Annotated in this window: 50 protein-coding genes and 3 pseudogenes (1 of these 53 cut by a window edge); 26 read left to right on the top strand and 27 right to left on the bottom strand. The window is 70.7% G+C overall.

Going from position 1 to position 56,968, the window contains the following annotated elements:
- Positions 1–1,238: the 3' portion of a M20/M25/M40 family metallo-hydrolase gene (locus tag B0E53_RS02990; protein ID WP_107074533.1), read on the top strand. Its footprint begins 91 nt before the window's first position; only the last 1,238 of its 1,329 coding nucleotides appear in the window; the start codon falls outside the window, past its left edge; the stop codon is at positions 1,236–1,238.
- 60 nt (positions 1,239–1,298) lie between these two features.
- Positions 1,299–1,952 carry a hypothetical protein gene (locus B0E53_RS02985; RefSeq protein WP_107074532.1) on the top strand — a complete coding sequence of 218 codons (654 nt, stop codon included), beginning with the start codon at positions 1,299–1,301 and terminating at the stop codon, positions 1,950–1,952.
- 67 nt (positions 1,953–2,019) lie between these two features.
- Here the strand turns inward: B0E53_RS02985 and B0E53_RS02980 are convergent, their stop codons facing one another.
- A complete protein-coding gene (locus tag B0E53_RS02980) occupies positions 2,020–2,211 on the bottom strand; it encodes a DUF5703 family protein (RefSeq protein WP_091265978.1) in 192 nt (63 codons plus the stop codon).
- A 94-nt stretch (positions 2,212–2,305) separates the two neighbouring features.
- A complete protein-coding gene (locus B0E53_RS02975; RefSeq protein ID WP_091308884.1) occupies positions 2,306–3,277 on the bottom strand; it encodes an aldo/keto reductase in 972 nt (323 codons plus the stop codon).
- 167 nt (positions 3,278–3,444) lie between these two features.
- On the opposite strand from B0E53_RS02975, the gene B0E53_RS02970 reads away from it, so the two are divergent.
- The gene (locus B0E53_RS02970; protein ID WP_091265972.1) at positions 3,445–4,497 is read left to right on the top strand and encodes an LLM class F420-dependent oxidoreductase; all 1,053 of its coding nucleotides are present in this window, start codon (positions 3,445–3,447) and stop codon (positions 4,495–4,497) included.
- Positions 4,494–5,330, top strand: coding sequence for an undecaprenyl-diphosphate phosphatase (locus tag B0E53_RS02965; RefSeq protein WP_107074531.1), 837 nt, complete (start codon positions 4,494–4,496; stop codon positions 5,328–5,330). Before B0E53_RS02970 ends, B0E53_RS02965 begins: the two co-directional genes overlap by 4 nt.
- 69 nt (positions 5,331–5,399) lie before the next feature.
- On the opposite strand, the gene B0E53_RS02960 is transcribed toward B0E53_RS02965, so the two are convergent.
- The gene (locus B0E53_RS02960; RefSeq protein ID WP_107074530.1) at positions 5,400–5,990 is read right to left on the bottom strand and encodes a hypothetical protein; all 591 of its coding nucleotides are present in this window, start codon (positions 5,988–5,990) and stop codon (positions 5,400–5,402) included.
- 1,235 nt (positions 5,991–7,225) lie between these two features.
- Here B0E53_RS02960 and B0E53_RS02955 point away from each other — a divergent pair.
- The 4 genes from B0E53_RS02955 (at position 7,226) to mshC (ending at position 10,882) form a co-directional block, all read left to right on the top strand.
- Positions 7,226–7,939 carry a histidine phosphatase family protein gene (locus tag B0E53_RS02955; protein WP_107074529.1) on the top strand — a complete coding sequence of 238 codons (714 nt, stop codon included), beginning with the start codon at positions 7,226–7,228 and terminating at the stop codon, positions 7,937–7,939.
- Between the two features lie 243 nt (positions 7,940–8,182).
- A complete protein-coding gene (locus tag B0E53_RS02950) occupies positions 8,183–8,761 on the top strand; it encodes a DUF3090 domain-containing protein (RefSeq protein WP_107074528.1) in 579 nt (192 codons plus the stop codon).
- Entirely contained in the window at positions 8,758–9,576 is an 819-nt protein-coding gene (locus tag B0E53_RS02945; protein ID WP_107074527.1) for an SCO1664 family protein, read from the top strand. Before B0E53_RS02950 ends, B0E53_RS02945 begins: the two co-directional genes overlap by 4 nt.
- Before the next feature lie 67 nt (positions 9,577–9,643).
- Complete coding sequence (mshC, locus tag B0E53_RS02940; RefSeq protein WP_107074526.1) at positions 9,644–10,882, top strand: cysteine--1-D-myo-inosityl 2-amino-2-deoxy-alpha-D-glucopyranoside ligase; 1,239 nt, start codon at positions 9,644–9,646, stop codon at positions 10,880–10,882.
- Positions 10,883–11,030: 148 nt separating this feature from the next.
- On the opposite strand, the gene B0E53_RS02935 is transcribed toward mshC, so the two are convergent.
- Both B0E53_RS02935 and B0E53_RS02930 read right to left on the bottom strand, forming a co-directional pair.
- Complete coding sequence (locus B0E53_RS02935; protein ID WP_107074525.1) at positions 11,031–11,822, bottom strand: GntR family transcriptional regulator; 792 nt, start codon at positions 11,820–11,822, stop codon at positions 11,031–11,033.
- A 115-nt stretch (positions 11,823–11,937) separates the two neighbouring features.
- On the bottom strand, positions 11,938–12,807 hold the full coding sequence (locus B0E53_RS02930) for a PAC2 family protein (protein WP_030504102.1): 870 nt from the start codon (positions 12,805–12,807) through the stop codon (positions 11,938–11,940).
- Positions 12,808–13,119: 312 nt separating this feature from the next.
- Between B0E53_RS02930 and metH the strand changes: the two genes are divergently transcribed.
- The gene (gene metH, locus B0E53_RS02925) at positions 13,120–16,635 is read left to right on the top strand and encodes a methionine synthase (RefSeq protein ID WP_210405892.1); all 3,516 of its coding nucleotides are present in this window, start codon (positions 13,120–13,122) and stop codon (positions 16,633–16,635) included.
- 57 nt (positions 16,636–16,692) lie between these two features.
- Here the strand turns inward: metH and B0E53_RS02920 are convergent, their stop codons facing one another.
- From B0E53_RS02920 to B0E53_RS02910, 3 genes are all read right to left on the bottom strand, one after another.
- Positions 16,693–17,916, bottom strand: coding sequence for a site-specific integrase (locus B0E53_RS02920; protein ID WP_107074523.1), 1,224 nt, complete (start codon positions 17,914–17,916; stop codon positions 16,693–16,695).
- Position 17,917: 1 nt separating this feature from the next.
- Positions 17,918–18,112, bottom strand: a complete 195-nt coding sequence (locus B0E53_RS02915) for a helix-turn-helix domain-containing protein (protein ID WP_107074522.1) — start codon at positions 18,110–18,112, stop codon at positions 17,918–17,920.
- 135 nt (positions 18,113–18,247) lie between these two features.
- Positions 18,248–19,357 (bottom strand): replication initiator, encoded by a 1,110-nt coding sequence (locus tag B0E53_RS02910; protein ID WP_246835199.1) that lies wholly within the window; start codon positions 19,355–19,357, stop codon positions 18,248–18,250.
- Here B0E53_RS02910 and B0E53_RS02905 point away from each other — a divergent pair.
- A complete protein-coding gene (locus tag B0E53_RS02905; protein WP_107074521.1) occupies positions 19,356–19,826 on the top strand; it encodes an NUDIX domain-containing protein in 471 nt (156 codons plus the stop codon). The genes B0E53_RS02910 and B0E53_RS02905 overlap by 2 nt on opposite strands.
- Here the strand turns inward: B0E53_RS02905 and B0E53_RS02900 are convergent.
- Positions 19,814–20,368 carry an HD domain-containing protein gene (locus B0E53_RS02900; RefSeq protein WP_107074520.1) on the bottom strand — a complete coding sequence of 185 codons (555 nt, stop codon included), beginning with the start codon at positions 20,366–20,368 and terminating at the stop codon, positions 19,814–19,816. The genes B0E53_RS02905 and B0E53_RS02900 overlap by 13 nt on opposite strands.
- Before the next feature lie 254 nt (positions 20,369–20,622).
- Here B0E53_RS02900 and B0E53_RS36865 point away from each other — a divergent pair, with 254 nt between their 5' ends.
- Both B0E53_RS36865 and B0E53_RS36860 read left to right on the top strand, forming a co-directional pair.
- Positions 20,623–23,148, top strand: a complete 2,526-nt coding sequence (locus tag B0E53_RS36865; RefSeq protein ID WP_146167571.1) for a hypothetical protein — start codon at positions 20,623–20,625, stop codon at positions 23,146–23,148.
- Positions 23,149–23,207: 59 nt separating this feature from the next.
- Entirely contained in the window at positions 23,208–24,080 is an 873-nt protein-coding gene (locus B0E53_RS36860; RefSeq protein ID WP_146167570.1) for a hypothetical protein, read from the top strand.
- Positions 24,081–24,772: 692 nt separating this feature from the next.
- On the opposite strand, the gene B0E53_RS38450 is transcribed toward B0E53_RS36860, so the two are convergent.
- Complete coding sequence (locus tag B0E53_RS38450) at positions 24,773–25,261, bottom strand: hypothetical protein (protein ID WP_210405893.1); 489 nt, start codon at positions 25,259–25,261, stop codon at positions 24,773–24,775.
- Entirely contained in the window at positions 25,258–25,944 is a 687-nt protein-coding gene (locus B0E53_RS02890; RefSeq protein WP_146167569.1) for a hypothetical protein, read from the bottom strand. Before B0E53_RS02890 ends, B0E53_RS38450 begins: the two co-directional genes overlap by 4 nt.
- 150 nt (positions 25,945–26,094) lie before the next feature.
- On the opposite strand from B0E53_RS02890, the gene B0E53_RS02885 reads away from it, so the two are divergent.
- From B0E53_RS02885 to B0E53_RS02875, 3 genes are all read left to right on the top strand, one after another.
- On the top strand, positions 26,095–27,672 hold the full coding sequence (locus B0E53_RS02885) for an RNA-directed DNA polymerase (RefSeq protein ID WP_107074518.1): 1,578 nt from the start codon (positions 26,095–26,097) through the stop codon (positions 27,670–27,672).
- 322 nt (positions 27,673–27,994) lie between these two features.
- Positions 27,995–28,903, top strand: coding sequence for a hypothetical protein (locus B0E53_RS36855; protein WP_146167568.1), 909 nt, complete (start codon positions 27,995–27,997; stop codon positions 28,901–28,903).
- A gap of 527 nt (positions 28,904–29,430) precedes the next feature.
- Positions 29,431–29,856 (top strand): nucleoside deaminase, encoded by a 426-nt coding sequence (locus B0E53_RS02875; protein ID WP_107074516.1) that lies wholly within the window; start codon positions 29,431–29,433, stop codon positions 29,854–29,856.
- 74 nt (positions 29,857–29,930) lie between these two features.
- Here B0E53_RS02875 and B0E53_RS02870 read toward each other — a convergent pair whose 3' ends face one another.
- On the bottom strand, positions 29,931–30,590 hold the full coding sequence (locus tag B0E53_RS02870; protein WP_107074515.1) for an HNH endonuclease family protein: 660 nt from the start codon (positions 30,588–30,590) through the stop codon (positions 29,931–29,933).
- A 137-nt stretch (positions 30,591–30,727) separates the two neighbouring features.
- Here B0E53_RS02870 and B0E53_RS02865 point away from each other — a divergent pair.
- A pseudogene (locus B0E53_RS02865) lies at positions 30,728–30,988 on the top strand (glycoside hydrolase family 15 protein); the annotation flags it as partial.
- 200 nt (positions 30,989–31,188) lie between these two features.
- Positions 31,189–31,368, top strand: coding sequence for a hypothetical protein (locus tag B0E53_RS02860; RefSeq protein WP_107074514.1), 180 nt, complete (start codon positions 31,189–31,191; stop codon positions 31,366–31,368).
- A gap of 51 nt (positions 31,369–31,419) precedes the next feature.
- Here the strand turns inward: B0E53_RS02860 and B0E53_RS02855 are convergent, their stop codons facing one another.
- Complete coding sequence (locus B0E53_RS02855) at positions 31,420–32,667, bottom strand: sigma-70 family RNA polymerase sigma factor (protein WP_107074513.1); 1,248 nt, start codon at positions 32,665–32,667, stop codon at positions 31,420–31,422.
- A 3-nt stretch (positions 32,668–32,670) separates the two neighbouring features.
- Positions 32,671–33,072 (bottom strand): YciI family protein, encoded by a 402-nt coding sequence (locus B0E53_RS02850; RefSeq protein WP_107074512.1) that lies wholly within the window; start codon positions 33,070–33,072, stop codon positions 32,671–32,673.
- Between the two features lie 240 nt (positions 33,073–33,312).
- On the opposite strand from B0E53_RS02850, the gene B0E53_RS02845 reads away from it, so the two are divergent.
- Positions 33,313–33,525, top strand: coding sequence for a hypothetical protein (locus B0E53_RS02845; RefSeq protein WP_246835198.1), 213 nt, complete (start codon positions 33,313–33,315; stop codon positions 33,523–33,525).
- A 15-nt stretch (positions 33,526–33,540) separates the two neighbouring features.
- Here B0E53_RS02845 and B0E53_RS02840 read toward each other — a convergent pair whose 3' ends face one another.
- Positions 33,541–33,957 (bottom strand): hypothetical protein, encoded by a 417-nt coding sequence (locus B0E53_RS02840; protein WP_107074511.1) that lies wholly within the window; start codon positions 33,955–33,957, stop codon positions 33,541–33,543.
- 57 nt (positions 33,958–34,014) lie between these two features.
- On the opposite strand from B0E53_RS02840, the gene B0E53_RS02835 reads away from it, so the two are divergent.
- From B0E53_RS02835 to B0E53_RS02825, 3 genes are all read left to right on the top strand, one after another.
- Entirely contained in the window at positions 34,015–34,518 is a 504-nt protein-coding gene (locus tag B0E53_RS02835; RefSeq protein WP_146167567.1) for a hypothetical protein, read from the top strand.
- A gap of 97 nt (positions 34,519–34,615) precedes the next feature.
- Positions 34,616–35,365, top strand: a complete 750-nt coding sequence (locus B0E53_RS02830; protein WP_107074509.1) for a neutral zinc metallopeptidase — start codon at positions 34,616–34,618, stop codon at positions 35,363–35,365.
- A 113-nt stretch (positions 35,366–35,478) separates the two neighbouring features.
- Entirely contained in the window at positions 35,479–36,126 is a 648-nt protein-coding gene (locus B0E53_RS02825) for an HAD family phosphatase (RefSeq protein WP_107074508.1), read from the top strand.
- A gap of 59 nt (positions 36,127–36,185) precedes the next feature.
- Here the strand turns inward: B0E53_RS02825 and B0E53_RS02820 are convergent, their stop codons facing one another.
- From B0E53_RS02820 to B0E53_RS02800, 5 genes are all read right to left on the bottom strand, one after another.
- Complete coding sequence (locus B0E53_RS02820) at positions 36,186–38,735, bottom strand: ABC transporter permease (protein ID WP_107074507.1); 2,550 nt, start codon at positions 38,733–38,735, stop codon at positions 36,186–36,188.
- A complete protein-coding gene (locus tag B0E53_RS02815) occupies positions 38,735–39,502 on the bottom strand; it encodes an ABC transporter ATP-binding protein (protein ID WP_091265895.1) in 768 nt (255 codons plus the stop codon). The genes B0E53_RS02820 and B0E53_RS02815 overlap by 1 nt, the downstream gene beginning before the upstream one ends.
- 257 nt (positions 39,503–39,759) lie before the next feature.
- Positions 39,760–40,440, bottom strand: coding sequence for a response regulator transcription factor (locus B0E53_RS02810; protein WP_107074506.1), 681 nt, complete (start codon positions 40,438–40,440; stop codon positions 39,760–39,762).
- Positions 40,441–40,468: 28 nt separating this feature from the next.
- Positions 40,469–41,662, bottom strand: a complete 1,194-nt coding sequence (locus tag B0E53_RS02805; RefSeq protein ID WP_107074505.1) for a sensor histidine kinase — start codon at positions 41,660–41,662, stop codon at positions 40,469–40,471.
- Positions 41,663–41,738: 76 nt separating this feature from the next.
- Entirely contained in the window at positions 41,739–42,653 is a 915-nt protein-coding gene (locus tag B0E53_RS02800) for a PD-(D/E)XK nuclease family protein (RefSeq protein WP_107074504.1), read from the bottom strand.
- 132 nt (positions 42,654–42,785) lie between these two features.
- Between B0E53_RS02800 and B0E53_RS02795 the strand changes: the two are divergent.
- Positions 42,786–43,646, top strand: a pseudogene (locus B0E53_RS02795) (M50 family metallopeptidase); the annotation flags it as partial.
- A gap of 16 nt (positions 43,647–43,662) precedes the next feature.
- On the opposite strand, the gene B0E53_RS02790 reads toward B0E53_RS02795, so the two are convergent.
- Positions 43,663–44,061 carry a VOC family protein gene (locus B0E53_RS02790; protein ID WP_107074540.1) on the bottom strand — a complete coding sequence of 133 codons (399 nt, stop codon included), beginning with the start codon at positions 44,059–44,061 and terminating at the stop codon, positions 43,663–43,665.
- A 182-nt stretch (positions 44,062–44,243) separates the two neighbouring features.
- Here B0E53_RS02790 and B0E53_RS37305 point away from each other — a divergent pair, with 182 nt between their 5' ends.
- The 4 genes and pseudogenes from B0E53_RS37305 (at position 44,244) to B0E53_RS02775 (ending at position 49,118) form a co-directional block, all read left to right on the top strand.
- On the top strand, positions 44,244–44,393 hold the full coding sequence (locus B0E53_RS37305) for a hypothetical protein (RefSeq protein WP_168215199.1): 150 nt from the start codon (positions 44,244–44,246) through the stop codon (positions 44,391–44,393).
- Between the two features lie 5 nt (positions 44,394–44,398).
- Entirely contained in the window at positions 44,399–45,814 is a 1,416-nt protein-coding gene (locus tag B0E53_RS02785) for a class I SAM-dependent methyltransferase (RefSeq protein ID WP_107074503.1), read from the top strand.
- Positions 45,807–47,640: pseudogene (locus tag B0E53_RS02780) on the top strand (sulfatase-like hydrolase/transferase). The gene B0E53_RS02785 and the pseudogene B0E53_RS02780 overlap by 8 nt, the downstream one beginning before the upstream one ends.
- A gap of 194 nt (positions 47,641–47,834) precedes the next feature.
- Complete coding sequence (locus B0E53_RS02775; RefSeq protein WP_107074502.1) at positions 47,835–49,118, top strand: citrate synthase; 1,284 nt, start codon at positions 47,835–47,837, stop codon at positions 49,116–49,118.
- Between the two features lie 72 nt (positions 49,119–49,190).
- On the opposite strand, the gene B0E53_RS02770 is transcribed toward B0E53_RS02775, so the two are convergent.
- From B0E53_RS02770 to B0E53_RS02745, 6 genes are all read right to left on the bottom strand, one after another.
- On the bottom strand, positions 49,191–52,007 hold the full coding sequence (locus B0E53_RS02770) for a M14 family zinc carboxypeptidase (protein WP_107074501.1): 2,817 nt from the start codon (positions 52,005–52,007) through the stop codon (positions 49,191–49,193).
- Positions 52,008–52,099: 92 nt separating this feature from the next.
- Complete coding sequence (locus B0E53_RS02765; RefSeq protein WP_107074500.1) at positions 52,100–52,804, bottom strand: fasciclin domain-containing protein; 705 nt, start codon at positions 52,802–52,804, stop codon at positions 52,100–52,102.
- 75 nt (positions 52,805–52,879) lie between these two features.
- Complete coding sequence (locus B0E53_RS02760; protein ID WP_107074499.1) at positions 52,880–54,982, bottom strand: M14 family metallocarboxypeptidase; 2,103 nt, start codon at positions 54,980–54,982, stop codon at positions 52,880–52,882.
- 107 nt (positions 54,983–55,089) lie between these two features.
- A complete protein-coding gene (locus B0E53_RS02755) occupies positions 55,090–55,746 on the bottom strand; it encodes a response regulator transcription factor (protein WP_107074498.1) in 657 nt (218 codons plus the stop codon).
- A 133-nt stretch (positions 55,747–55,879) separates the two neighbouring features.
- Complete coding sequence (locus tag B0E53_RS40010) at positions 55,880–56,002, bottom strand: hypothetical protein (protein ID WP_281492826.1); 123 nt, start codon at positions 56,000–56,002, stop codon at positions 55,880–55,882.
- Positions 56,003–56,148: 146 nt separating this feature from the next.
- Positions 56,149–56,835 carry a putative N-acetylmannosamine-6-phosphate 2-epimerase gene (locus B0E53_RS02745; RefSeq protein ID WP_107074497.1) on the bottom strand — a complete coding sequence of 229 codons (687 nt, stop codon included), beginning with the start codon at positions 56,833–56,835 and terminating at the stop codon, positions 56,149–56,151.
- Between the last annotated feature and the right edge of the window lie 133 nt (positions 56,836–56,968).

The raw sequence follows: 56,968 nt of genomic DNA, 5'->3' as shown, positions 1-56,968 counted from the left end.
CCGGGGACAACGACACCAGCGTCGGGGAACGCCGGGCCGCGGAGTACGTCGCCGAGAAGCTCGCCGAGGTCGGCGTCGACGCGGAACTCATCGAGTCCGCGCCGGGCCGGGCCAACCTGGTCGCCCGGATCCCCGGCACCGACCCGGGCCGGGACGCGCTGCTCGTGCACGGCCACCTCGACGTGGTGCCCGCCGACCCGGACGAGTGGTCGGTGCACCCGTTCTCCGGCGAGATCCGCGACGGCTACCTGTGGGGCCGCGGCGCGATCGACATGAAGGACTTCGACGCCATGGTGCTTGCCGTGATCCGCGGCTGGCAGCGCGCCGGGGTCCGACCGTCCCGGGACATCGTGCTCGCGTTCACCGCCGACGAAGAGGCCGGCAGCGACTACGGCGCGCACTTCCTCGCCAAGCGGCACCGGCACCTCTTCGACGGCTGCACCGAGGCGATCGGCGAGGTGGGCGGCTTCTCCTACTCCGTGGACGAGCAGCGGCGGCTCTACCTCATCGAGACCGCGGAGAAGGGCATCGACTGGCTGCGCCTGCACGCCAAGGGCCGCCCCGGCCACGGCTCGATGGTGCACGACGACAACGCGGTCACCGCGCTCGCCGAGGCGGTCGCCCGGATCGGCGGGCACCGCTTCCCGGTGGTGATGACCGACACCGTACGGGCGTTCCTGGCGGAGGTCTCCGACGTCCTCGGCATCGAGATCGATCCGGACGACCCGGAAACCGCGATCGCCAAGCTCGGCCCGATCGCCAACATCATCGGCGCGACCATCCGCAACACCGCCAACCCGACCCGGCTGGCCGCCGGCTACAAGGACAACGTCATCCCGGGCCGGGCCACCGCCACCATCGACTGCCGCAGCCTGCCCGGCCAGAGCGAGCTGCTGGAGCGGCAGCTGCGCGAGCTGGTCGGACCGGACATCGCCATCGAGTACATCCAGCGCCAGCCCGCCCTGGAGACCACCTTCGACGGCGACCTGGTCGAGGCCATGTCGGCCGCGCTGCGCGCCGAGGACCCGGGCGCCCGCCCGGTGCCGTACATGCTCTCCGGCGGCACCGACGCCAAGGCGTTCTCCCAGCTCGGCATCCGCTGCTTCGGCTTCGCGCCGCTGCGGCTGCCCGCCGACCTCAATTTCTCCGGCCTGTTCCATGGCATCGACGAGCGGGTTCCGCTGGACGGACTACAGTTCGGCGTGCGGGTTCTCGACCGCTTTCTCCGCAGCTGCTGATCGCGCCCGTCGCGTCAGCGCCGGCGCGGAAGCTCCCCCATCGCGAAGGGACTGCCTCACATGACCGACCAGCACGGTGAGCTGGACGCCGCCCTCGAGCGGGTGATCGACGCGGCCCGCGCCCACCTGGCCGCCGTCCGCGCCGCCCAGGGCCGGATCGACGACGACGCCGTCTGGCAGGCGTACGTCGCTTTGAACAACGCCTCGTTCGCGTACGACGAGCAACTGCTCGACGCGTTCGGGGAGGTGACACCCTGGGACGTCGAGTCGATCGACCCCGACGAGGCCGACGAGCGCTTCGGTGGCGGCGAGGGCGTCGAGGCGACCGACCCGCACCCGCGGGTGATCTCGGTGCGGCAGCGGCGGGACTACCGCGTCCCCAGCGTCGCCGCGCTGATCCGGGCGGCCGAGGCGGCCCGCCGCGAGGGCACCCCGGAGGAGGACGAGACGGCTCCGGTCGAAGGGGTCGGCGAGGCCGTGCTGGAGCTGCTGCAGAGCGGCGACGGCTCGCTGTCCGCGCTCGACGTGCCCGAGCTGGAGCCGCTCGACGGCGTGGTCATGGTCAGCGAGGTCGGCACCCCGGTCGACCTGGAGTCCTTCGACGACGACGACCCGGTCGGCCCGTTCCAGCCGGCGGCCGACGACCGGCTGGTCGGCCGGCTCGACGAGCACCCGTTCCTGGAGCTCGACGAGGAGCACGACCACGCCCACTAGGCCGTGACGTCCCCGGGGCCCACCGTTGCGGTGCCGACCCCGGGGACGCCTCTCGTCCGGCCTGCCGTCAGTAGGAGAGGCCCGGCTGCGGCTGGTTGACCCGGCGGCGCCGCAGCATGACCTGCCGCGTGCCGTCCCGGTACAGCCGCACCCGGGCCAACTCCCAACCGGAGAACTCCGCCTGGATCGCCAGCTGCGCCGCGGCGGTCAACCGATCGACGTTCGAAGGCAACCGCAGCGGCGCGTATTCGTAGTCCATGCCCTCTATGCTGCCCAGCTCCGCAGCCTGCCGCCACCCCCTGAGGGTGACCCGCGTCGCCCGTTTTGCGCACCCGGCGCCGGGACGGTGGGGCTCAGCCGTCCCGTTCCGGGTAGCCGACCGGCACCGCCGAGACGTCGTCCAGGGCCGTGACGATCTCCTCCGGCAGGGTCATCCGCTCCACCTGGAGCGCGCCGAGCAGCTGCCCCACGGTCCGGGCGCCGAGGATCGGCGCGGTCACCCCGGGCCGGTCCCGGATCCAGGCCAGCGCCACCTCCAGCGGCGACACGCCCAGACCGCCGGCCGCGATGGCCACCGCCTCCACGATGCTGGAGCAGCGCGGCTCCAGGTAGGTGGCGACGAAGCGCTCGAAGTGCGGCGACACGGCCCGCGAGTCCGCCGGGCGGCCGTTGCGGTACTTGCCGGTGAGCACCCCGCGGCCCAGCGGCGACCAGGGCAGCACGCCCAGCCCCATCGCCTCGCAGGCGGGCAGCACCTCGCGCTCCACGCCCCGCTCCAGCAGCGAGTACTCCACCTGGGCGGCGACCACCGGGGCCCGCCCCGGCCAGGCGGCCTGCCAGGCGGCGGCACGGGCGGTCTGCCAGCCGGAGAAGTTCGACACCCCGACGTACCGGGCCTTGCCGCTGGACACCGCGTGGTCGAGCGCGGAGAGCGTCTCCTCCAGCGGGGTGTCCGGGTCGTACCCGTGCACCTGCCAGAGGTCGACATGGTCGGTGCCGAGCCGGCGCAGCGAGGCCTCCAGGGTGCGCAGCAGGTGCCCCCGGGAGCCGTCCCGGCGGCGGCCGCTGCCCGGCCGCAGCCCCGCCTTGGTGGCGATGAGCAGATCGTCGCGGGGCACCAGGCTGCCCAGCAGGGAGCCGATCACCGACTCCGCGTCGCCGTCGGCGTACACGTCGGCGGTGTCCACGAGGTTGCCGCCCGCGTCGAGGTAACTCTTCAGCTGGGCGGCCGCGTCGTCGGCATCGGTGTCCCGTCCCCAGGTCATGGTGCCGAGCGCGAGCCGCGAAACCGCCAGCCCGCTTCGGCCGAGCGGTCGCTGTTGCATGGGTGAACCTTATTTCGAACCCGGCGTCACGGATATCCTCGCCCGGAGTCAAGTTCCTGCCCGACCTGCCCGGCGGCTGTGACGTGTTCGAGGTGAGCCGGTGATCCGCTGCACCGCCCCCATTGCGTAACCTGATGCGACCTGTGGTGCGGATGGTGGGAGGACCAGTGCGACTCGGGCTCAGCCTCGGATACCAGACGGCGTGGAGCACGCCCGCCGACCACCTGGCACTGGCCCAGGAGGCGGATCGGCTCGGCTACTCGGTGGTGTGGGCCGCGGAGGCCTACGGCTCCGACTCGCCGAGCATGCTGGCCTGGATGGCCGGCCAGACCGAGCGGATCGACGTCGGCGCCGCGGTGATGCAGATCCCCGCCCGCACCCCGGCGATGACCGCGATGACGGCGGCGACCATCGACGCCCTCTCCGGCGGCCGGTTCCGGCTGGGCCTGGGCGTCTCCGGCCCGCAGGTCTCCGAGGGCTGGCACGGCGTCCGCTTCGCCAAGCCCCTGGCCCGCACCCGGGAGTACGTCGACATCGTGAAGCTGGCGGTGGCCCGCAAGGAGGTCGCGTACGACGGCGAGCACTACACGCTGCCGCTGCCGGACGGCCCGGGCAAAGCGCTGCGGCTGGGCTTCCATCCCCCGCGCGAGCACATCCCGATCTACCTGGCCGCGGTCGGCCCGAAGAACCTGGAGCTGGCCGGCGAGATCGCCGACGGCTGGCTCGCCGTCTTCTACGCCCCGGAGTTCGCCGAGGAGCAGCTCGCCTCGGTCCGCGCCGGCCGCGCCAAGGCCGGCAAGGAGCTGGCCGGCTTCGACGTCGTGCCGTCGGTGCCGGTGGTGGTCGGCGACGACATCGCCACCTGCGCCGAGCTGGTCCGCTGGTATGCCGCCCTCTACGTCGGCGGCATGGGCAGCCGGCAGCAGAACTTCTACAACCAGCTCGCCACCCGGATGGGCTACGGCGACGCCGCCCGCGAGGTGCAGGACCTCTACCTGGCCAAGCGGCAGCGCGACGCGGCCGCCGCGGTGCCGATGGAGTTCATCGACCGCACCTCGCTGCTCGGCCCGAAGGAGCGCATCGCCGAGCGGATGCGCGAGTACGCCGCCGCCGGCGTCACCACCCTGTCGGTCACCCTGTTCGTGGCCGACCGCGACAGCGGCGTGCAGACCCTGCGGACCGTCGCCGAGGCGCTGGACCTCTCCGGAGTCGGCGAGTGACCTGGGTCGAGGCCATCGTCCTGGGCATCGTCCAGGGGCTCACGGAATTCCTGCCCGTCTCGTCCTCCGGCCACCTGCGGATCACCTCGGCGATCTTCTTCGGCCGGGACGCCGGGGCGTCGTTCACCGCGGTGACCCAGCTCGGCACCGAGGCGGCGGTGCTCATCTACTTTTTCAAGGACATCTGGCGGATCGTCCGGACCTGGGTGCTCGGCCTGTTCGACCGCTCGGTGCGTTCCAGCCTCGACTACCGCATGGGCTGGTACGTCATCGTCGGCACCATCCCGATCGGCATCTTCGGGCTGCTCTTCAAGGACCAGATCCGCACCGCCGGCCGCGACCTGCGGGTGGTCTCCACCACGCTGATCCTCGGGGCGATCGTGCTGGCCTTCGCCGAGTACTGGGGGCGGCAGACCCGCACGCTGGAGAACTTCCGGATGCGCGACGGCGTCATCATGGGCTTCGCCCAGGCCGCGGCGCTTATCCCCGGTGTCTCCCGCTCCGGCGGCACGCTCACCGCCGGCCTGCTGCTCAACCTCACCCGGGAGACGGCGGCCCGCTACTCGTTCCTGCTGGCCATCCCGGCCGTGGTGATCTCCGGCGTGTTCAGCATCCCGGACGTCTTCGAGCCGTCCGCGCCGGGCACCGCCGCGCCGAGCGGGGCGCAGATGATCGTCGCCACGGTGATCGCCTTCGGCATCGGCTACGCGGCCATCGCCTGGCTGCTGCGCTACGTCGCGCACCACACCCTGTACCTGTTCGTCCTCTACCGGGTGGCGCTCGGCACCCTGGTCATCTGCCTGCTCCTCACCGGCACGATCAACGCCACCTGACCTGACCCGCAGACGCCGCTGGCCGGCACCCCGTGTTGGGGGGTGCCGGCCAGCGTTCGTTTGTTGGGGTCAGCTGTTCCAGTGCTGGGCGACGAGGTCGGCGGCCTGCTGCTCCCACTGCGCGTACGCATCCGGGTAGGCCGAGACCTGCACGGTCTGGGCGGCCTCGGTCAGCGGCATGTCCGGCCAACCGTCAACCTGCTTCAGACCCTTCTCGAACGCCAGGGTCGAGTACTCGGGGTCGGTGATCTGCTCCGGCGTACCCCAACCACTGGACGGGCGCTGCTGGAACAGACCCAGCGAGTCATGGTCATTCTTGTCGCCGAGGTGGCCCAGGTTCTCCAGCTTCGACTCCTGCAGGCTCGTGGCGATCGAGATGACCGCGGCCCGCTCCGGCAGACCCGCCTTCTTCGTCGCCGCGATGATCGCCTTCGCGTTCGCGGTCTGCTCGTCATTCAGATCAATCTTCGACTGGGCGCCCTGCACACCGTGCGGGATCAGCTTGGCGCTGTCCGGCTTGTCGGCCTGCACCGCCACCGCGGCCGGCTTGCCCTCGACGGGACGGGCGTCGGCGTGGGCGGCGATCGGACCGGCGAAGACACCACCGGTGAAAGCCAGACCAGCAATACCCAGCACGCTCTTGCGCAGCATCGTGTTCATGAGGGAAAGCTCCATTCGGGGGTTGGCGCACACACGAGCCGATGGGGGTCGGCCAAGTGGTGTGCGCAAGCACCGTCAGGCGCTCAAAAAGGGGGGAAAGTCTTGGGGGATCATCCGGCGCGCGGGGCAGAGCCTCTTCGTCGCGCCGGGACCATGTACAACGACCGGCGACCCACCATCATTCCGGGACCGGCCACCTCACCTGGGGGGCAGCCCAGGGGCTCGGCCAGCCCGCCTGGACGGGCCTTCCGGCCACTCGCGTGAGGCAGTCTTCCTCGGTCATTCACGGGTACACAACGACCCCCACCCTGCGGCCATTCCGCCGCCACGGTGCCGCCGGTCACCCGCGAAACGGACACACCGACCCAGGCGACCCGGCCGGTGGAACACCACGGGTGTATCCGGACCCTGGAGACACCCATGACGTTCCACCCAGCGCCCCCACCCTGCTGGACGGTGAAACACCAGGCGGGTTTCCAGGCCTCGGGAGACATCGCTGACGTTCCACCCAAGGCCTTGCGGCCCGGGCCGGCGGAAGCGCCATGAAGGTAATCGCGACCCGGAGACCTACCTGGCGTTCCAGTCGGTGTCTGACCGGACATTCCTCACGACAGCCCCGAACTGGCAATCTTGGAGAGTTTCCGTTCGCTGCAAACGGCAAGTCGCCAAGATCCGCGCGGGTCGTGCGGGAGGTGGCGCAGCCGCCCCGGGGAGGGGTTACGGTGGCCGCGCCGGGTGCCGAGGGGGCGGGACAACAGCGCCGCCGGGCCGGGGAAGGGCAGCCGAGGGAGCAGGCAGAAACAACAGCGCCGCCCGGCCCAGGGGGACAGGCGGCGCCGTTGCTGTCGGTGTGCAGGTCGCCTCTCGGCGAGTGGCGCGACGCGGCTCCAGCCGGACGGTATTCCGCGAAGGCAATTTAGGTGAGGCCCGGGGACACTGGACACACCGACGCTCTGCACAACGGCTCGACCCGGCCCGGTGTTCCGGGCGGCGACGTGTCCGCCGTCACGTCCCCGCCCGATGGGGTGAACGCATGACTGACTCCGTCATGAGGCGCGGCGCCGCGGGGATGTCCGGCGTCCGACCCGGACAGGTCATTCGTCGCGGCCCACCCGGCTCGGTCGCGGCCCGACCGGCCCGCTGGTCTCCAGGTCGGGGAGGTGGCGGTGTCGGACGGCCGGGTGATGCCGCCACATCGCGTGGTGGAGTCGATCAAGGGGGTGGGAGCGCCTAGGGTGGTCAGCGTGGCGACCCTTCTGCTTCTGCGACACGGCCGGACCACGGCGAACGCCGACGGGGGCCTGGCCGGTCGGCAACCGGTCGAGCTGGACGAGACCGGGCGCGGCCAGGCCGCGGCGGTCGGCGAGCGGCTCAAGGGGCTTCCCCTCGCGGCCGTGGTGACCAGCCCGCTGATCCGCTGCCGGCAGACCCTGGAGCTGGCCCTGCCCGGCGCGGAGCCGGTGGCCGAGGAGGGGCTGATCGAGTGCGGCTACGGCGCCTGGGAGGGGCAGCCGCTGAAGAAGCTGGCGAAGGAGCCGCTCTGGCCGGTGGTGCAGCAGCACCCGAGCGCCGCCGTCTTCCCCGATGGCGAGTCGATGGCGGCGATGTCGGCGCGGGCGGTCGCCGCGGTGCGCGCCTGGGACGCCCGGATCAGCGCCGAGCACGGACCCGAGGCGGTCTGGCTGGCGTGCAGCCACGGCGATGTGATCAAGGCGATCGTGGCCGACGCGCTCGGCGTACACCTGGATCTTTTCCAGCGGATCGTGGCCGACCCGGCGTCGGTGACCGCGATCCGCTACACGCCGCTGCGGCCCTTCCTGGTCCGGCTGAATGATACCGGCGGCGACCTGGCCGGGTTGGTCCCGCCGCCGCGCAAGCGGCGCCGGCGGGCGACCAAGGCGACCGACTCGGACGCGGCGGTGGGCGGCGGCGCCGGGGTGGCCCGGTGAGCGGCCCCCGCCGCGCTCAGGAACGGCGGCCCGGGGTGGCCCCTGCCACGCTCAGGAACGGCGGCGCGGGGGTGGCCGGGTGGTCGGCCCCGCCACGCCCAGGAACGGCGGCGTGGGGGGTGGCCCGGTGAGCGGCACCGCCACGCCCGGCGACGGCCGTGGTCGGCAATGGCGTTTCGCCCTGGGCGGATTCGGCGTCGGTGCGCTGCGCGACGGTTCCGCCCGCCGGATAGGGTCGTGGGTATGACCCACCAGGTGCACGCCTTCGAGCCGCCGGAGCGGTTCGTCGCCGGAACCGTCGGCCCGCCGGGGGAGCGCACATTCTTCCTCCAGGCGCGCGGCGGTGGCCGGCTGGTCAGCGTCGCGCTGGAGAAGGTCCAGGTGTCCCTGCTCGCCGAGAAGCTGGAGGAGCTGCTCTCCGAGGCGCAGCGCCGGTTCGGCGTCGACCTGCCGGAGACGGCCCCGGTGACCGGTGACAACGACCCGCTCGACACCCCGGTCGACGAGGAGTTCCGGGTGGGCACCCTGGGCCTGGCCTTCGACGTGGACTCCGCCACCGTGGTGATCGAGGCGATCGCCGCCGGTGAGGCGGAGGTCGAGGTCGAGCTGGGCGACGCGGACGACGACACCGACGAGGACCCGGACGAGCCGGACGACGACCTCGACCGGCTCCGGGTCCGGTTGACCCCCGAGGCGACCCGCGCGTTCATCGAGCGGGCCCGCCGGGTGGTCAACGCCGGTCGCCCGCCCTGCCCGCTCTGCGGCCAGCCGCTCGACCCGGCCGGTCACCTCTGCCCCCGGCACAACGGTTATCACCGGTGACGTCGTCGGAACTTCGGCCCCGACAGGACGCCGCCGCCTCGCTGCGACTGCTCAGCGAGGGTGAGCTGACCCTGGAGGGGCGGCTGGTCGACGCCTCCAACGCCACCCTGCGCGGCATCATCACCCTCGACGGGGCGTCCGCGCACTGCGTCTACAAGCCGGTCCGCGGCGAGCGGCCGCTCTGGGACTTCCCGGACGGGACGCTCGCCGGCCGGGAGGTCTCGGCCTACCTGGTCTCCCAGGCCACGGGCTGGGATCTGGTGCCGCCGACCGTGCTGCGCGACGGCCCGTTCGGTCCCGGCTCCTGCCAGCTCTGGATAGACGAGCCGGAGGATGCCGAGCCGCTGGTCGGCTTCGTGCCGGCCGAGACGGTCCCGCCGCGCTGGTTCCCGGTCGCCGCGGCGCGCGACGACGACGGGGCCGCGTACGCGCTGGCGCACGCCGACGACCCGCGGCTGGCCCGGCTGGCCGTCCTCGACGCCGTGATCAACAACGCCGACCGCAAGGGCGGTCACGTGCTCGTCGGTCCCGACGACCGGATCTACGGGGTGGACCACGGGGTCTGCTTCCACGTCGAGGAGAAGCTGCGCACCGTGCTCTGGGGCTGGGCCGGCCGGCGGCTCCCGCCGGACGCGGTGGAGATGCTCGACGGGCTGGCCGGCCAGCTCACCGGTGCGCTCGGCGACGAGCTGGCCGAGCACCTCACCATCAGCGAGGTCGCCGAGGTGGCGGCCCGGGTGGACCGGCTGCGGGAGACCGGGCGGTTCCCGCTGCCGCCAGAGGAGTGGCCGGCCATGCCGTGGCCGCCCATGTGAGCCGCTGTCGCGTTGATCACCCGAGGCGCGCCACCCGAGCGCCTGACGGCTCGTTAGGCTGGCGGTCATGGAGTCTTGGACGGGGCACGAGGTGCCACGGCTGCCGGGTAAGGGCACGCCACTGAGCTTGTACGACTCGGCGCGGCAAGGTCTCCACCCCAGTCAGCCCGACGGCGCGGCCACCATGTACGTCTGCGGCATCACCCCGTACGACGCCACCCACCTCGGGCACGCCGCCACGATGATCACCTTCGACCTGGTGCAGCGGATGTGGCGGGACGCCGGCCTGACCGTGCGGTACGTGCAGAACGTCACCGACATCGACGATCCGCTGCTGGAGCGGGCCGAGCGGGACGGCGAGGACTGGAAGGTCCTGGCCATGCGGGAGACCGCCCTGTTCCGCGAGGACATGGAGGCGCTGCGGATCATCCCGCCGGCGCACTACGTCGGCGCGGTCGAGTCGATCCCGGACATCGCCGAGAAGGTCCTCGTGCTGCTCAAGGACGGCGCGGCGTACCGGCTCGACGACGGCACCGGTGACGTCTACTTCGACGTGGCCGCCGCCCCCGCGTTCGGCTACGAGTCCAACCTCTCCCGAGAGCAGATGCTGGAGATCTTCCCGGAGCGCGGCGGCGACCCGGACCGGGCCGGCAAGCGGAACCCGCTCGACCCGCTGCTGTGGCGCGGCGCCCGCGAGGGCGAGCCGTCCTGGCCGGGCGGCGAGCTGGGCGCCGGCCGTCCCGGCTGGCACATCGAGTGCGCGGTCATCGCGCTGAACCTGCTCGGCGACCGGGTCGCCGTCCAGGGCGGCGGCAACGACCTGCTCTTCCCGCACCACGAGTGCTCGGCGGCGCACGCCGAGCGGCTGACCGGCCAGGCGCCGTTCGCCGACCACTACGTGCACGCCGGCATGATCGGCCTGGACGGCGAGAAGATGTCGAAGTCCAAGGGCAACCTGGTCTTCGTCTCCCGGCTGCGGGCCGACCAGGTCGACCCGATGGCCGTGCGGCTGGCGCTGCTCAGCGGGCACTACCGCAGCGACCGTTCGTGGACCGACGAGCTGCTCCTCGCGGCGCAGGAGCGGCTGGCCCGCTGGCGCCGGGCGGCCGCCGGCCCGGCCGGCCCGTCCGGCGAGGAGCTTCTCGCCGGGGTACGCGCCCGCCTGGCCGACGACCTCGACACCCCGGGCGCGCTGGCCGTGGCCGACGCCTGGGCCGACCAGGCTCTCGCCGGCGTGGCCGCCGACGCCGACGCCCCGAAGCTCTTCGCCGACACGGTGGACGCCCTCCTCGGCATCCGCCTCTGACCCGCGCCGACCTGCGATCTCGGCGCTCCGCCGGGCATCCGGCCGGCGGGGATGGCGCAGTCGCGTCCGTGCCGATCCCCGATCAGGTGCGTGAGTGGGGACGGCAGGTCGTCCGCCGGCCCGTCCCGGAGCCGGCCGGGCGGCGCGGTCAGCCCAGCACGAGGCCGGGGTCGGGGTCGGACTCCGTGGCCGGGGCGGGGATCCGGTACTCCTCGGTGAGGGTGGTCATCGGGCCGGGCCAGGTGGCGTGGGCGACCTCGATCGGCTTGCGCTGGGCGTCGTAGGCGACGTGCAGCAGGTGCAGCACCGGGGTGTCCGGCCGGATCTGGAGGATCTCGGCCTCCTCCCGGCTGGGCTGGCGGGCGCTGATCGTGTCGGTCGCCGTGACGTACCGGCGGCCGGTGGCCTCCTCGGCCTCCTGGTAGAGCGGGCGGCCGAACGCCTCGGCCCGCTCCAGCGAGGTGCCGGCGGTGTCGGCGGGCAGGAACCAGGAGGCGCCCACCTCGACGGGTGAGTCGTCGGTGCGGACGAGGTGCCGCCGGCAGAGCAGTTCGGTGCCGTCGGCCACCCCGAACGCGTCGGCCACCTCGGGCGGGGCGGCGGCGCGGCCCACCGAGACGAGCTGCTGCCGGTACCGGGCGGCCAGGTCGGTGTGGTAGCCGCGGAAGCCGCCGTACCGGTCCCGGGAGAGCCGGTTGAGGCGGCGCCGGGTGCCCCGCACGTAGGTACCGGAGCCGGGTTTGGTGATCAGGATGCCCTCGACCCGCAACTGGTCGACGGCCCGTTGCACGGTCTGCTTCGCCACGCCGAACATCTCGGCGATGGCCGGGATGGACGGCAGCCGCTCGCCCGGGCCCCAGTCGCCGCGGCGCACCTGGGACTTGAGCTGCGCGGCGATCTGCCGGTGCGGGAACTCGGCCGCGCCGGGATTGATCTGCATGCCCGCCTCCTCATGACAGCTAGGTTCCTAGGATGCCGTAGAGACGGTGACCTCGCCACCCCGGACACGAAGAAACCGGGCCCTCGGACAGGACCCGGCCTTCGTCGGAAAGGTGTTACCAGGAGCCGGCGGTGGGGCCGGCGGAGCCGCCCCGGCGGCGCAGGTACTTCTCGAACTCCTGGGCGATCTCGTCACCGGTCAGCGGGGTGATGCCGGCGTCGCCGACCCGCTCCTCCAGCTCGCGGACGTACTCGCCGAGCTCGGCGTCCTGCTCGGCGGCGCTGCGCACCCGCTGCTCCCACTCGGCGGCCTCCTCGGCCAGGTCGGCCATCGGCACCGGCAGGTCGAGCACCTCCTCGACCCGGTGCAGCAGCGCCAGGGTCGCCTTGGGGCAGGGCGGGTTGTTGGCGTAGTGCGGCACGTGCACCCAGAACGACACGGCGTCCACCTCGGCCCGGGTGCAGGCGTCGTGCAGCACGCCCACGATGCCGGTCGGCCCGTCGTAGCGGGTGGGGGTGAGCTGGTAGCGCTTGGCGGCGTCGGCGTCCGAGGCGCTGCCGCTGATCGGCAGGGGCCGGGTGTACGGCACGTCGGCCAGCAGCGCGCCGAGCAGCACCACCCGTTCCACCTCCAGGCTGTGGCAGATCTCCAGCACCTGCTCGCAGAAGGTGCGCCAGCGCATGCTCGGCTCGATGCCGCGGATCAGCACCACGTCCCGCTCGGTGCCCTCCGGGCTGGCCACCATGAAGCGGGTGGTCGGCCACTCGACCCGACGGGTCTCCCCGTCGGCCATGGTGATGGTCGGCCGGCTCACCTGGAAGTCGTAGAAGTCCTCCGGGTCCAGCTCGGTCACCTGCCGGGCCTGCCAGACCTGCTCCAGGTGTTCCACGGCCGCGGTGGACGCGTCCGCGGCGTCGTTCCACCCCTCGAAGGCCGCGATGGCGACCGGGGACCGCAGCACCGGCAGTCCGTCGAACTCGGTCACGCCGTCACCCCACCCTGCTCGTCGGGAGCGGCACCCGGGTGTCGCCCGGCAGTCCGCCCGCCTACGACGTTTCCAGCTCGGCGCGTCTGACGCCGCGCCGCGACCTGGAACCGTCGCACGGTCGCGTCGCTGTTGTCCTTCACGTCCGCCAGCCTACGTGCCGCCGCCGGACGCGGCCCGTCGGCCGCGCCGGTCGGCCGGCCGGACCACTCGGGCGAACCGGATGAAACGTACGCGGTGATCCCGCTGACAGTATGTGGGAAGCCCAGGTTGCGGTGACCCGTCGAGGCCGCGCCGCACTAACCTGGCCCTGTGCGGACTTCGTTGCTCGATGTGCTGGCGGACCGGATCCTGATCGCCGACGGGGCGATGGGGACGATGCTGCAGGCGGCCGACCTGACCCTGGACGACTTCGACGGCCTTGAGGGCTGCAACGAGATCCTCAACGTCACGCGGCCGGACGTGGTCCGCAGCGTGCACGAGGCCTACCTGGCCGCCGGCGCGGACTGTGTGGAGACCAACACCTTCGGCGCCAACCTGCCCAACCTCGCCGAGTACGGCATCGCGGAGCGGATCCGCGAGCTGTCCGAGGCCGGCGCGCGGCTCGCCCGGGAGGCCGCCGACGCGTACGCGACGGCGGAGCAGCCCCGGTTCGTGCTCGGCTCGATGGGGCCCGGTACCAAGCTGCCCACCCTCGGGCACGCGGCGTACGCCACCCTGCGGGACGCGTACCAGGAGAACGCCGCCGGCCTGATCGCCGGTGGGGCGGACGCGCTGATCATCGAGACCTGCCAGGACCTGCTCCAGGTCAAGGCCGCGGTGGTCGGGTCGAAGCGGGCCCGGGCCGAGCTGGGGCGGGACGTCCCGATCATCTGCCAGGTGGCCGTGGAGACCACCGGCACCATGCTGCTGGGCAGCGAGATCGGCGCGGCGCTGACCGCCATCGAGCCGCTCGGCGTCGACCTGATCGGCCTCAACTGCTCGACCGGCCCGGCGGAGATGGGCGAGCACCTGCGCTACCTGTCCCAGCACGCGCGCATCCCGGTCTCGGTGATGCCGAACGCCGGCCTGCCCGTGCTGACGGCCGACGGGGCGTACTTCCCGCTGAGCCCGGTCGAGCTTGCCGACGCCCTGGAGCAGTTCGTCACCGACTACGGCGTGGCCCTGGTCGGCGGCTGCTGCGGCACCACCCCGGAGCACATCCGGGTGCTCGTCGAGCGGTTGCGCGGGTGGCGGCCGGTGGCCCGGGAGCCGCGCCCCGAGGCGGGCGTCGCCTCGATCTACCACCACGTGCCGTTCGCCCAGGACGCCAGCATCCTGATGGTGGGGGAGCGGACCAACGCCAACGGCTCCAAGGCGTTCCGTGAGGCGATGCTCGCGGCCGACTGGCAGGCGTGCGTGGAGATCGCCCGCAGTCAGGCCCGGGACGGCTCGCACCTGCTGGACCTCTGCGTCGACTACGTCGGCCGGGACGGCACGCAGGACATGCGCGAGCTGGCGGGCCGGTTCGCCACCGCCTCCACCCTGCCGATCATGCTGGACTCGACCGAGCCGGCGGTGGTCGAGGCGGGGCTGGAGATGCTCGGCGGCCGCTGCGTCGTCAACTCGGTCAACTTCGAGGACGGCGACGGCCCGGAGTCCCGCTACGCCCGGGTCATGCCGGTGGTCCGCGAGCACGGCGCCGCCGTGGTGGCGCTGCTCATCGACGAGGAGGGCCAGGCCCGCACCCGGGACTGGAAGGTACGCGTCGCCTGCCGGCTGATCGACGACCTGACCGGCCGGTGGGGGCTGCGCCGGGAGGACATCCTCATCGACGCGCTGACCTTCCCGATCGCCACCGGCCAGGAGGAGACCCGCCGCGACGGGATCGAGACGATCGAGGCGATCCGGGAGATCGCCGCCCGCTACCCGGGGGTCAACTTCACCCTGGGCATCTCGAACGTCTCCTTCGGCCTGAACCCGGCGGCCCGGCAGGTACTCAACTCGGTGTTCCTGCACGAGTGCGCGCAGGCCGGCCTGACCTCGGCGATCGTGCACGCCAGCAAGATCCTGCCGATGTCGAAGATCCCCGACGAGCAGCGCGAGATCGCGCTCGACCTGATCTACGACCGGCGCCGCGAGGGGTACGACCCGGTGCAGCGGTTCATCCAGGTCTTCGAGGGGGTCGACGCCGCCTCGGCGCGGGCCACCCGGGCCGAGGAACTGGCGGCGCTGCCGCTGGAGGAGCGGCTCAAGCGGCGGATCATCGACGGCGAGCGCAACGGCCTGGAGGCCGACCTGGACACCGCGATGGCGCAGGGGCGCACACCGCTGTCCATCATCAACGACCTGCTGCTGGACGGCATGAAGGTGGTCGGTGAGCTGTTCGGCTCCGGCCAGATGCAGCTCCCGTTCGTGCTCCAGTCCGCTGAGGTGATGAAGACCGCGGTGGCCTACCTGGAGCCGCACATGGAGAAGACCGACGACGACGGCAAGGGGCGGATCGTGCTCGCCACCGTCAAGGGCGACGTGCACGACATCGGCAAGAACCTGGTGGACATCATCCTGTCCAACAACGGCTACGACGTCGTCAACATCGGCATCAAGCAGCCGATCAACGCGATCCTCGACGCCGCCGAGGAGCACCGGGCCGACGCGATTGGCATGTCCGGCCTGCTGGTCAAGAGCACGGTCATCATGAAGGAGAACCTGGCCGAGATGGCCTCGCGCGGGGTCGCCGAGCGCTGGCCGGTGCTGCTCGGCGGCGCGGCCCTCACCCGGGCGTACGTGGAGGACGACCTGCGCTCGGTGTTCCCCGGGCAGGTGCACTACGCGCGGGACGCGTTCGAGGGGCTGTCCCTGATGGACCGCGTGATGACGGCCAAGCGGGGCGGCGCGCCGGTGGTGGACCCGGAGCGGGAGGCCGCCCTGGCTGCCCGCCGGGAGCGGCGCGAGCGGCAGCGGGCCCTGGTCCGCGAGGCGCTGCCGGAGCTGGACGACGCCTCGGTCCGTTCCGACGTGGCCGCCGACGCGGAGGTGCCCACCCCGCCGTTCTTCGGCACCCGGGTGGTGAAGGGCGTGCCGCTGGCCGACTACGCGGCGCTGCTCGACGAGCGGGCCACCTTCCTGGGCCAGTGGGGGCTGCGCGGCGCCCGGGGCGGCAAGGGCCCGTCGTACGAGGAACTGGTGGAGACCGAGGGACGGCCGCGGCTGCGCTACTGGCTGGACCGGCTGATCGCCGACAAGGTCCTCGAGGCGGCCGTGGTGTACGGCTACTTCCCGGCCTACTCGGAGGGCAACGACCTGGTGGTGCTGGACGAGAACGGGCACGCCGAGCGGGCCCGGTTCTCGTTCCCGCGGCAGCGGCAGGAGCGCCGGCTCTGCCTGGCCGACTTCTTCCGGCCCAAGGGCGAGCAGCTGGACGTGGTGGCGTTGCAGCTGGTCACGGTCGGGCAGCCGATCAGCGAGTACACGGCGAAGATGTTCGCCGGCAACGAGTACCGCGACTACCTGGAGGTGCACGGCCTGTCGGTGCAGCTCACCGAGGCGCTGGCCGAGTACTGGCACCGGCGGATCCGCGCCGAGCTGGTCCTGCCGGGTGGGCGTACGGTCGCCGACGAGGACCCGGCGGACCTGGCCGGCCTGCTGCGCACCGACTACCGGGGCTGCCGGTACGCGTTCGGCTACCCGGCCTGCCCGGACCTCGAGGATCGGGCGAAGATCGTGGAGCTGCTCGGCGCCGAGCGGATCAACGTCCAGCTCTCCGAGGAGTTCCAGCTCGTCCCCGAGCAGGCCACCGACGCGATCGTCGTCCACCACCCCGAGGCCAACTACTTCAACGCCAAGTGATCACCGCAGGCGTTCTGACCTGCGGTGGAGCACCCGGAACACCCCTGATTCGCAAGATCATGCCGTTTCCAGGCCGTCGGGGGTCTGCGGGTCGTCGGCGAAGGCGTGGTCGATCGCGCGGCGGGTGCGGTCCTCGCTGGTCGGTAGCAGGTGGGTGTAGATCCGGAGGGTGAAGCCGGGGTCGGCGTGCCCGAGGTACGCCGAGAGGGCCTTGATGCTTTCGCCGGCGTCGAGCAGGACCGAGGCGTAGGTGTGCCGGAGTACGTGCATGCCGTTGTGCCGGTTGTCGGGGACGCCGGTGGCGCGGATGGCGGGCTTCCAGACGCCCGAGTTGAAGCCCGTCCGGCTCAGCGCCGTTCCGGCCGGGGTCGTCAGGTAGAGCGTCACGGTCCGCGGCTCGCCGGTCGAGGTGCCCCACGGAAGGGTGACGTCGACCGGCGGGTACCGCTTGGCGTGCTCGGTCAGGCGACGTGACACCGACTCCGGCAGGGGGACTTCGCGGACCTTGCCGCCCTTGGGCGGCGCGAAGATCAGGCGCCCTCGGACGAGCTTGACCTGACGAGTCACGTGCAGGACCGGCCGGGCTGGGTCGATGTCGTCCGGGCTGACGCCGAAGATCTCACCCTGCCGCAGGCCGCAGCCCGCGCCCAGGTCGACGGTGACCCGGTACCGGTCGGCCAGGGCGGCTCGGAAGCGGGAGCGTAGGTCGTTGGGCCAGGGGACCACCTTGGGCGCTTGGTACTTCGGAGGCCGGATCGTCTTGACGGCGAAGGGGTTGCTGACGACCTTCCGGTCGTCGACGGCCGCGTTGAAGATCATGGAGACGTCGTTGAACAGGACTCGGCGGTAGCTGGCCGCGAGGCCCTTCGTTTGCAGCAGGTGTGCCCAGGCGCGGATGGTGGCGGGTTGGATCGTGGTGAGCGCCTGGTCCCCGAAGACGGGGTAGACGTGGAGCCGGAACTCGTATTCGAGCCGGTCCCGGGTCAGTTCGTCGGTGGTCGCGGCGGCGAGCCGGTCGTCGGCGTAGCGCTTGAACGTGATGCGTCCGGCGTCCGGGTCGACGTAGGTGCCCTTGAGGATGTCGGCCTGGACGCGGGCGAGGAACGCTTGCGCTTCCCGCTTCTTCGTGTCCGGGAACGACTGTGACTTCTCTTTGCCGTCTGGCGAGGTGTACCGGACGCGGTAGCGCATTCCCTGGCCGCATTCGGGTTTCGGTTCCTGGCGGGACTTGCCATCGAGGCCGGTGACGGTGCGGTACCAGCGGTCGACAATGTGGGCCATGTCAGGCCGCCGTGGACTGGTCGGCGAACCAGGCGCGCACCGCGTCGGGATCGTAGCGGAGGTGGCGGCCGACGCGGGCGGCGGGTGGCCCGTACTTGCGCTTGCGCCACTGGTAGAGCGTCTGGACGGGGACTCGCAGGTAGGCGGATACGTCTTCGATTTCCCAAAGCGGTTCGGGGGTGGCAGGTGTGTTCATCGAGGCTCCTTTCGAGCGGTAGCGATGGGCGGATCAGGAAGGCATGTCCGGGAGCGTTCGAGCGGGGACCGACGGCGGTGGTGTCGCTGTGGAGTTGTCAAGGAACGGGCTCACGGGGTCGTTGACACGTAGGTGTCAAGCGGCCAGGGATCGGGTCACGGTGCGCTGCTGCGCCAGCTCGTCGGCCAGGGCGTCGAGGCCGGCGAGGTGTCGGGCGCGGGCCATGGCGGCGGCGGTGTTGGCCAGGAGGGCGTCGCCGGTGGTGATCCAGCCGGTGGCGTGGTAGCCGAGTTCGTAGATGACCTGCTCGGCTTGCTCGTCGTCCCAGGTGTGCGGGTGGCCTTCGGTGCGCCGCCAGATGGTGCGCTGCATGCGGATGAAGCCGAGGGTGGCGGAGAAGGCGCGGCTCTTGGTGGTGATGTGGCCGCCGTAGCCGAACTGGTGCGCCCACCGCCGCAGGCGGGTGTAGTCGGGGTGTTCGCCGAGGTCCCAGCAGGCGCGGATGAGACGCCCGAGGTGGGTGCGGAGGTCGCCGTGGACGTCGACGGAGAGGTCGTCGACGCGGCGCAGGGTCAGTCCGGTGACTTCGGTGCTCTTGGTGACGTACTTGGCGATGTAGCCGGTGATCTGGGCGAGGTTGACCTCACCGCCCGGGGCGTTGACGTGCTTGATGTCCAGGCCCTTGTCGCCCCACGCGATGTGCCAGCCCTGGCCGCCATTGGCCGGGTGCGAAGCGGAGGTGTAGGCGGTCTTCACGAAGGCGACCCGGGCGGCTTCCTCGAACATGTCCCGGGTGATCTCACGGGGCGGGGGGACGATCGCGCCGGGGCAGTCGGGGTTGTGGCCGTCGAGGCGGATCAGCGCGTGGTAGTGCACCACGCCGCGTACCTGGAACTCGTAGACCTTGATGTAGCGGCGGCGCAGCTCCACGCCGTGAGCGCGGCCGAGGCGGCGCAGTTCCCGGTCAACCTGCTGGATGGTGCGGCGCCACAATTCCGGTGCTTCGTGGTTCCACACGACTTGGGCGGTGTGGTCGTAGCAGTCCAGGCAGAGCGGTTGCCCGAGCTGCCCGTCTCCGGCCTTGTGGCGCTGCCCGCAGCGCAGGTCGACGCCATGGGGGCAGGTGCGGCCGAACGGGTGGCAGACGGAGGCCCGGCAGGTGCAGCCGTCCTTGCGGCGGCAGTCGGCGGCGTGAACCTTGACGACCCGGTGGTGCACGGGCCCGAAGGAGAGGCTTAGGGCCATGGCCCGGATCGAGCACTTCAACAACCCGAACGCCCCGAAGCCGAACAGCATCGTCGTAGCCGTGACCGTCTTCGTTCAAGACGAGCAGGGACGGGTGCTCCTCATCCGGCGCACCGACAACGGCCTCTGGGCACTGCCCGGCGGCGCTCAAGACTTCGGTGAGTACATCGCCGAGACAGCCGTGCGTGAGACACGCGAGGAAACCGGCATCGAAATCGAGGTGACCGGAGTAGTGGGTATCTACACCAACCCGAATCACCTGGTCGAGTACAGCGACGGCGAGGTCCGGCAGCAGTTCTCGATCTGCTTCCGAGCCGGATACGTCAGTGGCGAGACGATGACCAGTGACGAGTCGTCGGCGGTGAGCTGGGTCTCGCGTGACGAGCTGGCAGATTTTTCGATCCATCCCTCCATGCGCCTCCGCCTCGAACACGGGTTTGAGCGGCGAGGAGAGCCCTACATCGGGTAAGCCGTCAAGCGCGACTGTGTGCGCCGTACAGCTTCCAAAAGCGCTGGCTCAGCCTTCCGCCAAAATCGCGTAACGGTATGGTCCGGTCCATATCTCTCACGGATCTCGGCCAACCGTTCCTCCGCAGTGAAATCCTGTCCGTCCGGCCCGGTAGTCATGTCAGCGAACCACAAGGCATCCGAGGTTCGGGATTCCTCCTTCGGAAACTCCGCCATAAGGACATCCGCCAGTCCACGCTCCGCCGCCTCGAAGGATGCACATGAATGGTGGGCGACCAATGCAGCGAGCCGGAGATCGTAGCCGTTCTTTAGCAGCCAGCGGGCTCCGTCAAGGGAATGGAAACCCGTCTGGACAACATCCGGAGCGTAACCGACGTCGTGTAGCCAGGCCGCAATCTCGAGGACCGCCCAGTCGTCGCCCACGATCTTTGCAAGGCCGCGCGCCTTGGCTGCAACCATGGTCACATGCCGCCAGCGTCGGGGAAGCGGCCCGGCCAGCTGGCGCTCGGCAAGACAGGCCGCTCTTTCTACCGAGGAGGTCACCGCGCCAGCTTACGTCCCGCTGAGGTGGAGCTGAAGGCCCGGATGCCTCTACACTCGCGGTGGTTCGGGTCGCGTCAGATGGGTGGTCGTCGTTGGGTCTGCCAGCTCGGATCCTTTCTTGGCAAGCAAGGACCTTGGCCAATTCAAGGTACTGGCGTCTCCGGGCGCACACGATGCGGCTACGGGGGGCTTCCACCTCCGCAGTAGCCCGATCGGCCGCATATGCTCGTGAATCGCGATTGATGGCTTGGCTCTTGGCAAAGTCGTTCGGCCGTGTGGCTCTGCCCGTCGTCATGACAGTCGCGCTTGTCATCGGGACCCAAGCGCTTGGGGCATACCTAAAGGAATCGGCCGCTCATTGGATGTACCTCCCGTCGTGGCTTGCTACAAGCGCGGCATGGCTTGGAGGTGCTCCCGGCACGAACTACCAGGCGGTCCTCACGGCCGCACTGTCCGTTACGGGAACCTTGGCGGGTGTCTACTTCGCTACCGTCTCCTTCGTGTTCTCGACCACGTATAAGGATGCGACGGCGAGAGTTCGAGCTCTGGTTACCCGGCTTCCTGGGGGGCGTGTTTACGCATCCGTCTTCTTCTTGGCCGTGCTCTTCACGTTCGCAACACTCGCAATGTCAGTTACCGGTAGAGAGCCTAACCGGCTCGCGCTCTGCATCGTGTCCGCGCTCGGCGGATTTGTGGTTCTCTCCTTCGGCCGGCTTCGGACTCAGCTCTACGGCCTGCTTGAACCGGTCAAATTACTGTCGGTGGTGCAACGTGACGTTGCCCGATGGACCGCGCAAGCCGCGAGGCTGGTCGACCGCGATCCGACTGGCTCACGCACTCGTCTAAGCCGTGCACAGACTCTTGAGTCGCTCCTGGCGCTGCGAGACCTTTGCTTCTTGATCCGTGATCGTGAGAGAGCGGCCACGAACGTTCCATCACAATATGCCGGGATAGATCCCCGAACCCTGTCTGCGGCGCGATGTGTCTTGGTGGTTTGGCTACAGTACACACGACGGAAACAGGCGCTCCTCCAGCTTCCCGGTTGGTGCTACCGGCGTTCTCGCCATAAAGATTGGCTCCTGGCCAGCGACTACGAGGTAGGGGTAGCGCTGGCGACAGGGACGACGTTGCAAGCCGCTGTGGCCGATGACCCACTATGGGTTGAACGCTACTTATCTCAAATCCTTAGCGAGTTTCTGGGTGGACGCGAAGCGCCCCAGCTCGCAAACATTCTTGACAGCCGTTACGATCCGGTGCGCGACTTGCTGTCGCACGGTATGTTCGCCGAGTCCCGGCTATGGATCGAGACTGTCGTGGCACCGGCAAAAGCTGCCACGCTCGCTGGTGCTCGGCAAGAGGCGGCAGGCGCCCCCAATCCCGAGGCGACAGATGCGGTCGAGGACCAGCCCCTCACTAGAGGTGGCTCTGCGTCTGACGGGCATCTTTACAACCTGGCCGACTTCGTGGCGCTTGCATACACGCAAGCGGTCTTAGGTTCGTACGACTACGTACAGGCCCTATCAGCCGATTTCGCGCAGTGGACGGTTGCTCAAGCTCGCGGCAAAGACGAACGCAATCTGGGTCCAGTAGCAGCCGAGATGGTGCGGAACATACGGGATGCACTCAAGTTCGAAGAATCTGTTGAGGGCCACCGAGTCACATCTGAGGCGAACATAAAGCAGCTGATTGCCCGAGCGGTAGCGACCGAGACTATCGATGAGGCGACGCTGCTATTGGCGGCATTCGAGGATGATTTCTGGCCTTGGGCAAGAAGCTTGGTTGCCAAGGATACGCCGGCTGCCGGTGCAGCGTTAAGTCGCTTGTATGAGGCCGTGCATAAATGGAACAACTTAGTGTTGGTGCTGTCGGAGCTCTTTGAGCAGTGCGAGGCCGTCCATCGGGACGTCGATGACCGGTGGCCTAATCTCAGTCTCGAGGGCGTTAGGGAGCGGCTGGCCGCGTTGCAAGACAGGCTTCGGGCTCCTATCGCTAGGGTCGCGACAAGCGTAGATCCTGAAATGAGCTCCGACCGACCTGATGTCTTTGGGTGGGCCTTCTATCGGGCGCATCAGGACTTGCTCGACGACGTGCTCGTTGACCAGAGCCCTATACGAACCGATCTGGAGGAGCGCCTACGAGGGCTTGTCGTCGCGACTAGCCGGGCCGGCAGCCGACTACGTGCGACAGTGCGGCGCGAGCATGGCCAGGTACTGGGCTCCTTTTGGTCTGAACCAGTGCTACTTCTGCTACAGCTCTCGGGCGTGGCTCTAGTCGCGGGCCTTGCGCGACCAAGGCCCGACATGCTGGCAGTGTTCGAAAGCGTCTGGGGTGGTCTGTTGGACCGGAACCCCCAGGCTGTTCTCGACATGGGCCTAGGAGCGGTAGCCATGGACGATGCGCTTTTCGGCATCTCGCCCGGAAAAATGAAACGCGCAAATCGGCATCAGCAAGCTACGTCCGCATTCGAGGAAATGGGTCTCGCGGGCGCGAACGATGGCGCGGAGTACGACGGCCTTTGGCCAGCGGACGACCGTTTGGAGCCCAGAACGAGGGCAATGCTTCAGCACGTCAGCTACGGGGACTTCGAGGATCTGTTTGTAGCCGGTTGGTTAGTGTCGCAAGCACGGCGACGAGGTGCCGTTATATCTGAAGATCGGATCGGCCCCCGTTTGAGGGGCCTGATTAGGTCCTTGGCTGACAGAGGCGGAGATGAAACTAACGGTGGGGCAGAGTCTCCTGCTCCCGCTGACGGGGAAGATCCTCCGACGGGAGACCTATGAACGGCAGATTGCAGTCACGCGTATCGAGGCATCACTGGGCTCTGTCTGCCGCACCGGAGATGAATACCCTCAAGGATCCCGCACTGCCTGGCGGCTTCTATGCAACGATGCTCAGTCAAGACTTTAGTCATTTGCATTACGCGTACGACATGGATCTCGAATATGAGGGCGTAGATCCCAAGCGGGGCAGCGAAATTGTTCGGTGTTTGTTGCGCGAACTCGACCGGCACGAGCGCACGAGAGCGGGTGAGCTTTTTCCGGTTCTGGTCTCGACTGTCGCAACCGACCACATGATGTACGGCAGATGCGTATTCGAGTTGTTCAGGGACGAGGGAGCCGACTTCCCCGGGCCGCGTCTCGGCGTTCTCCCCGGCTGGTCACTTCGGCGCAAACGAGGACAATATTTCCAGGCGCTCCACAGGGAGGGAAGGGTCGAGTGGCGGCAGCTGCCGGCTACGAGTCTTGTCGAATTTCGACTCCCCGGCAGGCTGGGGAAAGATTTGTATAGTGTAAGAAGACGCTTGCAGGTACTCGACGCGCACCGGCCTGGCGACTTAGCCATGGTTGCTAGATCACGGGTCACGGGCTACGACTTCAGTGCTCACCGAAAATTACTTGATGAAATGGCTGCCCGAGCCACTAGGCGCATCGGTTGGCATGGCCGGGATGCCTATTTGGAGCGCGCTACCAACAGCTACCGGACCTACAGGCAGCTTCGCTTCCGCCGTACGTGGCTGATGATCGTAAATGCCACCAGCGAAACGTTAACCCGTGTCTGCAACCATCCAGATGTGATTGGCGACATGGCACTGCAGGTTCGGGTCACTGGGGTACCCACAATCGCAGAAATCGAACGCCATGCCGATGCTTTGATCAGCGGGTCTATTTCTCTAGACGAGATCTTCAGAAGTGTCTTGCATCCGCGGCGCTGACAGACCTTCAACCCGGCCACACGGTCTCTCCGTTAAGCAAGTCGTGAAGCGGATGTAAGGCATCCCGTGACCGGGGGGCACCGAGAGTTGGAAAGTCGTGTGAGAACTTTCTGTACGAGATCAAGGCGGCCCGCGTCGCGGGCCGCTCGCGCCGCCGAACCTGGGCCGGGCCGATGGCCCGCCGGCGCGCCTCTGGCCTTCGGCCGCCAGCGCGTCGGTGATAGCCCGCCGGCGGCGCGACATGCGACGAAGCCCCGGGCCGCCATGACTTATGGCAGTTCCGGGGCTTCATGTTAGTCGAGACACAGACAATGCCTCCGGCGGGGCGCTCGGGCATTCCGGGATGGTGGCGCCATCCCGACAACCTCCGTCCGGGCAAAGCCGAGTGGGTGGGGCCTGTCCGGTCAAGGTCGTTCAGCCGCTGGGTGCTCCACCTTGACCGGACAGGCCCCACCCACTCCACAGAGTGCGGACGAAGGCCGACGGGATGGCTGGCAGGCGCAGTAGGGGAGGCCGCGCGGGTCGACCAGGCCGGTGACCGATCACCGATTTTGCTCCAAGCCCCCTAGCCGAATCTTCGGGCGCTCGTACTATTCCCGCGATTATTCGCAGTACTCCGTCCCTGGATCCATGATCGACTGCCGGGTGACACTTCGGTGACAGCTTGGGCGTCGCTTCGGCACACGGCAGACCTAGAACGGTGGCTCTTCGTCGAAGTTTCCTCGCGCTTTGGGTGGGGCGGCGCTTGCCCAGGGGTCGTCGAATTGGGTAGGGGCCTTCTTCCCGAAACGCCCCGGGCCTTCTTTCTTCGATATGCCTTGCTCCACGTCTCGAAGCGTGTCATCGATGAGGGAATCGATTCCGAGGGCCTCCCGACGCGCTGCGTCAAAAAGCCGCTCAAGTGTGGTATTCCAAGATGCGCGCTCGCCCTCGCTGTCTCCTGAGGCGGTGGACAACTCTTGGACTGCCTTTCCATCCGCGTTCAATAGGGTGAGCTGATAGTAAAGACCTTCGAATCGGTCCTCGTGCCGCTCGATAGTGACGCCTGAGTTGGAGGCAGGGTAAAGGTACTGGTCGTCGCGGTCTGTCTCGATCCAGCGGATGCCGCTGTCCAGCGTGCGCTGAAGAAGCTTCTCCGCTAGGCTAACCATCCGGCCCCGGACGTCCTGCTCTCGGCTCATTTGTTGTTATCTCCCGTCCGGGTAACTATCTCGCCCACCCACATGCTGAACTCATCGCAGACTTGGCCTATCGACGCTCGGGCCTTGCTGCAGTGCTTCACGAGAGCGGTATCTGACGACCGCGCAATCGCTTGACCAGCGATCCGAGCGAGAAGAACGCTTTCCTGAAGTAGATTCAGCAAGTCGTACTCGTCTTTGTCGCTTGGGGTATCGCTGACGTTCAGCATGCCACGCACATTCCCGGCAACCTGACGCCAGTTCTTGAGTTGCCGCTGTGCGTGCCCGGCGTCATCAGCCTCAATCGCAGCATCAAGTTCGTTCGATATCCAGTGGAGCTGAGGGACCAGGAGGGCGAGAAGCACTCGGCCTCTCAGCTTGGACTCCGTCGCCATCACCGCACGTTCAGCGGCCTGGGCCGCCGTGGTGGCTTTTACAGCCTGTCGCCACGCCTGCACGATGCCAGCGATAGCCAGGGGGAGGCCTGCAACGCTTATCCAGTCGGCCCACCAGTTCACGGTGGCCCAGGCGGGAGCAGCCAGCAGCATCGTGTCATAGTACGGGAACATGCTGGCTCGATCGATCCGGTGGGCATCGCCCCTGCGCGCCGAGAAGTAGACCACTTTGCGACCTGATCGAACGGGACCACTGGGAGACCACAGGTCGTGCGCGGTGGCGAACAGCATGCCGTCGGCTGCACGGCCTGATCTTGAGGATAGCCTGCGCGACGTGCGTGGACGTGCGGCGAATCGTCCTGTCGCCGAGGCATGCAGCCGTCCCTCCACTGTGGCGTAGCCGGCGTCGACTCTGTTAGCAATCTTGGTTAGTCTCTCTGGATGGCAGGATCTGACCTCGGACTGGACCTCGTCAAGGGTTGTGGGCTTGCCCTGGCGGAGATGTATGGAGACTGGTATCGGGACCCGTGGGCGTGGCCCGAGTATCAATGGCTGCAAACGAGTCCTGCCGCTTTGCCAATTTCCGAGGTGCTTCGGAAGGATGATGGCGTCTTTGTCCCAAGATATCCAGCATTCTTTCATCCAGCAGAGGTGCCGAAGAATCGTCTAGCCGTACGGCCGGCGGTCTTGCAAGACTCACTTTCCAGGATTCTCTACACGACTGCAGTGGCGTCTAACTTCGGGAAGCTGCATCGCTCGCTTCCGGATTGGGTCTATGGATGGCGCTCTCGGGGCAGCGGAATGCCTTCAAAGAACCGGCTTGAGTGGGCAAGCTATTTGAAATCGATCCCCGCTGACCCTATCGAGAATCAGCATGGGTTGCAGATCGATATTTCGTCATTCTTCGCATCCATCCGTGTTGAAAACTTGTCAGAAATGATTTTTGAGAGGATTGGTAAGACTGCCTCGGCCGGTGTAATCGATAGCGTGATCAGGCAGCACGATGCTTTGGCAACCAGAAGCGGTATCCCGCAGAGAAGCTTCGCGTCGGCGGCCTTGGCGCACCTATATCTGGGCGCAGTTGACGATGCCCTAGAGGCTGCGTCGCAAAGTGGCTTGGACTTGGTTACGAGGTGGATGGATGACATCACAGCGCTCGGATCAGAATCCAAATTGTACTCCACCTACCTCGACGTCCAGGACCGCATCAGACACCTCGGGATGGAGCCCAACGCAGCGAAGACAAAGCTGATGACGGCCGAGGAAACTATCAAGGAGGTGCGTTTTGAAGGCACCCGCGAGCTGGCCGTGCCGAAGAGTGTCATCTGGGCGCAGTCGGGGGCGCCAACTGTTGTGGAGGATATCCCGGCCCTTCAGAGGGTCGAGGAGGCGCTGTTGGCTCACCCCGATGGCTTTTCGCGTACTTGGCACCGGGCCACTCTAACTGCCCTAATGACGCGAGACGTCTTCGATAATTGGGAAAAGTGGCTCGGCACTGCACATAAAATCCCGCATGCTGCTGACTCTCTGGGTCGGTACCTAAGGCGGTGTGGGGAGCATGATGACGAAAACCCTGCCGTAGAAGATTTCTGGACGCAGTTGGAGGATTGGCTTCCAGCTTATTGCAATTCAGATTGGGCTAGGGTTGATTGGGTCTGTTCCCAGCTAGCTCTAGCCTTCCCCGTTAAACGAGTCACCGAGCCCGTGCGGGAAGTTCTCCGCGGTTGGCTTGCCGAAAGCAATGATGCGCAAAAGGTTGCAATAGCAACGCAACGCCTGTCTTCGGTTGCGCCGGTTCAATGTCGAGACATTATCCGGGGAAGGCTCGATAGAACCTCGGATCCGCTGCTGCTGCGGATATTCGCACTGGGGTTGCTCACGGCCGGCGCAGGTCGTAGTGTCGTGCGACCCATCCTAGAACGTGACCCTCGGAATCTTCTTGTTTCGCTCATGCTAGAGGACAGAGCATGGCGGCCGCCGGCGGTTGCTGATGACTTCGACACCGGCCAGGACGAATAGATCCTACATCTGGCCTCAGCCGAACTGTGGCAAGCCGGCCGGGCCAACCTTCCAGGCGGCATCCTTGGCCCCAAGCTTTGCCGGACGCGGGCCTGTCTGCAGAATAAAGGTCATCATCGGCACACCTGCGATCCAGGCCGCATGGTGTTTGGCGAGCGGAGCATGTGTGGGTTGGCGGACAGTCCAATTTCGAACAACGGCTCCGCCGAGTCGAGCAGTATTGTCGTGGGTTCGCGAGTTCGCGGCATATACACGATGGTGCGGCACTGACACTTCGGTCGAACGCGAAACCGAGGATGGCGAAACCTTCTACGATATCACCGTGCACGGCAATAGCGGGTTTCTGAATGCATGGGTGGATGACTTCGCCGATATGGCTATTCAGATAGCAAAAGACATTGCGCCTCAAGATTCGCACCTTGTGGCGATTGCTGTTGATGCGGGCAATCAACTCCGCGAGCAGAAGCTCGTGCACGAGCCCGGCGAGATCGTCTTCCTGCCTACCCGAGCATCACGTGAGGGGTCTGAGCGGCTAAAGGGGGAGGCATCGATGGATGCTCTGTTGCGGGAGCTTGCAGTGCATGAGCGCCGTCTGTTGGCAGACTTGAAGAACTTCAATAATGCCACCGGTGCAAAGGCGTGGAACAAGCGCTTTCGAGTTCAGTTTGTGGCACGCGTTGACGGGCTCGCGATTATAAATTGCGCTCGTAGAATGGAGAGGATTGCGCGGGACTTGCAAAAGCGTCTGAATGGCAACCCGCATATCATGGCGGCCCTGCAAGTGTTTCGGCAGAGGACCTCGCATGTAACAGATTTGCGCAATATTGCAGAGCACCTAGACGAGTATGTGGTCGGTGGTGGGAAGATTGATGGGGCGGCGCAGACTGAGCCTGGTGAGGTATTCGACATCCTGATCGATCAAGAGGATGTTGTGTTGGCGGCGCGCGGGCGTAGCGCCAGAATATTAGATGTTGCATCGGCAGTAAGAGACTTGTGTCAGTGTGTGCAGCGGACTACGGAAGCTCGCTTTATGGAGCTAACTTGGGCTGACGGCGTCGACTTCGACTATGCGATTATCGAACAGGACGGTACGTCGCGCATCCTTCGCGAGGACGAATATCCACCCGGGCTCCTCGGAGCCAAGGCCGCCACGGCGCAGGCCAGCAAGAGCGGTATACCGTTCTCTCAGCAAGTTCGCGGGAACTGCACGGATTGTGGGTCCCCGCTCTAGATCCGCCGAGTGTGCGCAGATCGATCAATCGCGACTTCGCGAAGCCATCGAGCGTCTGTCTCGGGGGACAACCGTTCCGTTGATACGCCCGTCCTAACCGCGTCCTGCGGGGGCCAAGCGATCTCCGCGCTAGGGGACCAAATGGGGACCACACGGCATGCACGCTGGCGGTCGGCATACCGTCCGCTACACGGCCTGATCTTGCGGAATGCGTGCGTGACTTGCTTAGGCGTGTGCCGAAGCGCCCTGGGGGTCAGGTGCTGGCGTCGTCGCCGACCGGCGTAGACGCACCAAGATCATGCCGTCTCTAGGCCGTCCGACGTCCACATGCGGCGACCACCGATGACTACCGATGACGCGTCTTGGCCCAGGCCACGGGGCAGCTCGCCCGATTTGGATGACAACGCCTATGCCAGCGATCAATACAACGCCAAGTGACCGCCGCAGGGCCCACATTGGTCCCGAGCGGGGTGGTGTGAGGCGCGGACTGCGGCCGTGGCCGCGTACCACAGATCCCAGGAGGACCGATGACTGGTGACGACGAGAAGTTTCTCCGCCGTGCCGTGGAGCTCGCCAGCATGGCCGGGGCGTCCGGCGAACGGCCGTTCGGCTCGTTGCTGGTCGGTGCGGACGGGACCGTCCTGATCGAGGACCACAACACCGTGGTCTCCGACTCCGACATCACCGCCCACCCGGAACTGAAGCTGGCCCGCTGGGCCGCTCGGGAACTCACCCCGGACGTGGCGGCCGCCACCACGATGTTCACCAGTTGCCAGCCCTGCCCGATGTGCGAGACGGCGATCGCCCGGTCCGGTCTCGGTCGGGTGGTGTACGCCCTGTCCGCGGAACAGTTCGAGGAGGTCAAGCCGGCCAGCCCGCCGCTGCCTCCGGTGCGGTACGAGGGGCCGGCGCTGTTCGACGAGGCGCGCCAGCCGATCGACAACTACTACTAGGGGGTCCGCCGCCGTCTTGGAGAGTTGCCGTCCGGTCCGGACGTCAACTCTCCAAGTTCCGGGGAGGGCGAGCGTCAGTAGGCGTAGGTGACGGAGATGGTGGTGGCGGGGCAGTTGTTGGCCCAGCTGGTCAGGGCGCTCTTTTCCGCGCTGTCCACGGTGAGCCGCCACCGGACCTTCACGGCGACCCACTCGCCGATGTAGCGGCAGCGGGCGGAGGCGTACGACGGCATCCAGGTGGCCGGGTCCTGGTCGCCCTTGGCCTGGTTGACGTTGTCGGTGACCGCGGCCAGCGCGCGGGAGTCGCCCAGGTCGTTGGCGTACGCCTGGCGGCGGCTGGTGGTCCAGTTGCGGGCGCCGGAGTCCCAGGCCTCGGCGAGCGGCACCATGTGGTCGATGTCGAGGTCGCCGGTGAGCGTCCAGTAGGCGTTGTCGTAGTAGGAGTACCAGCGGCCGCCGGAGAGGGTGCAGGTCCCGCTGATCGTGGGTTTGGTGGTGGCTTCGGCGTAGAGGACCTCGTTGCGGGTGTTGCAGCCGTCGCCGTCGGCGTCGATCCAGTGTGGGAAGAGGTCGCGGCTGTAGCCGGTGCGGACCTCGCTGGCGACGGGGAGGCCGGCGACGGCGGTGGTCAGGGAGGCGGAGTAGCTGGCGGCCCAGGCGGGCTGGGTGAGGCCGAGGGTGGCGGCCAGGATCGCGGCGAGGCTGATGGCCGTGGCGCGCAGCGTGCGGGTCATGGGACTCCATCCGGATGGGATTGGCATGTGCTGGCACCCATATAGACAGAGTTGGAAGTAACGGTCTAGATCAAGTTCTGTGAACAGTGGATGACCGGAACCAAACGGACGCCGCTTCGGGCGTTGAACCGGGCAGACCCCCCGGTCTCTCCGGCCGGGAGAGCACCTTCACCATGTGCACCTTCTGGTACGTCCAGGCGCTGGCGGAGTCCGGCCGGCTCGACGACGCGCAGCTGACCTTCGAGAAGATGCTCACCTACAGCAGCCAGCTCGGCCTCTACGCCGAGGAGATCGCCCCGACCGGGGAGCAGGCCGGCAACTTCCCGCAGGCGTTCAGCCACCTCTCCCTGATCAGCTCCGCGGCGAACCTGGACCGGCTCCTCGACGCCCGCGGCTGACCGCCGGGCGGCAGAAACCCGCTGTGCCGCCCGGTCCGGCCCGCTACGGTGACCGGAGTACGGGTTACCGGCCCGGCCCGGGCGGGTAGGCGCCCCCGACCAGCAGCGCGGGCCCCGGCCCGCCGTCCACGCCGGCGCAGCCCGGGAGATGCGGCTGTGACGTCCGAGGACGAGCATGGGGTACGACGAGAGGGGCGGAGATGACCGACGACATCGCTTCGAAGGTTCCGCCGGACCCGGCCCCCGTGCGGAGCGCGCCGGCCGGTCCACCGCCTGTCGGGCCGCCGAGCAGCCTGGACCTGTGGGCTCGGGCGCAGACGCTGCACCGCTGCTTCGGCGACGACGACGGCGAACCGCACATCATGCGCGGCCTGGACTGAGGTCGCTCCACACGCCAGGCGCCCCGCGAGGGCGCCCGAACGCGCGCGTGCTCAACCAGCGGGGAGCGGGCCCAGCCGGGCCGCCCGGCCGTGCAGGTAACGCTGCTGGGTGAGGTTCATCGACCGGCGGGCCGCCGCCAGGTACGCCTCGCGCGCCGCGTCCGGCTCCCCGGCCAGCTCCAGCAGGTGCGCCCGGGCCGCGTACCGGCGGTGGTCCTCGGCGACCCGGCGGTCGGCCGCCAGCGCGTCGAGCAGCGCCAGGCCGGCCCGCGGCCCGCGCGCCATGGCCACGGCCACGGCGTGGTTGAGCCGGACCACCGGGTTGTCGTTCAGGGCCAGCAGCATCTCGTAGAGGGCGACGATCTGCGGCCAGTCCGTCGACTCGACGGCGGGCGCCTCGTCGTGCAGCGCGGCGATCGCCGCCTGGAGCTGGTACGTCCCGACCGCGCCGCGGGGCAGCGCCGCACCGACCAGTCTCGTCCCCTCGGCGATCCGGTCGGCCCGCCAGCGCCGCCGGTCCTGCTCGGCCATCGGCACCAGCATGCCGTCCGGGCCGGTCCGCGCCGGGGTGCGCGCGTCGGTGAGCAGCATCAGCGCCAGCAGCCCGGTCACCTCGGCGTCGTCGGTGAGCCGGTGCAGCAACCGGGCCAGCCGGATCGCCTCGGCGCACAGGTCGGGCCGGTGCAGCTGCTCCCCGGCGGTGCTCGCGTACCCCTCGTTGAAGATCAGGTAGAGCACGTGCAGCACGGCGTCGAGCCGGGCGGCCCGCTCCGGGCCGGCCGGCGGGGCGAACGGCAGGCCGCTGTCCCGGATGCGCTGCTTGGCCCGGGTGATCCGCCGGGTCATGGTCGCCTCCGGCACCAGGAACGCCCGCGCCACCTCGGCGGTGCTCAACCCGCCGACCGCGCGCAGGGTCAGCGCGATCTGCCCGGCCGGCGGCAGCGACGGGTGGCAGCAGAGGAACAGCAGGACGAGGCTGTCGTCGGCGTCGTCCGGCGCGGTGTCCGCGGGCGGCGCCAGCCACCGGTCCGCCGGCCCCTCCCGGGCCACCCCGTCCTCCCGGCGGCGCCGGGCCTGCTCGGCCCGGAGCAGGTCGGTCAGCCGGCGGGACGCCACGGTGATCAGCCACGCCTTCGGATCGTGCGGAAGCCCGTCGCCGGGCCAGCGGGTGGCGGCGGCGAGCAGCGCCTCCTGGGTGGCGTCCTCGGCGGCGTCGAAGTGCCCGTACCGGCGGACGAGCGCGCCGAGGACCTGCGGCGCCAGGGCGCGCAGCAGGTCCTCGACGCGTTCGGCGGGCACCGGTCAGCCCTGGAGTTCCTCGACGCCGTCCACGATCGGCCGTACGTCGACGTACTCGCCCTCGGCGTCCGGGTTGACGAACCGGGCGGCGATCTCGGTGGCCCGGTCGAAGCTGGCGCACTCGACCAGCGTGTAGCCGGCCAGCACCTCCTGCGTCTCGGCGTACGGGCCGTCGGTGACCACGGGCGCGCCGCCGCGCAGCCGGACCCGGCGGGCGTGCACCGGCGCGGACAGGCCCTGCGCGTCGACCAGTTCACCGGTCTCGGCCAGGTCCTTGTGGATCGCCTCCATGTGGGCGTGCATGGCGGCGAGCTGCTCCGGGCTCATCGGCGGCTGGTCGCCGGGCCGCCCGGCCATCGCGTCGTAGTCCCGCTGGCTGCCGTAGAGCATGATCAGGTACTTCACGGTGTCTCCTCTCGGCGGGCGCCCCGCGGCGCCGCTCACCCGGGACGTCGGAGCCACGGAGCCGACCCGGACACCAGCCTAGGGGCGGATCAGCCGACCCGGGCGGCCGGCCGCTCGGCACGCGTTCGCCTCGGCCCGGCCGGCGGACCCGGGACCGTTCATGCGCGTCGAAGTCCGCGTCGATCGTCGCCGCGGCGTAGCCGCGGCCCGGGGATGCGTGAGGGTTCTACCGTCATGGGCATGACGACGGTGCTGGTGACACTGGCGGTGGTGGCCGTGGTGGTGGCCGCGGTGGTGGGCTACGTCTCCTGGCGGGACCGGCGGCGGCGGGCCACCGAGGAGGATCCGGCGGTGGTCCGGGCGGCCCGGGGGGAGCAGCACCGGCGGGCGGCCGAGCGGACGCACGTACAGCATGACGGCTGGAACAACGGCGGGCACGGCTTCACGGGGTGAGGCCGCCCGGCGCGGTCAGCGCACCCCGGCCCCGCCGGCCGCCAGGGCGTTACGCCAGGACCGGGTGTTGAAGGCCGCGGCGCCGTTGAGGAGCTGGTCGAGGAGGCCCGGCCCGTCGCCGGTCGGCGGGGTCCGGTGGGCCCAGAAGTCGACGAATCCGCGCTTCTGCTCGGGGCTGGGGTCCGGCGAGACGGTGGCTCCCCGCCCCACCAGCGCGTACCGCCGCCCGTCGACGGTCAGCAGCAGCGTGCCGAGGCGGGTCAACCGGCCGGCGACCTGACCGACCGGGGCGGCGAACACCTCCGCGCCGGCCCGGTCGCGTGCCCGCAGCCAACCCTGATCGAGGGTCATGAGCACCGGCACGCAGCGGCGTCCGTTCCAGATGCTCCGTCGCCAGTAGACGATGCTGGCGTGGGCCGTGTGGTGGGTCACGCGGGGCACTGTACCGGGGCCCCGCCAGGGTTGGCCGGCGGCGGCTACCCTGCCGGCGTGAACCGCAGATCGCTGCTCGTGACCGTCGTCGCCGTGGTCGGCGTCGTCCTGCTCGCCGCCTGCGGCGGTGTGTTCTGGCTGGCGCGGGCCGATGGAGGGCAGGAGCGGGACTGCGCGGCGCAGGTCGCCGCCGAGGAGGCGAAGGTCCGCACCGACCGGCGCTGGACAGCGCAGGACGTGCCGGGCATCGGGGAGTACGCCGAGATCCACTGGCAGGTCGACCATCCGAGCTTCGCCTGCTCCCGCGCGCCCGGCCCCACCGACAGCACCTACCAGGGCGTGGTGCGGCTGGCCCCGGCCGACGCCGACGCGCTGGCCGCCGCGTACGACTGGGCGCCGGTGACCGACTTCCCGCCGCCGTTGGCCGTGTGGCCCGGCCTGAGCGCGTACGTGCCGCCGGAGGTGCGCTGGCGACGCAGCCCGGCGTACGACGCGGGCGCCCGGGCCAGCGTCCAGTTCGACCCCGACCGGGCGCTGCTGCTGTTCACCGCCGCCGACTGATGAACGAAGGCCCGCGCGGGCACGTGATCCCCGGTGGGCATCAACGGCGCGCGGGCGGGGTACTGCGCTGACACAGCGACTCAGCCGGGAGGCAGTGGTGGGGGAGAGGGCGGGACGTCGGCGACCGGGACCACTGGCCGGGCTGCTGGTGGCCGTGGTGGTGGCGGCCGGCTGCCTGGGCGGCGGGCTGGACCAGGGCGAGCCGGGGCAGCCCGGCCCGCGGCGGAGCGGCCAGCCGGCGTCCCCTGGAGCGGACTCGACCCGCGCCGACGGCACCACCAGCGTGGCCGAGTTCAAGCAGGACTTCTCCGACGCGGTGGGCATCGCCGAGCGCTACTGGACGGACCGGTTCCGGGACTCCGGCAAGCAGTTCCGGCCGATCCGGCGGGTGGTGCCGTACACCAGGTCCGGCGAGGTCTCCTGCGGCGGCGAGGGGTTGCCCCGCAACAACGCGGTCTACTGCTCGGCGGGCGACTTCATCGCCTATGACGTGAACTGGTCGGTGGGGGCGTTCCGGCAGGTCGGCGACGCCTTCCTGTTCTACCTGCTCGGCCACGAGTACGCCCACGGCGTCCAGGTGCGTCTCGGCATCCGCTACAACTTCACCATTCAGCAGGAGTTGCAGGCGGACTGCATGGCCGGGGCGTACATCGGCGACAACGTGCGCTCCGGGACGCTGACGCTGGCCGAGGGTGACCTGGACGAGTTCCGGGAAGGGCTGCTGGCGGTCGGCGACGACCCGAACCAGCCCTGGTTCGCCGAGGGCTCGCACGGCACCGCCGAGCAGCGCACCGACTCGTTCTTCCGCGGCTACGAGAACTCCCTGGACGCCTGCGGCCTCGGCTGATGCCGCAGGTCACCCTCGCCGGGGACGGTTACCGCCCGGCGCGGCCCGGCTGAGAGGATCGGCGGGTACCCGCACCCGAGGAGGCCCCGCTGAGCAGCAGACACCCCGCCGCCGTGCTCTTCGACATGGACGGCACCCTGGTCGACAGCGAGAAGCTCTGGGACGTCGCGTTGCAGGAACTCGCGGCGGTCTACGGCGGCGCCCTCTCGGAGGATGCCCGCAAGGCGATCATCGGCACCAGCATGGCCGCCTCGATGCGGATCGTGCACGACGACCTGGGCCAGCCGGAGCGGGACCCGCAGGCCAGCGCCGACTGGATCAACGCCCGGATCCTGGAGCTGTTCCGCAGCGGGCTGCGGTGGCGGCCGGGGGCGCTTGCCCTGCTGCGCGCGGTCCGCGCCGCCGGCATCCCGACCGCCCTGGTCACCTCCAGCGGCCGGTCGCTGGTCGAGGTCGCCCTCGACACCCTTGGCCGGGACAGCTTCGACGCGGTGGTCTGCGGCGACGAGGTGGACGCGGCCAAGCCGCACCCGGAGCCGTACCTGACCGCGGCGCGGCTGCTCGGCGTGCCGATCGAGCGGTGCGTGGCGATCGAGGACTCGCCGACCGGGGTGGCCAGCGCGCTGGCCGCCGGGGCCGCCGTGCTGGCCGTCCCCGCCGAGGTGCCGCTGCCGCCGACGGACGGCGTACACCAGGTGGAGAGCCTGACGGCGGCGGACCTGGAGCTGCTCGCGGCTCTGCTCGGCGAACGCCCCGCCTGACCGGGTCACGGAAAAGGGGCCCCGCCGTTCGCGGGGTCCCTTTTCCGTGTCGTGGCGGCTCAGTCGTGGGCGATGGCGCCCAGCACGTTGATCCGCGCCGCGCGGATGGCGGGCAGCACCGCGGCCACCACGCCGATGATCGCGGCCAGGACCAGGAACGTCACCATCTGGCTCCAGGGCAGGACCAGATCGGTGATGCCCTCGTCCTTGAGCGCCCGGACCACGGCCGCGCCGAGGCCGGTGCCGACCACGACGCCGAGCAGGGCGCCGAAGATCGAGATCACCACCGCCTCCACGGTGATCATCCGCATGGTCTGCGCCCGGCGCAGGCCGATGGCCCGCAGCAGGCCCAGCTCCCGGGTGCGTTCCAGCACCGACAGGGCCAGGGTGTTGATGATGCCCAGCACCGCGATCACGATGGCCAGCGCCAGCAGGATCTGGATCATCCGCAGCGGGGTGTCCAGCTGGCTGGTCTGCTGCTTGATGAACGCGGCCCGGTCCGCCACCGACACCTCGGGGCTGTCCGCGAGCAGCCGCTCGATCTGCGGCTGCACCGCGTCCACCGACGTGCCCGGGGCGAGCTGCACGAAGCCCTGGATGGGCTGCGGGATGGCGAAGTCGGTGGCCGCCTGCGGCGGCAGCACCACCGGGTTGGTCAGCTGCGAGCTCTCGTAGATGCCGCTGACCGTGTAGGTGCGGGCCTCGCCCCGGGACAGCTGCACGGTCACCGTCGAGCCGACCGACAGGTTGCGGGACTTCGCGGTGTCCGAGGCGACCAGCATCTGGTCCGGGCCGAGCCGGCTGATGTCACCGGCGTTCGCCTTCGCCCCGAAGATGCGCTCCAGCGCGGCCACGTCGCTGGACGCCGCCACCCAGGTCCGTTCGCCGTTCACGGTGGCCATGTCGCCGTACTCGCCGTCGACCAGCCGCACCCCGGGGATGCCGGCGGCCTTCTCCAGCACCGCCGGGTCGAAGGTCGCCGGCCGCGGGCCGGCCTGGGCGCCGGAGATCACCAGCTCCGCCTTGATGGTGTCCTCGGCCAGGGCGCTGATGCTGCCCTTGGCCGAGTCGAGGATCACCGTCACCCCGGTCACCAGGGCGATGCCGACCATCAGCGCCGCGGCCGTGATCGCGGTCCGGCGGGGGTTGCGGCCGGAGTTCAGCCGACCCAGCTTGCCCGGCACCGACCAGGCGAAGATCGTGCCCAGCAGGGCGACGACCGGCCGGCTGATCAGCGGGGTCAGCAGCGCCACGCCGATGAAGGCGAACAGCACGCCACCGAGGATGGTGGCGAGGGTGTTGCCGCCGGCGTGGCCGCCGAGCCCGAGGAAGAGCAGGCCGGCGCCGATCGCGGTGACCACGGACCCGCCGACGGTCACCTTGGTCAGCGGCCGGTCCGGCGTTGCGACGTCCTGCATGGCGGCGATCGGCGGGATGCGCGAGGCGCGCAGCGCGGGCAGCAGCGCCGCCACCACGGTGATCACCAGACCCACCGCGAAGGCGCCGATCACGGCCGCGGGCGGCACGCCGAGCCCGGCCAGCGTGAGCCCGCCGGCGAGCTTGCCGAACAGGTACGCCAGCAGCGCGCCCACCCCGATGCCGGCGGCGAGCCCGAGCACCGAGGCGATCAGGCCGACCGCCACGGCCTCCAGCACCACCGAGCCGATGACCTGCCGCCCGCTCGCGCCGATGGCCCGCATGAGCGCCAGCTCGCGGGTGCGCTGGGCGACGATGATCGAGAAGGTGTTGAGGATCAGGAAGGTGCCGACCAGCAGCGCCACCGCGGCGAAGCCGAGGAGGATCTTGTTGAAGAAGGACAGGCCCTCCTTCAGGCCGGCGGACGCGTCGTCCGCGAGCTGCTTGCCGGTCTTGACCTCGTAGTCCGCGCCGAGGGCGCGGGCCACCTCGTCGCGCAGCGCCTCGGGCGTGGTGCCGCCGGCGGCCTGCGCGGTCACGTTGGAGAAGACGCCCGGCTTGCCGAGCATCAGCTGCTGGGCGACCGGGGTGGTGAAGGCGACCTCGTTGACCCCGCCGACCGAGTCCCGGCCGCCGCTGTAGCCGAAGACGCCGACCAGGGTGAACTCCTTCTTCGGCGCCAGGGTCAGCACGCCGACCCGGTCGCCGACCTTGACCTTGGCGGCGTCGGCCAGCGCGACGTTGACCACGATCTCGTCGTCGGCCTGGGGCGCGCGCCCCTCACGCAGCTTCAGCAGGTCGCTCTCGCCGAGCCAGTTCTCGCCGAGCTGCGGCGGGCCGAACGAGGTGACCACCTTGCCGTTGCTGCCGATCAGCCGGGCCCCGTCGGCGTTGACCACGCCGCGCACGTCGGTCACGCCCGGCACCGCCTTGACCCGGTCGACAACCGACGCGGGCACCGGGGCGGCCACCTGCTCGCCCTCGACCTCGGAGAGGGCGACCTTCGGCTTCGCGGCCACGTTGACGTCGACGTCGGAGAACGCGTCGGAGAAGACCGCGTCGAAGGAGCGGCCGAGGGTGTCGGTGAGCACGAACGCGCCGGAGACGAACATGACGCCGAGCACCACCGCCAGGCCGGACAGCAGCAGCCGCAGCTTGCGTGCCAGCAGGCTCTTCATTGTGGCCCGGAACATCAGTTGCCCACCTCGGCCGGCGCGTCGAGCTTCTTCATGGTGTCCAGCACCGTGTCGGCGGTCGGCTCGATCAGCTCCGAGACGATCTGGCCGTCGGCGAGGAAGACCACCCGGTCGGCGTACGCGGCGGCGGTCGGGTCGTGGGTGACCATGACGATGGTCTGGCCGTGCTCGCGGACCGAGTTGCGCAGGAAGTTGAGCACCTCGGCGCCGGAGCGGGAGTCCAGGTTGCCGGTCGGCTCGTCGGCGAAGATCACCTCGGGGCGGGCGACCAGGGCCCGGGCGCACGCCACCCGCTGCTGCTGGCCGCCGGAGAGCTGCGCCGGGCGGTGCCCGAGCCGCTCCCGCAGGCCGACCGTGTCGATCACCGTGTCGTACCAGGCCGGGTCGGGCTTGCGGCCGGCGATCGACAGCGGCAGCAGGATGTTCTCCTGCGCGGTGAGCGTGGGCAGCAGGTTGAACTGCTGGAAGATGAAGCCCACCTTGTCGCGGCGCAGCTTCGTCAGGCCGGCGTCACCCAGCCCGGTCACCGTGGTGTCACCGATCATGACGGTGCCCCGGGTCACCGAGTCCAGGCCCGCCAGGCAGTGCATCAGCGTCGACTTGCCCGAGCCGGACGGGCCCATGATCGCGGTGAACCGGCCCCGCTCGAACTCGGCGCTCACCCCCCGCAGCGCGATGACCTGCGCCTCGCCGCTGCCGTACACCTTCCACACGTCGCTGGCCCGGGCCGCGGCCTGCGCCTGCTGCCCTACCGTCGCGGTCACGTCATCTACCTCTTCCGTCAGCCTGCTGATCCGCACCGCCCCCGCTGGCCGGTGCGGCAGTTCCATCCTCCGTGCCGCCGGGCACGGATCCGTCCGCCCCGGGGCGGAACCGTCGCCGGAATTTCCGTTGGGGTCACCCCCGAGGCCGGCTCAGGGTCATCCCTGACCGGCCGGCGCCGCCGACGCTAGGACCTCACGTCGCGTCATGGTCAACCCCGCGTCGCCGCCGTTGGTCACGGTAGGTGACCGGTGCCACCTCACCCGCCGGGGCGGACCAGGCCGGTCTCGTACGCCAGCACCACCGCCTGCACCCGGTCCCGCAGCCCCAGCTTGGTCAGCATGTGCCCCACATGGGTCTTCACGGTGGTCTCGCTCACCGACAGCTCCCGCGCGATCTCGGCGTTGGACAACCCGCGCGCCACCTGCACGAGGACCTCCCGCTCCCGCTCGGTCAGCGCGTCCAGCGCCTTCGGCGGGGTGGCCGCCGGGTCGGGCAGCGCGTCGGCGAAGCGGTCCAGCAGCCGGCGCAGGATCCGCGGCGCCACCACCGCCTCCCCGGCGGCCACCGTCCGGATCGCGGTGACCAGGTCCTCGGCCGGCACGTCCTTGGCCAGGAAGCCGCTGGCCCCGGCGCGCAGCGCACCGACCACGTACTCGTCCAGGTCGAAGGTGGTGAGGATGAGCACCCGCACCGGCAGCCGGGCGTCCACGATCGCCCGGGTGGCCGCCACCCCGTCCATCCGCGGCATCCGGATGTCCATGAGCACCACGTCCGGCAGCAACCGCCGGGACAGCTCCACCGCCTCCACCCCGTCGCCGGCCTCGGCCACGATGTCCAGGTCGTCCTCGGTGCCCAGCACCATCCGGAAACCGGTACGCAGCAGCGGCTGGTCATCGGCGAGCAGGATCCGCACCGGTCGGGTGGTGCTGTCGGTCATCGCTCTCCCTCGTTGGGCGGGGCGCCGGTCACGCCGGGACCGCCCCGGCCGACTCCACCGGGATCCGCGCGTACACCCGGAAGCCGCCGCCGGGCCGCGGACCGGTCCGCAGGACCCCACCGTAGAGGGCGACCCGTTCCCGCATGCCGACCAGGCCGTGCCCGATCCGGTCGGGCGCCGGCGTCGGGCCGCGCCCGGTGTCGGTGACCTCCACCGCCAGGAAGCCGTCGGTGACGGTGAGCCGGACCAGCGCGGTGGCCCGGCCGGCGTGCTTGAGCGCGTTGGTCAGCGCCTCCTGCACGATCCGGTACACGGTCAGCGCCACCCCGTCCTCCATCGGCCCGGGCGTGCCGTCGACCCGCAACGTCACCGGCAGCCCGGCGTCGCGGACCTGCTCGACGAGGGCCTCGATGCCGGTCAGCCCCGGCTGCGGGGTCAACTCGGCGGCCGGTTCGGCGTCCGTACGCAGCACGTCGAGCAGCCGGCGCAGCTCCCGCAGGGTGGCCCGGCCGGTCTCCTCGACCGTGGCCATCGCCTCGTCCGCCGCGTCCGGGTCCCGGCGCAGCACCCGGCGCGCCCCGGTGGCCAGCACGCCCATCACGCTGACGTGGTGGGCCACCACGTCGTGCAACTCCCGGGCGATCCGGCGCCGCTCGTCGGCGACCGCCTGCTCGGTCAGCGACCGTTGGGTGGCCTCGGCGATCCGGGCCCGCTCCCGCAGCATCCGGGTGGTCTGCCGGCGGGCCTGCACCGCCCGGCCCACCGCGTACGCCACCGACGCGGTGAGCAGGTTGTTGAGCACCAGCACCCCGGGGCCCATGTTGAGCACGCCGTCCAGCGGCGCGACCAGGTTCGCCAGCACCACCGGCACCCAGAGCAGCAGCGCGGCGAGGCTGGCCGGGCGCAGCGGCCGGTGCGCCGCCATGGTGTAGGTGAGGACGATGAAGGTCAGCCCCTGGGTGGTGGGCGCGAGGCTGAACAGCACCGGCACGGCCAGCGTGGCCACCGCCGCGCCCACCGCCGGCCACGGGGCGAGGCGGCGGATCGCCACCGGGGCGGCGCAGAGCACGCTCCACCCCAGCGCCGCCCACAGCTGCTCGGGCCGCAGCTCCCGCGGGGTCAGCAGCAGGAACGCCGCGTCCACCAGGGTCAGCGCGACGGCCATGCCGGCATCCACGGCCAGCGGCCGGTCCCGCGCCCACGCGCGCAGCCGGTTCGTCATGCTCCGACGCTAGCCGCCGCCCGGCGCCGGCCCTCGTCGCCGATGCCGAACCCGGCCTCCTCCGCGAGGAGGAGGGTCACTCGTCCGCGCCGGGGACGGCGGGCCGGGACCGGGCGTCGGTGAGCGGGTCGGCCGGGCGCGCCACCGGGAACGGCGGCGGGGTGCCGCCGAAGCTCGGGCAGAGCGCCTGGTGGCTGCACCAGTCGCAGAGCCGGCTGGGCCGGGGGCGGAAGTCCTGCCGCGCGGTGGCCTGCTCGATCGCCCGCCAGAGCGCCACCACGGTGCGCTCGAAGCGCAGCAGCTCCTCGGCGTCGGGGGAGTAGTCGCACACCTCGGCGTCCTTGAGGTAGAGCAGCCGCAGCACCCGCGGCACCACCCCCCGGGTCCGCCACAGCACCAGGGCGTAGAACTTCAGCTGGAACAGCGCCCGGGCCTCGAACGCCTCCCGGGGGGCGCCGCCGGTCTTGTAGTCGACCACCCGCAGCGCACCGTCGGGCGCCACGTCGAGCCGGTCGAGATAGCCGCGGATGAGCAGCTCGTCGTCGACCACCGCGGAGATCAGCGCCTCCCGCTCGGCCGGCTCCAGCCGGCGCGGGTCCTCCACGGTGAAGTAGCCCTCCAGCAGCGCCGCCGCCGAGCGGAGGAAGCCCTCCACCCCGGCCGCGTCGCCGTCGGCGAACAGCGTCGACAGCTCCGGCTGCTCGGTGACCAGCCGGTCCCACTGCGGGGCGACCAGATCGCCGGCCGACTCCGGGGTGCGGGCCGCCGCCGGCAGGTCGAACAGCCGCTCCAGCACGGCGTGCACCAGCGTGCCCCGGACCTGCTCCACGGTCGGGCGCTCGGGCAGCCGGTCGATGCTGCGGAACCGGTAGAGCAGCGGGCAGGTCTTGAAGTCGGCCGCCCGCGACGGCGACAGCGACGCCCGCACGGTCGGCGGCACCTCCGGCGCCGTCGGGCCGTGCTGGGTGTCGATCACCGGTTCCGCCGTCATGCCCGGAAGGTTAGGGCACCGGTGTGACAGCGCGACCGTCGCCGCACCGGGGCATGATCGGCGCCGCGTAGCATCGTCCCCGTGGAGCACCGGACCCGACCGTCGCGCCGGCCCGGGCTGACCCTCGGCCGGATCTTCGGGGTGCCGCTGCGCGTCGACGCCTCGATGCTGCTGCTCACCGTGGTCGTCACCGTGCTCTACGCCGCGCTGGCCCGCCGCCAGCTCGACCTCGGCCACCTCGGCGGTTACCTGGTGGGCCTGGGCTTCGTGGTGTCCCTGCTCGGCTCGGTGCTGCTGCACGAGCTGGGACACGCGCTGACCGCCCGGCGCTACGGCATCGGTGTGCGCGGGATCACCCTGGAGCTGCTCGGCGGCTACACCGAGATGGACCGGGACGCCCCCAGCCCCAAGGTCGACCTCCTGGTCTCCCTCGCCGGCCCGGCGGTCTCCGCGGTGCTCGGCGCCGGGGCGGTCGCCGCCACCCTGGCCCTGCCCGCCGGCACCCTCGCCCACCAGTTCGCCTTCCAGCTCGCGGTCAGCAACGTCGTGGTGGCCGTCTTCAACAGCCTGCCCGGGCTGCCCCTGGACGGGGGCCGGGCGCTGCGCGCCGCGGTCTGGGCGGTCACCCGGGACCGGCACCGGGGCACCGAGGTGGCCGGCTGGATCGGCCGGGCCGTGGCGGTCGCCACCCTGGCCCTGGTGGTGCTGCTCACCCTGCGCCGGGCGCTCGCCCCGCTGGCCCTGCCGCTGATGCTGCTGGTCGCCGTGACCCTGTGGCGGGGCGCCGGCCAGTCCATCCGGATGGCCCGGATCGGGCGCCGCCTGCCGCTGGTCGACCTGGCCCGGCTGGCCCGCCCGCTGCTGCCGGTGCCCACCGGCACCCCGCTCGCCGAGGTCGCCGCCCTGGCCGGGTACGCCGACCAGGCCCACCTCACCCGCGAGGTGAAGGAGTTCGCCGGGGTCCCCCCGACCCGAATCCTGCCGGCCGGCGCCTGACCGTCCCCGTCGCTCACTCGGACTTGAGCGGGGCGAACAGGTCGACGCCGTTGCCGTCGGGGTCGTGCAGGACGGCGTAGCGCTGGCCCCAGAAGGCGTCCCACGGCGCCCGGTGCCCGTGGTGTCCGGCGGCGGTCAGCTCGGCGTACCAGCGGTCCACGTCGGCCGGGTCGGCGCAGCGGAAGGCCAGGGCGGCGCGCGGGCCGCCGGTCGCCGGGGCGTAGTCCGGGTCGAAGCCGCGGATCGTCTCGACCGTGTCCCAGGCGAGCCGGACGCCGTTGCCGAGGGTGATCTCCACGTGCGGCTCGCCGTCCGCGCCGGACGGCACCGGCAGCCCGAGCCGGCGGTAGAAGTCCAGGGTGCGTCCCATGTCGGTGACGACCATTCCGATGAGATCGAAGTGCGGTGTCATGCGGCCACGGTAGGAGCCGGCCACCCCAGCTGTCTTGAACGGATCGGACGGGGGACGAGTGACCGGTGTGGCCCGCACGCCCGGGAGCGGGAGCGTACGGTGTGGGACAAGTCCGGCTTAGAGCGGTAAAGCTCTCATATCGGGCCCGGACTCCGATGACTGGCGAAGGAAGGGAGCTGGCCGTGACGCACCTGGCCTACCTGGACGCGGGATCCGGCAGCCTCATCGTGCAGGCGGTGGTCGGAGGGGTGGCCGGCGTGGCGGTGGCCGCCAAGCTCTACTGGCGACGGCTGCTGGCCCGGTTCCGCCGGCAGCCCACCGACCAGGGCTGACCGGCATGGCGCTTCCCGACGCCGGCCTGCGCGCCGACCCCGGCTCCTTCCGGGACCCCGGCAACCGGGTCTTCCACCGGGCCGGCGAGGTGCTGCGCGGGCTGGACGAGCGGTCCGCGCGCGACTGGCACGCCCTGGCCGCCAGCGACTTCTTCCGCGACCTGCTCGCCGCCGGCCAGGTCTGCGGCACCCAGGAGCTGTTCCCCACCCCGGTCGACGTGCCCTGGGCGGCGGTGCTGCGCCACGAGCGCATCCCGTTCGTCTCGCATCCCTACGAGTGGTCGTACGGGATGCTCCGGGACGCCGCCCTGCTGCACCTGGAGGTGCTGCGCGCGGCGCTGGCCGCCGGCTTCACCACCAAGGACGGCTCCGCCTACAACGTGCAGTGGCGGGGCGTCCGGCCGGTCTTCATCGACGTCGGCTCGTTCGAGGCGGCCCGCGACGGCGAGCCCTGGGCCGGCTACCGGCAGTTCTGCCAGACCCTGCTCTACCCGCTGCTGGTCCAGGCCCACCTCGGGCTGGACTTCCAGCCCTTCCTGCGGGCCCGCATCGACGGCATCGAGCCGGACCAGATGCGCCGGCTCTTCGGCGGGGCCCGGCGCTGGCGGGCCGGGGTCCTCACCCACGTGCACCTGCACGGCGCCATGCAGGACCGCAACGCCGAGGCCAGCACCAGCGCGGTGCGTGCCCAGCTCCGGGCCGCCGGCTACTCGCGCGAGCTGGCCCTGGCCACCGTGCGCGGGCTGGCGAAGCTGGTCCGCCGGCTGGACCACCGGCCGGGGGAGAGCCACTGGTCGGACTACCAGCGCACCTGCGCGTACTCGGTGCCGGACCGGCAGGCCAAGGAGCACTTCGTCGACCGGGCGGTGGCCGCGACGGGGCCGGGCCGGGTGCTCGACCTGGGCGCCAACGACGGCCGGTACGCCCGGATCGCCGCCCGGCACGCCGACCACGTGGTCGCCGTCGAGCAGGACCCGGCCGTGGCCGACGCCCTGTACCGGGCGCTGCGCGACGACGGGGAGCGGCGGATCCTGCCGGTGGTGATGGATCTGGCCGACCCGTCCCCCGGCGGCGGCTGGCGGGGCGTCGAGCGGGCCTCCTTCGCCGACCGGGCCCGGGCCGACGTGGTGCTCGCCCTGGCGGTGGTGCACCACCTGGCGATCGGCCGGAACGTGCCGCTGCCCGAGGTGCTGGAGCAGCTCGCCGCGCTCACCGTGACCGGCGGCAGCCTGGTGGTCGAGTTCGTCCACCCCGAGGACCCGATGGCCCGCCGGCTGCTGGCCAACAAGCCGGACGGGCTCTTCCCGGTCTACCGCCGGGAGGTGTTCGAGTCGCTGCTCGCGGCGCGCGGGCGGGTCGTCGCCCGCACCGAACTGCCGTCGGGGACCCGCACCCTGTACCAGGTGGTGGTGGGTGGCTGAGAGTACGCTCGCGCCCCCGCAGGCGCCACCGGCGAGCCCGGACCGGCCCCGGCGCCGGGGCGGCTGGCGTGGCGAGGCGGGCCGGCTGCTGGAGGTGGTCGCGCTGGTCGGGTTGGTGGTGACCCAGCCGCTGCTGGACGTGCTCGGCCGCAGCCCCGACTTCTTCCTGTTCCACCGCGCCTCCCGGGCCGACGTGCTGCTCCTGGTGGCGCTGATCGCGATCGCGCCGACCGTGCCGTTCGCGCTGCTCGGCGCGGTCGGCCTGGTGGCCGGTCGGCTCGCCCGGGCGGCCGTGCACACGCTGGTCGTGGGGCTGCTGCTGGCCGCGCTCGCGGTCCAGGTCGGCCGGCACGTCACGCCGCTGCGGGGCGTACCCCTGCTGCTCGTGGCGGGCGTGACCGGCGCCGTCGCGGCGGCCGCCCATCGGCGGGATCGACGCCACCCGGTATCCGCACTTCGCCGAGCTGGCCGGCGGCTCGACCTGGTACCGCAACGCCACCGGCGTCAGCGGTTGGACGCCCTACGCGCTGCCGGCCATGCTCACCGGGCGCTACCCGGCCCAGCCGTTCGCCCCGCACTACTCGCAGTACCCGGACAACCTGTTCACCGCCCTCGGCGGCCTGTACGACATCAAGGCCGAGGAGAGCATCACCCGGCTCTGCCCGCCCAGCCGCTGCGAGCAGCCGGTCAGTCCCGAGCAGGGGCTCGGCGTGCTGGTCCGGGAGAGCGGGAAGCTGCTGCGCCAGGTCACCGCCCCGGTGGACAGCCGGATCGACCCGGAGGACTCCTACCGGGAGCAGACCCGGGCCGAGGCGGGGCTCGACGCGGCCGAGCCGGTGCCGGACGACCCGAAGTTCCGCTGGGACACCCTCGACGACAACCAGCCGGCCCGGTTCACCGCCTTCCTCGCCGGGCTGCGCCCCGCCGCCCGGCCCACCCTGCACTTCCTGCACCTGCTGATGCCGCACTCGCCGTGGCTGTACCTGCCGTCCGGGGCGCAGTACGCCGCGCCGGAGGACCTGCCCAACGACGGGACCGGGTGGGTGGACCTGGCCCGGGCCCGGCACCTCGCCCAGCTCGGCTACACCGACCGGCTGATCGGCGAGACGCTGCGCACCCTGCGCGCCACCGGCCTCTACGACAAGGCGCTCGTGCTGGTCACCGCCGACCACGGGGTGAGTTTCCGCAGGGACTGGCAGGGCCGGGGGCTGGACGCCATCACGCACGCGGCCGACCAGGTGGCCTGGGTGCCGATGTTCGTCAAGGAACCCGGCCAGCGGGCCGGCCGTGTCGACGACCGGAACTGGCAGCACGTGGACCTGCTGCCGACCATCGCCGACGAGACGCACGTGCGGATCCCGTGGCGGATGGACGGCCGCTCGGCGAAGCAGGCCCCGCGCGGGGGCGCCGACAAGCGCTTCTACGACCGGCCCGGCGAGCCGCTGACGATCACCGGCGGGGTCCCGTCCCCGCCCGCTCCGCCGGCCCCCGACCCGCTGCTCGGCACCCAGGTGGGGAACAAGCCTCCCGGGGGTACGGCCACGGTGGCCAACCTCGCCGCGTTCCGCGACGTCGACCCCGCGCACGGCTCACTGCCCGCGCTGGTCTGGGGGACCGTGCCCGCCTCGGTGCCGGACGGCACCCGGCTCGCGGTGGCGGTCAACGGCACGGTCGGCGCGGTCGTGCCGGTGGTCCGGCCCGACCGCGGCGGCCGGCGCTTCGCCGCGCTCCTGCCCGACGACCGGCTCTTCGCCGCCGGGTCCAACCGGCTCGACCTCTACCGCGTCGACGCCGACGGGACGCTGCGCCGGCTCACCCTCTCGTGATCATCCACAGCGACGGCGGGTAGCCTTCCCAGCCCGGGGTGGTCGCGCTTCCACGGGGTTTCCGAGCCGGCAAGTCGGGAATCGGGTGACGCATACCTCACCACGGAACCATGACGAGCGGTGTCCTCCCCACCGTGATTACGGTAAAAGCGAAGGCAATTCAACGAAGATCTTGCCGGCGAAGCGAGGAACAGATGACGGAAGTCAAGCTCGACCACCCCGGTGGGCAGATGTCGATGCCGGTACAGCCCGCGGTCGAGGGGCCCGCCGGGATCGGGGTGGGCAAGCTGCTGAAGGAAACCGGGATGACGACGTACGACCCCGGTTTCGTGAACACCGCGTCCTGCTCGTCCGCGATCACCTACATCGACGGTGACGCGGGCATCCTGCGGTACCGCGGCTACCCGATCGAGCAGCTGGCCGAGAAGTCCTCCTTCCTGGAGGTCTCGTACCTGCTGATCTACGGCGAGCTGCCGACCCAGACGCAGCTGACCGAGTTCAGCGAGCGGATCCGGCGGCACTCGCTGCTGCACGAGGAGATGCGCCGCTTCTTCGACGGCTTCCCGCGCGACGCGCACCCGATGGCCGTGCTCTCCTCGGCCGTCAGCGCCATCTCGACCTTCTACCAGGACAGCCTGGACCCCTTCGACTCCGATCACGTGGAGATGTCCACGGTGCGGCTGATGGCGAAGGTCCCCACCATCGCCTCGTACGCGTACAAGAAGTCGATCGGCCAGCCGCTGCTCTACCCGGACAACTCGCTGGGCTACGTCGAGAACTTCCTGCGGATGACCTTCGGCGTGCCGGCCGAGCCGTACGAGGTCGACCCGGTGACGGCCCGCGTGCTGGACATGCTCTTCATCCTGCACGCCGACCACGAGCAGAACTGCTCCACCTCGACCGTCCGGCTGGTCGGCTCCAGCAACGCCAACCTGTTCGCCTCGGTCTCGGCCGGTGTGAACGCGCTGTTCGGCCCGCTGCACGGCGGCGCCAACCAGGCCGTGCTGGAGATGCTCCAGAAGATCCAGGCCGACGGCGGCGACGTCCGGTCCTTCGTGCAGAAGGTCAAGGACAAGCAGGACGGCGTGAAGCTGATGGGCTTCGGCCACCGGGTCTACAAGAACTACGACCCGCGCGCCGCCATCGTGAAGAAGGCCGCCCAGGACGTGCTCGGCCGGATGGCCAAGCCGGACCCGCTGCTCGACCTCGCCGTGCAGTTGGAGGAGATTGCCCTCGCCGACGACTTCTTCGTCTCCCGCCGGCTCTACCCGAACGTGGACTTCTACACCGGCCTGATCTACAAGGCCATGGGCTTCCCGACCAAGATGTTCACGGTGCTCTTCGCGCTGGGCCGGCTCCCCGGCTGGATCGCCCAGTGGCGCGAGATGATCAACGACCCGGAGACCAAGATCGGCCGCCCGCGGCAGATCTACACCGGCTACGCCGAGCGTGACTACGTCCCCGCCAAGGAGCGCTGAGCCCGGTCCTGACGGCGAAGGCCGCCGACCCCCTGCGGGTCGGCGGCCTTCGTGTCGGTTCCGGCCGGGGCGTCAGCCCACCAGGGAACGGAGCGGGATCTGCGCCTCCCGGAGGGCGCCTACCAGGTCACGCAGGAACGGGTGCTCGTCGGCCTGGAGGCCGGCCGGATTCGGGATCACCAGGTGGGCCGACCCTTCCGCCACGGAGACCCGGGCGGTGTCGGTGTACCGGGCGACGACCGCTTCGGCGCGACCGCGGTCACCGGCCGCCACCTCGACGATGATCGGGCGCCACTCGCCGTCCAGGTCGTCCGCCACCGGCTGCGCCGCCGCGGCCGCGCGGGCGGGGTCGACACCGGTCGTACGCCGCGCGGCGCCGCGATCCCCCGCCACACCCGACGGATAGAGCAGGGCGTTGGCCACCAGGTGCAGCCCGTTCTCGTTGTACGCCCGGAAGAGCGGGTTGAACGCGAACAGCACGGCCCGACCGGCGCCGGTGGGCTCGTCCACCAGTGCGACGGTGCCCTTCAACACGTCGCTGCGCACGGTGTAGCCGTTCGCCCAGAAGGTGTCGTCCGACGGGTAGCTGAGGACGTTGGTGCCGGTGCTGCTCGGGTTCAGGATCGAGTCGTTGTTGTTGAACTCGAAGTCCTCCGCCGGGCGGCCCAGCGCGACCGGGCTGCTGCCGTCGACGTCGACCCGCAGGTGCGAACCGATCATCCGGTAGTCCGCCGGCTTCGTCTTCTCGGTGGTGGAGGTGAGGCCGGCGGCCCGGGCCATCCGGGTGCCCTCGTTGCGCAGGCCGAGGTAGGTGTGGCCCTGGGCGATCCAGTTCCGCAGGTTGGCCTGCCCGGCGGCGGTGAGCCCGCCGGTCGAGCTGCTGCCGTCCGGCACGAGCAGCACGGTGCGTCCGGTGAACGCCGGGGTGTTGTCGTTGATGTCGGCGGTGGTCACCGGCTTGAGATCGAGCCCCCACCGCTTGCCGAGCACGTACCGGGCCTCGCCGTGTGAGCCGGAGGTGGTGGAGATGCCGGTGCCCTGGAACAGCCCGACATCCGGCAGGTCCACCGGGCTCCCGCTGGCCGCCGCGTCGCTCGGGCGCAGGGTCACCCCGAGCGACCGGGCCAGCCGGTCGATCTCCTGGGTCAGGCTCTTCGCGGGGAAGCCCACCACGCTGGTGTCGAGGTCACGGACGAGCGGCACGCCCTGGCCGAGCAGCCGGAAGGTGAGTTCGGCCGCCGCCGCCGAGTCCAGCGGGTACCCGTACGAACCCTTCGCCCCGGCCGCCGAGGTCTTGCCGCCGGTGATCTGCCGGACCAGTTGGGCGTGCGGCCGGACGTCGTCGCCGGTGTAGATGGTGTCCACGCCCATGAGCAGCGGGTTGCTCCAGGACGACACGTCGTAGAAGTAGGGGAACGGGACGTACGGGTCCTCGCCCATGATCGCCTGGATCCAGTGCTTCTGCGGCTGGTCCATCGGGATCCAGTACGCGCCCACCGGCACCGTGACGTCGGTCGCGGTGCGCCCGCCGAAGACCCGGGCGGTGGGCACCTTCGTCGGCTTGGTCACCTCGTAGACCTCGACGTCCATCCCGCGCAGCCGCTCGACCAGCCGGCGCACGTCGCCGAGCTGCCGGTCGGGGAGCAGGAAGTACGAGCGGATCCTGACGTCCGGCACCGGGAACTGGACGCTGTTGGTCGGCTGGACCACCTCGTTCGGCTCCAGCGTCCCGGCCCTGCCCTCGGCGAGCGCGTCCGTCCAGATCTTGAAGTAGCTGGTCAGCACCTCGTGCTTGTTCGCGGCGGCCCAGCCGAGGGTGGACCACTGGGTGTGGAACTGCTGCTGGACCCGGTCGGCCACCGCCGACGCGCTGCCCTTCTCGAAGGTCATGCCGGCGGCGCCGAAGCCGGCGGCCGGGACGGTGTCGCCGTAGCCCATGAAGAACAGGTCGTACGTCGAGTAGTTGAAGTAGCACTCGGTGGTGACGGCGCCGCCGCAGGCGCCGTTGAAGCCGAAGCCGGCCTTGTTGGCCTCGCCGATCCGGTTGATCCAGTCGACGTTCTCGCTGGAGATCTCGTGGTGGATCGGGTCGGCGTTGGGCGGGAAGAAGTACTGTCGGCCGCCCATCTCGTGCGCGTCGATGAAGACCTGCGGCGGGTACTGCCGCAGGAGTTCGATCTTGCCGTCGGTCTCCTGCTGGGTGCGGGCGAACCAGTCCCGGTTCATGTCGAAGCCGTACTCGTTCTGCCGGCGGCTGGCGTCGCGGCCGTCGGGGTTCTGGGTCGGCACGATGACCGTGACCAGGTTGTCGTTCCGCTCCGCTACCGCGCAGGACAGGCCGGACGCCAGCTCGTACAGGGTCTTGAGCGCGGCGTCCGTGCCGCTCTTCTCCCCGCCGTGCACGTTGGCGGTCACCCACACGATGGCCGGGCGGTCGGTCGCGGTCTCGGCGGCCTTCTTCGCCTTGGTCCTGCGCGGGTCGCGCAGATCGCGGATGTCGTCGGCGATCTGTTGCAGTGCGCCCGGCCGGACGTGCCGCTCGTTGGAGACGATGGCGTACGGCAGCGGCTGGCCGAGCACGCTCGTCGCCATGACGCCGGTGACCACGCGGTCGGAGGAGGCGTCGACGGCTTTCAGGTAGCTACGGACCTCGTCGTTGGTGACGACCCGCTCCTGGCCGGTGCCGAGCGGGAAGCCCAGCGCGGACTCGGGGCTGGGCACGGTGGACAGCCGGGCGGCAGGGTCGTCGCTGCAGCCGGGGGGCGTGGGGGCGGCGCCGGCCGGCGCGCCTCCGAGCAACGGCGTCAGGCCGGCCAGCAGGAGCAGCGCGGCGACGCCGGCCGTTCTTCTCGTGCGGGCCGTCCTCGGCGGACGCTTCGACAGGCGCATCGGGATGCCTCGTTTCACTCGGTGGGAGATCTAGCGAGCTGGATCGAAACGTATGACCAGCGGTTTCCTGGGTCAAGACTCAGTGCGGGTGGTCAGTGGGCGCGGTGCCCGCCCTCGCCGGCGGTGGTGGGCAGGCTGCCGAGCACGTGGTTGATGATGTGGATCCGGGCGTTGGCGACCTGGTAGTCGGCGCACACGGTGTCGGCCTGGTCGGCCAGGCGGGCGGTCCCCCCGCCCCCGGTGACCGTCACCGTGGTGCCGGCGAGCGTGGTGACCTCACCGGCGGCCACCAGGTCGGACAGCGACAGCGACCCGGCGACGAGGTGTTCGCGGAGCAGGCCGCGGAGCTTGTCCTGGTCGGCCAGGAACAGTTGGTCCAGGTTGTCCTCGGAGAACTTGGCCGCGAACGCGTCGTCGGTCGGGGCCAGGATGGTCAACCCCGAACCGCCGCGCAGGTCGGCGGACATGCCGGACGCCCGCACCGCCGCCTCGAACGTGGTGAGGACGGGCAGCCACCGCAGGGCCGCCTCGGCCGGTTGCCCGGTGAGGGCCGCCGGGTTGCCCGGGTCGCTGCCGGAGGGCAGCAGGTCGCACAGCGGGCCGCTCACGACGGCCGCCGCCTTCGGTGCGGCGCCGTCGGCCGCAGCCGGCGAGGCGGTGCCGGCGCGGGAGCAGCCCGTGCCGGTGAGCACCAGGGACAGCGCGACCGCGGCGAGCGCGGTGGTCCGTCGCCGGCGGGCCGGCCACCGGAGCCGGGGGAGAGATCGGGATCGCGGGGGGATGAAGGGCCGGTCCACGACGTCCTCCAGGTCGGTCGGGGTCGTACCGGCCGGACCGGGGTGAGCGGCCCGGCCGGTACGACGGTCAGCGGGTCAGAGGCTCGCGCACTGGCCGGTCTTCGGGCCCGTCGCCGAGTTGCCCAGCTCCAGGTCGACCGGCGCCGCCGTGTTGCCGTCGCAGCGCAGCGGGCCGGTGACCGTGTTGGCCGCCAGCAGCGGCGCGTCGCCCCGGTTGCCGGACACGTCGACCGGACCCTCGACCGTGGCGTCGACGACCACCACGGGCCCGGTGCCCTGAGCGATCCGGACCGGGCCGGTGACGGTGCTGTCGGTCAGGAAGACGCCGGCGGCGCCGGTGGCGTCCACCGGGCCGGTGATCGACGAGCCGGTGGCGACCAGCGTGCCGCCGGGCCGGACCCGGACCGGGCCGGTCACCGTGGCGTCCCGCAGGCAGGTGACGCCGGAGACCACCAGCGGGCCGCCGCGCGGGCCGGTCACCGTCGGGTACACCCGTTCGGCGTCGACCAGCTTCTCCACCGCCTGCCCGTCGAGCAGCAGCGGGATCAGCCCCCGCTCGGGCTGGGCCAGCGGCACCACGTACCCGTCGGCGACCTTGACCACCTTCCAGCCGTGTGCGGCGAGCCGCTGCGCCACGGTGGTCCGCTGTCCGGCCGGGCCGTCGGTGCGCTCGCCGTGGTACTGCTCCTCGGTGAGCCGGTAGGCGCACGGCGCCTCGGTGAGGATCTGGTCCTCGCGCGGGGCGTCCAGCGGCGGCGGGGCCTCGCCCGGGTGCGGGGCCGGGTGCGCCGCGATCGGGCGGGAGCCGCGGAAGACGATCCGCCCGGTGTTCGACACCTGGAAGGTGATCCCGTCGGCCCGCGCGGAGGTGATCTCCTTGAGGTTCGCCCGGTGGTAGTCGAGGAACTGCTGGAACGTCCAGAGCGCCGAGTACGTCTTGCGCCGCCGGTTGTTCGCCGTGTTGCCCTCGTCCGGCCGGGTGGCGCCGCCGGCGCTGCGCAGCTCCAGCAGGGAGTTCACGACGTTCTTGAGCCCGAGCGTGTTGCGCAGGATGGTTTCCTCGCTCAGCCCCACGTTGCCGCCGCCGTTGCACCCGTACGGGCAGGGCCACCAGCCGTCCTTCGCGCCCCGGGTGTACATGTGGCCCTCGATCATGTGCTGCGACTCGTCGAAGATCGGCTGGGCCACGTTCTGGTGCCGCGGCGGCAGCATCGGCAGGTCGCCGGCGCTGGAGTTGCCGAACTCGTGCCCGTCGTAGCCGGCCACCGGGCGGTAGTCACGCAGCATCCGCATCAGCGCGAAGGTCTCCGGCTGGCGGATCAGCGAGTAGTCCCGGTTGAGGTCCTGGCCGGTGGAGTTGCCCCGGGTGTTGGCCGCCCGCCCGTCCCCGTTGACGGTGGGCACGATCAGCACGGTGGTGTGCGACAGCAGGTCCAGCGTCCGCGGGTCGTCGCTGAAGGCCAGCTGGCGCGCCATGATCAGGCAGGCTTCCCGGTCACCGGGCTCGTTGCCGTGCACGTTGCAGTTGACCATCAGCGGCGACGTCGCGGCCACCGCCGCCGGGGTGGCCGGCGGGGTGGGGTAGCCGATGACGAACATGTTGATCGGGCGGCCCAGCGCGGTCCGGCCGATCTCGGTCACCCGGACCCGGTCGCTCAGCTCGTCGACCGCCGCGGTGTACGCGTACTCGTTGACGTCGCTGGTGTACTGGGCCGCGAGGGTGGTCTCCCACTGGGTCCGGAGGTTCTGGCCCGGCACGGCGGGGTCGCCCCAGGGGGCCCGGGTGGTGCCGGCCACCGGCGCCGAGTACGGCTCGGCGGTGGTGCCGACGCGGGCGCGAACCCGCCACTGGAACCGGGCGCCCGGGTTGAACCCGGCGTCGGCGAAGGTGGGCGAGGAGTTGTTGACCTGGCGGTTCGGCCGCCAGACGCCGGTGATGACCGCCGGTCCGGCCGCCGTGTCGTCGGCGGCGACCGGGGTGCGCTCGATCTGGTAGTCGGTGGCGCCGTCGACCGGCGTCCAGGCGAGGGTGGCGTATCCGTCGCCCTGCACGACCGTCAGGCCCTGGACCTGGTTCGGTTCGATCGGGTCGGCCTGTGCGGGTACGGGTCCGGCGAATGCCGCCAGGCTGGCGGCGAGCAGGGCGGAGAGGATGGCCGTCGTCCGTCTGTCTCTCATGGATGCTCCAGAACAGGTGGGATGACTCGGTCCGGACAGCCAACGCGAGTCAGCTCGTCCCTGGTCGGCGGTCAGCGATTTCTTGAGGTGGATCTGAGGATCCGCGCTCAGGCCGACCGGAGCCGGTAGCCCACCCCGCGCACGGTCTCCACGAGGCCGGCGTCGTCGAGCTTGCCCCGCAGGGCCGCGACGTGGACGTCGAGGGTGTGCCCGCCGCCCCAGGTGGTCTGCCAGACGTCCATCAGCAGCCGCTCCCGGGGCACCACCGTCCCGGCCTGCCGGGCCAGCGCCATCAGCAGCGCGAACTCCTTGCGGGTCAGGACGACCTCCCGGCCGCCGAGCCAGACCCGCCGGGCGTTGAGGTCCAGCCGCAGGTCGCCCACCTCCAGCGCGGTCTCGGCCCGGAAGGCGCGGGCGGTGCGCCGCATCACCGCCTCGATCCGGGCCTGCAGCTCCGCCATCGAGAACGGCTTCACCACGTAGTCGTCGGCGCCGGCCCGCAGCCCCGCCACCCGGTCCCGCTCGTCGCCGCGGGCGGTCACCGCGATGATCGCGATGTCCTCGTTGTGCCGGCGGATCTCCCGGCACAGTGCCAGCCCGTCCCGGTCGGGCAGGTTGAGGTCGAGCAGCATGAGGTCCACCGGCCCGGCCTCGACCGCCTCCGACGCGGTCGTGGCCGTGATGACCGAGTTGCCCCGGCGGCGCAGCGCGGCGGCGAGCGCGGACGCGACTCGCAGGTCGTCCTCCACCAGAAGCACCAGCACCGCGTCTCCTCGACCCTCGTCGCGACAGGTTCACGCGAGTCTGTCCGATGGGCACCGGCCGCGACCAGCCCGAACGGAGGATCGCGACCGGACGATCATGCGGGTCGAGCCGTCGGGCCGATCCCGTGGCGCCTCAGCCGGCCCCGGGGGCCGCCGTGAGATGAAGGGGCAGGAGCAGCGCGGAGGAGACCGCCAGGTCCCGGTCCAGCACCTCGTCACCGGGGACGAAGACCATGGCCCGGCCCTCGCCGCACACCACGTCCTCCTGGCCCGCGTCGGTGGCGCCGCGGAAGGCGTGGACCGTGACGGTGTGCGGAAAGCCCTCCTCGTACGGTCGCGGGCCGCTCCACAGCGGGTGCAGGTCGGCGGAGGGGCGCCAGGGCCCGGCACGTCCTGGCGGTGTCAGCCGTGTCGGGGGACCGCCGTCACCAACCGGCGGGTGATCCACAGCGGTGAGGTGACGGCGTTACCCACCACCACGGCGTGGGCGCCCGCCGCGAACGCCCGGCTGATCTGCCCGGCGTCCCGGTAGCGGCCCTCGGCGAGGACCGGCACCGGCAGCAGCCCGACCAGCCGGGCGAGCAGGTCCAGGTCCGGCCCGTCGGGACGCCTACCGGGCGAGGTGTAGCCGGACAGCGTGGTGGCCACGGCGTCCGCGCCCGCGTCGACCGCGGCGAGCGCCTCCGCGACCGTGGACACGTCGGCGAGCACCAGGGCGTCGGAGTGCGCGCGCAGTGCGCGCACCGTGTCGGCGAAGGTCCGGCCGTCCGGGCGCGGACGGTCCGTGGCGTCGACGGCGACGACCTGGGCGCCCGCCGCCGCCACCTCGAGCGCGTGCGCGGCGGTCGGGGTGATGAAGACGTCGGCCGAGCCGGCCTTGTACAGGCCGATCACGGGCACGGGCACGGCCGCCCGGATCGCCGTGACGTCGGCGGGCCCGTTCGCCCGGATGCCCGCCGCGCCGCCGCGTACCGCCGCGGCCGCCACCCGGGCCTGCACGTACGGGTCGCGCATCGGGTCGTCCGGGTCGTCGGGCAGCGGCTGGCAGGAGACGATCAGCCCGCCGGCCAGGTCGTCGAGGACAGTCACGGGTGCTCCGTCCAGGTCAGGGCGAGCCGGGCCGCGCCGACCGCCACGGCGTCGCCGCCCAACGCGGCCGGCAGCAGCGGCACGCCGGCCCAGGCGGCGGGAAGGTGCGCCGCGTACGCCTCGGCGGCGGCCG

This window comes from Micromonospora sp. MH33, from assembly GCF_003013775.1.
Classification (GTDB): Bacteria; Actinomycetota; Actinomycetes; order Mycobacteriales; family Micromonosporaceae; genus Micromonospora; species Micromonospora fulviviridis.
This window is presented reverse-complemented; position numbering and strand designations above follow the sequence as displayed.

Coding starts and splice junctions, on each gene's coding strand:
- B0E53_RS02985 (WP_107074532.1), top strand. CDS start 1,299: ATGACCGACCAGCACGGTGAGCTGGACGCCGCCCTCGAGCGGGTGATC.
- B0E53_RS02980 (WP_091265978.1), bottom strand. CDS start 2,211: ATGGACTACGAATACGCGCCGCTGCGGTTGCCTTCGAACGTCGATCGG.
- B0E53_RS02975 (WP_091308884.1), bottom strand. CDS start 3,277: ATGCAACAGCGACCGCTCGGCCGAAGCGGGCTGGCGGTTTCGCGGCTC.
- B0E53_RS02960 (WP_107074530.1), bottom strand. CDS start 5,990: ATGAACACGATGCTGCGCAAGAGCGTGCTGGGTATTGCTGGTCTGGCT.
- B0E53_RS02950 (WP_107074528.1), top strand. CDS start 8,183: ATGACCCACCAGGTGCACGCCTTCGAGCCGCCGGAGCGGTTCGTCGCC.
- mshC (WP_107074526.1), top strand. CDS start 9,644: ATGGAGTCTTGGACGGGGCACGAGGTGCCACGGCTGCCGGGTAAGGGC.
- B0E53_RS02935 (WP_107074525.1), bottom strand. CDS start 11,822: ATGCAGATCAATCCCGGCGCGGCCGAGTTCCCGCACCGGCAGATCGCC.
- B0E53_RS02920 (WP_107074523.1), bottom strand. CDS start 17,916: ATGGCCCACATTGTCGACCGCTGGTACCGCACCGTCACCGGCCTCGAT.
- B0E53_RS02915 (WP_107074522.1), bottom strand. CDS start 18,112: ATGAACACACCTGCCACCCCCGAACCGCTTTGGGAAATCGAAGACGTA.
- B0E53_RS02905 (WP_107074521.1), top strand. CDS start 19,356: ATGGCCCGGATCGAGCACTTCAACAACCCGAACGCCCCGAAGCCGAAC.
- B0E53_RS02910 (WP_246835199.1), bottom strand. CDS start 19,357: ATGGCCCTAAGCCTCTCCTTCGGGCCCGTGCACCACCGGGTCGTCAAG.
- B0E53_RS36860 (WP_146167570.1), top strand. CDS start 23,208: ATGAATACCCTCAAGGATCCCGCACTGCCTGGCGGCTTCTATGCAACG.
- B0E53_RS38450 (WP_210405893.1), bottom strand. CDS start 25,261: ATGAGCCGAGAGCAGGACGTCCGGGGCCGGATGGTTAGCCTAGCGGAG.
- B0E53_RS02890 (WP_146167569.1), bottom strand. CDS start 25,944: ATGCTGTTCGCCACCGCGCACGACCTGTGGTCTCCCAGTGGTCCCGTT.
- B0E53_RS02885 (WP_107074518.1), top strand. CDS start 26,095: ATGGCAGGATCTGACCTCGGACTGGACCTCGTCAAGGGTTGTGGGCTT.
- B0E53_RS02875 (WP_107074516.1), top strand. CDS start 29,431: ATGACTGGTGACGACGAGAAGTTTCTCCGCCGTGCCGTGGAGCTCGCC.
- B0E53_RS02870 (WP_107074515.1), bottom strand. CDS start 30,590: ATGACCCGCACGCTGCGCGCCACGGCCATCAGCCTCGCCGCGATCCTG.
- B0E53_RS02860 (WP_107074514.1), top strand. CDS start 31,189: ATGACCGACGACATCGCTTCGAAGGTTCCGCCGGACCCGGCCCCCGTG.
- B0E53_RS02845 (WP_246835198.1), top strand. CDS start 33,313: ATGACGACGGTGCTGGTGACACTGGCGGTGGTGGCCGTGGTGGTGGCC.
- B0E53_RS02820 (WP_107074507.1), bottom strand. CDS start 38,735: ATGTTCCGGGCCACAATGAAGAGCCTGCTGGCACGCAAGCTGCGGCTG.
- B0E53_RS02810 (WP_107074506.1), bottom strand. CDS start 40,440: ATGACCGACAGCACCACCCGACCGGTGCGGATCCTGCTCGCCGATGAC.
- B0E53_RS02805 (WP_107074505.1), bottom strand. CDS start 41,662: ATGACGAACCGGCTGCGCGCGTGGGCGCGGGACCGGCCGCTGGCCGTG.
- B0E53_RS02800 (WP_107074504.1), bottom strand. CDS start 42,653: ATGACGGCGGAACCGGTGATCGACACCCAGCACGGCCCGACGGCGCCG.
- B0E53_RS02790 (WP_107074540.1), bottom strand. CDS start 44,061: ATGACACCGCACTTCGATCTCATCGGAATGGTCGTCACCGACATGGGA.
- B0E53_RS02785 (WP_107074503.1), top strand. CDS start 44,399: ATGGCGCTTCCCGACGCCGGCCTGCGCGCCGACCCCGGCTCCTTCCGG.
- B0E53_RS02775 (WP_107074502.1), top strand. CDS start 47,835: ATGACGGAAGTCAAGCTCGACCACCCCGGTGGGCAGATGTCGATGCCG.
- B0E53_RS02770 (WP_107074501.1), bottom strand. CDS start 52,007: ATGCGCCTGTCGAAGCGTCCGCCGAGGACGGCCCGCACGAGAAGAACG.
- B0E53_RS02760 (WP_107074499.1), bottom strand. CDS start 54,982: ATGAGAGACAGACGGACGACGGCCATCCTCTCCGCCCTGCTCGCCGCC.